Raw genomic sequence first — 57,671 nt, forward strand, 5'->3', positions numbered from 1 at the left:
AGCCTCCAAGGAGGCACCTTTTACTCTTTTCTATTCCTCTACGCTGTAGTTTGGTAGCCTCCAAGGAGGCACCTTTTACTCTTTTCTATTCCTCTACGCTGTAGTTTGGTGCCTCCTTGGTAATATGAATGTCATGAGGATGACTTTCTTTTAAGGAAGCAGCGGTTATTTTAACGAAGCGGCCATTTTGTTTTAAGTCTTCTATTGTCTGAGTTCCGCAGTAGCCCATACCGGATTTTAGACCACCTATCAATTGGAATACGGTATCTTCTACTGTTCCTTTGTAAGCTACACGGCCTTCTACACCTTCTGGAACCAGTTTCTTGGCATTGGTTTGGAAATATCTGTCCCTGCTGCCATTTTCCATGGCTGCAATGGAACCCATACCACGGTATACTTTATATTTTCTACCTTGGTATAATTCAAATTCTCCGGGACTTTCATCACATCCTGCAAAAATACTTCCCATCATACAAAGATTTGCACCGGCTGCAATAGATTTTGTAATATCTCCAGAATACTTGATACCTCCATCTGCAATAATTGGGATACCATATTCTTTCGCTACTGCATAGGAATCCATAATCGCTGTAATCTGTGGTACACCAATACCTGCTACCACTCTTGTAGTACAGATTGAGCCGGGTCCGATACCTACTTTAACCGCACTGACACCTGCATCAATTAAAGCTTTTGTTGCTTCACCGGTTGCTACGTTACCTGCAATAATTTGAAGTTCTGGATAAGTTTCATGAACCATTCTAATTACTTTTAAAACATTTGCAGAATGTCCATGGGCAGTATCTATTACAATCGCATCCACCTTTGCGTTCACTAAGGCTTCCACACGGTCTAAAATATTAGCGGTTACACCAACTGCCGCTGCACATCTTAATCTGCCTTGTGAATCCTTTGCTGATAAAGGATACTTAATTTGTTTTTCAATATCTTTAATGGTAATAAGCCCTTTTAAATTACCTCTTTTATCTACGATAGGTAATTTTTCTTTACGGGCAGAGGCTAATATCTTCTTGGCTTCTTCTAAGGTGATTCCTTCCATTGCAGTAATCAGACCTTCTGAAGTCATAGATTCTTTGATTTTTTTAGAAAAGTCCGTTTCAAACTTTAGGTCACGGTTAGTAATAATTCCCACTAACTTCTTACCCTCTGTAATTGGGACTCCTGAGATTCTAAATTTCGACATTAAATTATTGGCATCTTCTAAAGTATGCTCCGGTGATAAGAAAAAAGGATCTGTAATTACGCCGTTTTCAGATCGTTTTACTTTATCCACTTCTTCTGCTTGTTGCTCAATAGACATATTCTTATGAATAACACCAATGCCACCCTGTCTCGCCATAGCTATGGCCATTCTATGTTCAGTAACTGTGTCCATTCCCGCGCTCATCATTGGAATATTCAGCTTAATGGATTTAGTTAAATATGTGGATACATCTACCTCATTTGGAATTACTTCTGAATAAGCTGGCACTAACAAGACATCGTCAAAAGTAATGCCTTCACCAATTATTATTCCCATGCAAATAGCCTCTCTTTCCTTATATTAAAATGTTATATTATTAAATTGATTTTTACAAGTATAACGAATATTTTAGGACTTGTCAACCACCGAAAGACATTATGATAGCTTTTGTGTTTTAAAAAAAGCACCAATCCCAAAGTTTGGTGCTTTCTGCTATAAATTTCATAGTTATTCTAAATAAGGTGACGGTGCTGCCGGTTTACCCATAGCTCTTTCAATCCAGGTTGTAACAAAGAAAGCCACAATTCCTAAGAAGGAACCGAATACGATAGGCAATATACCAAAAGGCGATCCTTGAAGCTGCCAGAAAATAACTGCTACCGACCCAACAATAATAGAAATGATGCCTGCATTCTTGGTTGCGTTTTTAACAGACAGTCCTAATCCGTATGCTGCAAAAGGACCTGCAGACCTTAGGGCAAATGCAAATAAGTTTAAAGTTACAAGGCTTATATTAAATAATGCAATAACCATACTTATTACACAGATTGTAATATTACTTGCTCTTGTAAGAAATATAATTTTCTTATCTTCCACGTCAGGATTTATATATTTCTGATAAATATCCTTGATAATGATTGTAGAAGCACATAGCAAGTTAGAGTCTGCACTGGACATAGTTGCTGCAACAATTGCTGCTGCAACCGCACCTGTAATAAAAGAAGGTGCATATTTAGTGGTGGCAAACATTAATGCGGTTGTACCTGCTCCATTATCCAATCCGGGATTCTCAGCAAGGGCAACTAAACCGATAACGGTAGGTATGAATGCCAAAAGTGCCATCATGATTGCAGATAATATGGAGGCTTTTTGAGCTGTTTTTGCATCTTCCGATGCTGAAAATCGACTTACCATTTCCGGACCGGAAAGAAATGTACAAAAATAATTAAATATCAGACCAAGAATTGTCATAGCGCCGACTTTCGTAAAGTTTAATTCTGCTGGGGGAAGAGCTGCTGATATTGCCGCTATTCCACCGGCACCGTGAATAACAAAAGGCAGGGAAATTAATAATCCAAGAAAAATTATTAAATATTGTACGACATCCGTAATGGCATCTGCTAACATACCACCCATGGTAGTGTATGCAATTACAACAAAACCTGCTAAAATAATGCATACATTTAGAGGCAATCCCGTTAATGAACTGACTACAGAACCAGAGGCCATAATCTGTGATGCCGTAAGACAGAATAAGGACACAACATTAAGTACTGCTGTGAATGTGCCTGCTGCATTCCCGAATCTACGGTTCACGACTTCGGGAATAGTAACCGCCATAGTTTTTCGAATCTTAGGAGCAAAATAGGCTAATGGAATCATTGCTACTGCAGCAGCTAATACATACCATGCTGCACTTAATCCCCATCCTGAGAATGCCTTAGCAGCAACACCTGTGGTACTTCCTCCGCCAATGTTGTTTGCTGAAAGGGAAGAGGCTACCATAAACAGTCCCATTCTTCGTCCTGCCAGCATGTAATCCGTACTGTCTTTGATTGCAAGCTTATTGGTTAGATAACCAACTAAAAGCATGCATAGCATGTAGATAATAACAATAATTAGTGGAATAATTTGTACATTCATAAAATTCCCTCCTGCTGTTATTTATTATTTTAAGTACGTAATAATTATATCATTTTTCATGCAAAATTACAATAAAACTGTGATTATTGTTTGTTGTTTTAGTGAATATTCCATTTTTATTCATGCTGTAATATTAGTACGAAAAAAAGAACCAAACCTATACGTTTGATTCTTTCTATTATTGCCGTTAAACTTGAATCCATACACTTTCTAATATGAAACAAGCTTTCTCGGACTCTTCATTTTAATACAGCCAAGCATCTTTTCATTTGGTTCAAACAGGATTCTTAATTTTGTCTCACCATTCCTATATATAATTACATATGGTTTTATATCTTTTCCCCGTGAAGTAAAATCTTTTGTAGCCAGATTTCCCTGTGAATAGGAATCTAGTTCATGGGAACCGTGAGGAGCCATAATCTCTACCTGTTCAAAGTCAATTTTTAATGCAGTTTTTCTTTTAGCATTACCCATTATTTTATCAAAATCCAATTGACCATCACAAAAAACATATTCATATTCTACATTTAATCGTGGAAACATGAATACGATTAGAACAATTAGTACTGTTCCTATAATTAGCATTATGGTATTAAGTGATGCTAAAAGGAAAGAAAGTATAGCTACAAAAATTAATATGAACCGTAAAGCATAAGTACCGATAGTATCTTTTCGTTTCACTCCGGCTTCTGCATATAATTCATTCATTAACCCATCCTCCTACTTGTTTTATACATGCTATTTTTTACTTTATAATAATGATTTTACATCTTATAGCAACCTGCCTGGTTCATTATTATGTCCTATCAACCATTATACTAAAAAATAGACAAAAGTAAAAGCATGTATTAGAAATTATTTTATACAAAAACAAGGAGCTTTTGCAAATTTGGCATTCTTATTGCAAAAGCCCCTTGCTATAAAGGGTGTTATGTTTTATAGAAGGTTTTCTATTACATCATTCCCATTCCGCCTGCTCCACCTGCTGGCATAACCGGTTCGTTGGATTTAATATTAGCAACAACAGATTCTGTTGTTAATAATGTAGATGCAACACTGGTTGCATTTTGAAGTGCACTTCTTGTAACCTTAGCAGGATCAAGAATTCCTTCTTCTACCATATCTACATATTTTTCTGTAAGAGCGTTGAAACCTGCTCCCGTCTTAGAATCTCTTACTTTACTTACAACAACGGAGCCTTCTAGTCCCGCATTGTCAACAATGCTGTATAATGGAGATTCTAATGCTTTTAAGATTATGTTAGCACCGGTCTTTTCATCACCTTCTAAGGATGCAGCTAATTTAGCTACTTCTTTAGATGCGTGGATATAAGCAGATCCACCGCCTGCTACGATGCCTTCTTCTACAGCTGCTCTGGTAGCTGCAAGAGCATCTTCCATACGAAGTTTCTTTTCTTTCATTTCTGTTTCTGTAGCAGCACCAACACGGATAACAGCTACACCACCAGCTAATTTAGCAAGTCTTTCCTGTAACTTTTCTTTATCAAATTCGGAAGTAGTTTCTTCGATTTGAGCTCTGATTTGAGAAATTCTTGCTGTAATTTCATCTTTATTTCCTTCACCATCTACGATGATAGTGTTTTCTTTTTGAACTTTAACAGATTTTGCACGTCCAAGTTGATCTATAGTAGTTTCTTTTAAGTCTAATCCTAGCTCATCAGAAATTACAGTACCACCTGTTAAGATAGCGATATCCTGTAACATAGCTTTTCTTCTGTCACCATATCCAGGAGCTTTTACAGCAACTACTTGGAAAGTTCCTCTTAATTTATTAATTACTAAAGTTGTTAAAGCTTCTCCTTCTACATCTTCAGCAATAATTAATAATCTGGCACCAGATTGTACGATTTGTTCTAATAAAGGAAGGATTTCCTGAATATTAGAAATCTTCTTATCTGTAATTAAAATATATGGATTTTCTAAGTTAGCTTCCATTTTGTCCATATCAGTACACATATAAGCAGATACATATCCTCTGTCAAATTGCATACCTTCTACTAAATCAAGCTCAGTCATCATGGTCTTAGATTCTTCAATAGTAATTACACCATCGTTAGAAACTTTCTCCATAGCATCTGCTACCATTTCACCAACTGTATCATCTCCGGCAGAAATTGCTGCAACTCTTGCGATTTGAGACTTACCAGTAATCTTAGAGCTCATGGATTTAATAGCTTCCACTGCACAATCTGTAGCTCTTTGCATACCTCTTCTTAAAATAATTGGGTTTGCTCCTGCTGCAAGGTTCTTAACACCTTCATGTATCATTGCCTGTGCTAAAACTGTAGCTGTAGTTGTACCATCACCTGCTACATCGTTTGTTTTAGTTGCAACTTCTTTAACTAATTGTGCACCCATATTCTCAAATGCATCTTCTAATTCAATTTCTTTTGCAATGGTAACACCATCGTTTGTAATAAGTGGTGATCCAAATGATTTATCTAAAACAACATTTCTACCTTTTGGTCCTAATGTAACCTTTACTGTATCTGCTAATTTATTTACACCTGTTTCTAATGCAGCTCTAGCTTCTGCACCATATTTAATTTCTTTAGCCATGTCAAACCTCCGATTCTAGCGCTTTAGCACCTTTTTAATAAATTTGAAAATACTTATCTTCAAACTGTTCTCATAATTAGTCTTCAACGATAGCAACGATATCGTTTTGTTTTACTACAATAAACTCTTCATCTTCTAATTTAACTTCAGTTCCGGCATATTTGGAGAAAATAACTTTATCTCCTGCTTTCACTTGCATTGTAACTTCTTTGCCGTCTACCACTCCGCCCGGTCCAACTGCAATAACCTCAGCTTGTTGTGGCTTTTCTTTTGCCTGACCCGGTAAAACAATACCTGATTTTGTTGTTTCTTCTGCCAGTAGTTGTTTTAATACTACTTTGTCTCCTAATGGTACTAACTTCATATCATTTTCCTCCTTAAACATTTTGATATACAGTTCTAAGGCTTTCTTTTTGATAGACTCTTTATGCCTTTTCATGTTATTAGCACTCGCTTCGATTGAGTGCTAACTGATAAGTTATATATTAGTAAATTTGTTTTTAATATGCAAATGTACTTCTGTTTTAATTTTCCTTGAATTCATGTCCTTTAGTTGTCTTTCTCTTGTTTACTCTTTATTTCTTATTATTTCTCACTTTTTCATTATTATTCCTCGAAAGTTCTTTAAAATCTATCTTATCAGCGGATAAATAATTCATTTTGGACAAGATATTTGCCTGTAATTATCTACACTTGAATAGGTTTACCCCAAATGGTATAATGAGTCAAAAAGTAAAGGCAGGTTTCAAATGAAAGAAAAACTGTACACCATTCCAGTTAACGACGCGTTCTTAGATGATTGTGAATGCCCCCTATGCCTTATGATAAAAACATTGGAAACGAATGCCATTGAATTCACCATGGGGCCAAGTTATATGGAGGATGATATAAGAGAAGAAACCGATAAAGTTGGCTTTTGTAATCACCATTTAAGGCTGCTGTATGAAAATCAGAATCGCCTTGGTTTAGCTCTCATATTAAAAACCCATATGGATAAAACCATACAACACTTGGAGTCACTCTCCTCTAACAAAGTGAAAACCTCTGCTTCTCTATTCAAAAAAAAGCAAGAACCATCAGCTGTTGCTTCTTATATAAAAAAGTTAGAATCTTCCTGTTTTATCTGCAGCAAAATTAATACTACATTTGAGCGTTATATCGCTACCATATTCTCACTTTATAAAAATGATGACCAATTTCGCAGCAGGTTTTCCAATTCCAAAGGATTTTGTACCTCTCATTATGGACTTCTTTATGAAGAAGCATCCAAATATTTAAATGGAAATCTATTAGAACAATTTATAAATGAACTAAATGATTTGTATTTTTGTAATATAAAACGTGTAAAAGATGATTTGGAATGGTTTATTGATAAATTTGATTACCGTAATAACAATGAACCTTGGAAAAATTCCAAGGATGCGTTGCCCCGCAGTATAACAAAAACCAACAGTATCCTTTAAAGCAAAAAAGCTGTTGGCATAAAGCTGTCATTCTAAGTTCTTAGGTGGGCAAAATGTGAAGAATCTATTCTTATTATAGGATTCTTCAAGCATAATCTTTGCTTTATTATGCTCTTAGAATGACAATTCTTTATACTGCAACAGCATATTATTTATTCTTTAATAATTCTTTTAAATCTCTTGCTTTTGCTTTAATTCTCTCATTGGCGTTTCTGGCTATCAGAACTTTTGATATCCATCTGCTGGCTTCATCATGCTTTCCTACTCTTCTGGCTAAATCCGCTACCAGATAGGTTACTGTATGTTCATCCATTCCGCACATAGGAAACATTTCCTTAGAAAACGCATCCGTAAAACCTTCATAAGCGTTAGTTAAGAATTCTAACTCCTCAATCTGTAACTGCTCAATCTGCTCATCATAGTCAGGAGTATCCTCCGGCAAGGTTTCTGCCTTTCCCCTAAGGAGCCATGCTGTCTTTAGACAAGTATAAGCACGCTCACTGATTTTGCTCTTTTTCACTATGGTGTTAACCAAGGCCAGTTTATGACGTGCAATGGCATCATCATAAGTATATTCATCACAATTCTCATTAATTCCTTTAAATGAAGTTGAAATTTGTTCTCTGATTAATTTAGCCTGTGCTGAAGTCATGTAATTAAAGAAACGGTTTAATGCAGAATATCCACAATGAGGGCAAACAACCGCATCGTATTTTAATGAATCTACATTTTGATATTTTGGTCGTAAATCTGTGTCTGCGGAAACCAGTTTGATTTTACCTGTTTTAATTGTCTTTACTTTAAATTCTTTCTCACAAACAGGGCATGTATACGTTTTGTCAAAAAGAAAATCTGCTTCTACTATCTTTTCTTTTTCATTTGCCTCTGCAGAATTCTCTGACTTTTTGTTATTCTTATCTTCTGAAGCATATACATCCAAATCAGACATTTTCCCCAGGCCAAAGGCCTCTAATCCTGAAAATAAATTAGCCATTCTTTATCCTCCTCTAAACAGGCTTATATGAGCTCTTTAAAGACACAATTCGATTAAATACCAAGTGCCCCGTTTCTGAATCTTTTGCATCAACGCAAAAATAGCCATGTCTTAAAAATTGGAAACTGTCATATGCTTTTGCATTCTCCACACTAGGCTCTACGAAACATTCTTTTAAAACAGTAATGGAATTTGGATTCAGATTTAAACTTCCGTCCTCATTATATACGCCTTTTTCTTCATCTACAATATTCTCGTACAATCTTACTTCTGCTTTCACAGCAGTTGGCTGTGCAACCCAGTGAATGGTACCTTTTACTTTACGTCCTGTAAAGCCGGAACCGCTCTTTGTTTCCGGATCATAAGTACAGTGAACTTCTGTTACTTTACCGGTTTCATCTGTAATGTAATCCGTACATGTTACAAAGTAAGCATGCATTAAACGGACCTCATTTCCCGGATATAAGCGGAAATATTTCTTTGGTGGTTCGATCATAAAATCTTCTCTGTCTATATATAACTCACGACAAAATGGAACTTGTCTTGTTCCCATTTCTTCGTTCTCCTGATTATTAGGCACATCTACATATTCAACCTGTCCTTCAGGATAATTGGTAATTACCAATTTGATTGGATCTAATACCGCCATTACTCTGGATTTTTTCAATTTAAGATCTTCTCTGATACAGTATTCTAACATGGCATAATCCACGGAACTGTTACTTTTAGACACGCCACATAACTCCATGAACATCTTAATGGATTCCGGTGTAAATCCTCTTCTTCTTAAAGCGCTGATAGATACTAATCTAGGATCATCCCAGCCGTCAACGATTCCTTCTTCCACCAGCCTCTTGATATATCTTTTCCCTGTAATTACGTTGGTTAAATATAATTTAGCAAATTCGATCTGCTTTGGTGGATTTTCATATTCTACTTCATCAACCACCCAGTCATATAGTGGTCTGTGATCTTCAAATTCCAAAGTACAAATAGAATGGGTAATGCCTTCAATAGCATCTTCTATAGGATGTGCAAAATCATACATAGGATAGATACACCACTTATCCCCAGTATTATGATGATGCATTCTGGCAATACGATAAATAATCGGATCTCTCATATTAATATTAGGGGACGTCATATCAATCTTCGCCCTCAATACTTTGGAACCATCTTCATATTTTCCATCTTTCATTTCTTCGAATAATTTTAGATTTTCTTCTACCGAACGTTCCCTATAAGGACTATTTTTTCCTGGTTCTGTCAAGGTACCCCGGTATTCACGAATCTGGTCAGCCGTTAATTCACAGACATAGGCTTTGCCTTTCTTGATTAATTTAACAGCTGCTTCATACATCTGTTCAAAATAATCAGACGCAAAGAACAATCTATCTTCAAAATCTCCGCCAAGCCACTTAACATCAGCTATGATGGATTCTACAAATTCTGTTTTTTCCTTGGTTGGATTGGTATCATCAAATCTTAAATTAAATTTACCGCCATATTTTTGTGCCAGTCCATAATTTAACAAGATAGACTTAGCATGTCCAATATGCAGATATCCATTGGGTTCCGGTGGAAACCTTGTGGTTATAGCCCTGCAATGGCCCTCGCTTAAATCTTTTTCAATTATTTGCTCTATAAAGTTCTTGGATACTGTCTCTTTTTCTGCATCCTCTTTGTTTTCGTTCCCAACTAGTATTTCGTCTTTTATGCCATCTTTATCCACGGCAGTTCCTCCTTCAAGCAGTAACTTCATTTAAGGTATATAATACCACAACTAAAATTAATAGTCAAAGTCCATATCGGAAATTTCGGTTTCCAGGAATAGTATATTAGGCTCAATTTTCTTACTTTTTATTCATTTAGGGGGACGCTTTGCCTGATAAGGGATAGTGAGACCTACGGGAGGATGGGATGTTGTATGGTTCGTGTTCCGTAGGGGAATTCGATGGTTCTAATACGAATTTCCCAAAGTCACTCGAACTATACAACATCCCACCCTCTCGTAGGTCAATTTAGGTTATGAGGGCAAAGCTGTGTGTTGAGTCGTTGTTTGTTTATGATATTTATAATGTGTCGGTGATATACAAACTGGCTGAGTATGAGGCTTAAAAGCAGTTTCCGATGCTCTGTCTGCTTATATACAAATGGACTTGTATCAATAGTTTAATACAAGTCCATTTTTTATATTACTTTCTATTATTAATATATTCTTTTAAAAATTTCAATAATATATCCATTTCTTTATCTGTTCCGACAGTAATGCGGAGATAGTTGTCAATACGGGGTTTTTTAAAATATCGCACAAATACCTTCTGTTCCCTTAGTGCAGTATAGAGTTCTTCTGCTGGAATGGATTCATGGGTTGCAAAAATAAAGTTGGTTTTGGAGTCTGGAAAAGTGAAGCCCAATTCTTTTAGTTCGTTCATAACTCGGCTTCTGGTCTTCATAATTTTTGAAGTGCATTCTTCAAAATATGCCTTATTTTTTACGGCCTCCACTCCAAGGTATATAGAGGTTTGATTCATGGTATAAGAATTGTAGGAATACTTTACGTCATTTAAGGCGCGGATTAATTTTTCACTTCCGAAGGCATAGCCAATTCGCATTCCGGCCATGGATCTGGATTTTGAAAAGGTTTGTACCACCAAAAGGTTGTCATATTCGTTTATTAGGTGAGCGGCACTGGTTCCTCCAAAATCTACATAGGCCTCATCAATAATTACCACACAATCCTGATTATGTTCTATAATATCTCTTAGAGTATCCAGTTCTTCATATATGGAGGTAGGGGCATTAGGATTGGCTATAACCACTCCTCCATTTTCTTTATAATAGTCTTCTTTTACGATTCTAAAGTTGTAGTCTAACTTAGGTCTTTCATAAGGTATAGAAAAAAGCTCTGCCCACACATCATAGAAAGAATAAGTAATGTCTGGAAATAGTATTGGTTTATCGGAGTTAAAGAACGTTAAAAAAGCCATTCCAAGCACATCATCGGAGCCAACTCCAACAAATATCTGTTTTTTTCCTACTTTATAATAATCTGCTAAAGCATCTGTTAACAATTTAGCAGTAGGATCCGGATATAGTCTTAATCTATCGATCTGAATATCCTGTAGGGCCCGGACCACTCCCGGAGCAGGAGGATAAGGGTTCTCATTGGTATTTAGTTTAATCATTCCCGGTATATTCGGTTGTTCTCCGGGAACATAGGGCACTACTTTTCTTATGTTTTTCTCCCAGGTACTCATAATTAACTCCTATCTGTACTTTTGTACTCCTTTGCCAATTTCTCAAATCCCGGTAAGGAGCGTTGAATGGTTTCATAAGCTACGCAGTAAGCAATTCTACAATATCCCGGACATCCAAAAGAAGAACCAGGTACAATTAATATATTATGGTTTTTGGCTGCTACCGCAAATGCTTTATCATCTTCTTCCAAAGCTTTTACGAATAAATAAAAAGCACCTTCCGGCTTAATACAAGTATATCCATACTGCCTCAAGCTATTATAGAGTAATTCACGGTTTCTATTATAAGAAGCCACATCTACCTCAGCATCCAGACATCTTGCAACTACCCTTTGCATTAAGGAAGGGGCATTTACAAAGCCTAAGATACGATTGGCTACATTGGCAGCTCCTATTACATTGGTATAATCATCCACCTCATTGGGAATTACCAAATATCCGATTCGCTCACCAGGCAAAGATAAAGATTTACTGAAAGAATAACCCACAATTGTATTGTTATAGTACTTTGTTAAGTATGGTACTTCTACTCCATCATATACCAGTTCTCGATATGGTTCATCGGAGATTAGATATATGGAATTTCCCAATTCCTTTTGCTTTCTGTTTAAGACATCTGCTAATCCTTTCACGGTGGCCTCGGAATATACTACGCCTGTAGGATTATTCGGAGTATTTACGATAATGACTTTGGTTCTCTCTGTAATTTTAGTTTCAAATTCCGCCAGGTTAGGTTGAAAATCAAGGGTATTAGGAGATACCACGACTAATTTTCCATCAAAGTTATCCACGTAACTACGGTATTCACCAAAGAAAGGTGCAAAAACAATCACTTCATCTCCAGGGTTTAGTAAAGTCTTAAGAATAACGTTTAACCCACCTGCTGCACCAACTGTCATAATGATATTCTCTCTGCTAAAAGAAGTTTGAAATCTTTTATTAAGAGAATCTGCAATTGCTGTTCTTACGTCTTCATACCCTGAATTGCTCATATATCCATGGACTAAATTAGCCTCTTCCGTATTAATAATATTCAAAATCTCTTCTTTTATTTTTTTAGGGGGCTCTACACTTGGATTTCCCAAACTAAAGTCGTATACATTCTCTGCCCCATAAATATCAGCAAGTCTCTTTCCTTCTTCAAACATGGCACGAATAACAGAACTGTTTTGTACCAATCCAATCATTTTATCTGAAATCATATTAACCTCGATTCCGGCACCTTAGCACCATTAAATAATAATAGCAATTTCGTCCATAAGCACAAATTGCTGGCTGAAAACTCGCTTTTCAACCTAAGTTCAAAAAAGATTTGTTCTCCTTTGTGAATATCCTACTGTTTACAATACTTAACATAACACAGCATCAGCAGATAAATTACAAAACATAGTAATTATCTGCTGATATTGCAAATGAGTATTAATGAGTGGAATAGGCCGCCTTATCTGTAGGTTTTACTGGAATAACATTCTCTATTACCATTGGTCTATCCTGTTCACTTAAAGTCCATGCCTTCCAAGTCATATCGAAGGAAGAGAGATATTCATTGTCATCCTCACCTTTACCATAATCGTTCACATATTTAATACTTCCATGCCCTGTATCAATTAAATGCCAAGCTTTATTATAATAAACCATGTAAAACAATCTTCCCCGATCTTTTTTACCGAAGCTGGAATGGTAATTCTGAAATTCGTCATACTGGTAAAAGAATCTTCTTCGATGATTTCTAGCTGAGAGGGTAGATTTATTGCCATATTACTGAAACGATTAAATCCACCAATTTCCTTTACAATAAACTGATAATTTTTTATCTCGACCACTTCCGGAATATTAATCTCCATTCCACCATAATCTGTACGAGTATCCTCGTCTATATAGATATAAAAACCTAAACATACTTCCCCTGGTGTGTCAGCAGTGGCTTGCTTTTTTATAAGAGCCTCCGCCTTTAAGTTCGTACCATCGGGTAAAACTAAATCATAGGTTTGATAACCTTTGGGGGAATCAACAGGTATCATCTCATTGGAATCCGTGCTAATTCCCTCATTACCATAAACTTTATTTGTTGTAAAAAAGCAACAGAAAAGATTAATATAACCATTAATAATATTTTTTCATATTCCAGCCTCATCATTCGTAAAATTTATTTATGAATAAATTCATTAATGTACTACGATAGCCTTATATCCAGATAATTTTTAACTATTTCCACACATTTATCAAAACCAAGCTGCATACTGTTAAAGCATAAGTCATAATTTCTGGCATCCTGCCAATCTCTACCGGTGTAGTATCTATAATATTCCGCTCTACGCTTGTCGATGGACTGAATTTTCTTTTCCAATTCTTTTGGAGGCATGCTGTACATGTCCGTTAATCTGGCAACGCAGTCATCTAAAGATGCATAGACAAATATTTTAACCACATTCTTCATGTCCTTTAGGATATAATCTGCACAACGTCCTACAATAATACAGGATTCCTGTTCCGCCAGTTCACGAATAACCTTTGCCTGATAATTATATAAATTATCGTTAGAGACAAAATCTTCCCTGTCAGGTGGAATTAATTCGCCTTTATATTCTTTACGCATTATTTTATATAGTAAGCTTTTCTTTAATTGCTCATCTGCTCTTCCAAACAGTTCTTCATTAATGCCGCTTTCATCTGATGCCAATCTAAGCAGCTCTCTGTCATAATAATGTATGCCTAACTCTTCAGCAAGCATTTTTCCCATAGTTCTACCGCCGCTGCCGTAGCCCCTTGCAATTGTAATTACATAATGTTCCATTCTGCACCTCCTCTTATATTAATGGGGAATCATGGTAAATACTATTCTCCTAAATATGCCTTCTTCACGGAGTCGTTATTCATCATTTCCTCCGCATCGCCTTCTAAGACAATTTTTCCCGTCTCTAAAACATATGCACGATCAGCAATGGATAATGCTTTTTTCGCATTTTGCTCTACCAATAATACCGTAGTTCCATTATCGCTTATTTCTTTAATTATATCAAATATTTCAGAAACAAAAAGAGGCGAAAGTCCCATAGAGGGTTCGTCCATTAATATAATTTTAGGATGTGACATCAGCGCACGTCCCATAGCTAACATCTGTTGTTCACCACCGCTTAATGTACCTGCTATCTGGTTCTTTCTTTCTTTTAAACGCGGAAAGCGCAGATATACTTTCTCTAAAGTTTCTGAGATTTCATTTTTATCTTTTCTCGTATAAGCACCCAGTTTTAGATTCTCAAAAACGGATAATTCCTGAAAGATTCTTCTTCCTTCCGGAACATGGGCCATTCCTAAAGATACTATGTTATGGGCGGGTATTTTGGTTAGATCATGACCTTCAAATTCAATACTGCCAGCTTTTGGTGAAATCAAGCCGGTAATTGTATGAAGGATGGTTGTTTTTCCTGCGCCATTTGCTCCGATTAAAGCAATAACTTCTCCTTCTTTTACTTCAAAAGAGACGCCCTTTATGGCTTGAATCACACCATAATATACTTCCAGATTATTTATAGTTAACATTGCCATTGGATTTCCTCCATTCCCTTCTAAACCATTTGACTAAAGTTTATTCACCAAGATATGCTGTAACAACTTCCGGATTATTCAGTACCACTTCCGGAGTTCCCGATGCAAGTTCTGTACCAAAGTTTAGCACCAAGATCTTCTCACATATCCCAGTCACCAATTTCATGTCATGTTCAATTAGTAGAATGGTAATATGATACCTGTCACGAACCAAACGGATCGTATCCATTAATTCTGCTGTTTCATTAGGGTTCATGCCTGCTGCCGGTTCGTCTAATAATAATAGTTTAGGATTGGTAGCCAGTGCCCTTGCAATCTCTAACTTTCTTTGCTTGCCGTAAGGAAGGTTACTTGCCAAATAATTTGCTTCCCCATCTAAATTAAATACCTTTAAAATCTCCATGGCTTTCTCCGTCATTTCTTTCTCCAACTTAAAATACTTTGGAAGACGAAGAAAACTTGTAACCAGGTTATATTGAGTTTCATTATGAAATGCTGTTTTTACATTATCCAATACGGTCATTTTCTTAAATAACCGTATGTTCTGAAATGTTCTTGCAATCCCTGCCTGACAGATTTCAGAAGGGGATTTTCCAACTACATTTTCACCATTGATTTTAATAGTTCCCGTTGTTGGCTGATAAACTCCCGTAAGCAGATTAAACACGGTTGTTTTACCGGCACCATTTGGTCCGATTAAACCATATAACTGACCTTCCTCGATGCTTAAGTTTACATCATCTACTGCCCGCAAACCTCCGAAGGAGATACCTAAATTTTTAACTTCTAATAATGCCATATTTTCTCCTCCTTTCGTTATTTTGCATGTTTCCTATTAGGTTTCATAAACTTTGGTAACTTACCGCTCTCTTCCAGCTTTGTTTTAAACCCTGAGGAACGGAATAACATCATAGCAATTAAAACGACTGCATATAGCAGTGTTCTGAATTCATCTACGGAACGAAGCATTTCCGGTAAAAAGGTAAGAGCAATTGCTGCTATAATAGATCCTTTAATATTGCCCATACCACCAAGAACTACAATAACAAGTATTTCAATAGATTTGTTATAATCAAAGTCACTGGGTTTTAATATACTTAAGTTATGTCCATAGAATACACCGGCAACACCGGCAAAGAAAGCGGCAATCACAAATGCCATAACTTTATATTTACTTACTTTAATACCAATAGATTCTGCTGCAATATAATTTTCACGAACAGATATAATAGCCCTGCCATGTCTGGATTTAACAAAATTGGAGATCAGCACTACCGTTAAAATCATTACAATATATACCCAGGTATAATTAGAGTATCTTGGTATCTTGGTTAAGCCCTGGGCACCCCCTGTAAATTTAAGAGATGTAAGAACAGAACGTATAATTTCACCAAATGCTAAGGTAACGATGGCAAGATAATCTCCTTTTAGTCTCAATACCGGAAGGCCGATAAGAAAACCAAAGATTGCTGCCATAGTTCCCCCGGCTATTAAAGCCAATGTGAACTCTAAACCTTTTGGTAAATTCATATGAAGAGTAATTAAAGCACCTGTATATCCACCAATAGCCATAAAGCCCGCATGACCCAGGGACAGTTCTCCAAGGAATCCAACTGTAAGGCTTAAGGATACTGCAAGGATAATATTAATACCCATTGGAACGATTAAGGATCTACTTTGACGGCTTAAAAGGTCCCCTTCTGCTAAAAAGGTAAGTACAAAATATCCTATAATCAAACATATTACAAAAATTATGTTCTTTAGAGTAAATATACTATTGCTGTTGGTAATTTTTTTATCCTTTTTCATTGTTCCACCTACACTTTCTCAATTCTGTTTTTGCCCAGAAGTCCTGAAGGCTTCACCAATAGTACCACTACTAAAACTCCGAATACAATAGCATCGGAAAGCTGTGAGGAGATATATGCTTTTGAAATACTCTCTATAAGCCCTAGTGCCAAGCCGCCAATCATAGCTCCGGGGATACTGCCAATACCACCAAGTACAGCAGCAACAAAAGCTTTGATACCGGGAAGTGCACCCAAGGTAGGTTGGATTGACTGATACTGACATACAAACAGAATTCCTGCAACAGCTGCTAGAGCTGAGCCTATTGCAAATGTAATAGAGATGGTACGATTTACATTGATACCCATTAGTTCTGCTGCCGCTTTATCTTCTGATACGGCTTTCATTGCTGAACCTGTTTTGGTCTTATTAATAAAATAGGTTAAGCCAATCATACAAATGAAGGTTATGATAAATGTAACAAGAGATATACCCGATATAGTAATACCGCCAATACGAACGGAATTTATCTTAATAATGGATTTAAAAGCAATTGGATTTGGTTTAAAAATCAGTAAGGCAACACTTTGTAAAAAGAAACTCATACCAATTGCAGTAATCAGCACTGATAAAGCAGGTGCCTTTCTTAGGGGTTTATAAGCAACTTTTTCAATTATAATGCCAAGTACACCGCAAATAATAATTGTTAAAATAACTGCCGCTATAACAGGCACATTTAGTAAGGCTACCAGCACATACAAGGCATAAGCACCTACCATTATAATATCTCCATGGGCGAAATTAATCATCTTTGCAATACCATATACCATGGTATAACCTAAGGCAATTAACGCATAAATACTTCCTGAACGCAATCCGTTAATTAATTGTTCCAGTATACTTCCCATTTAATTTCACCTCTTCTTCCTTTTTCTTTTTCCATGTAATTTACTTTGTAATAAAATCAACCTTTACTTCTTCCCTAAGATTCTTCGCTACGCTCAGAACCGAGTATTATAATTCATTGCGAATTGTTCTGCGCCAAGCGAAAAATCTCAGATTGTTTTCATAGTATTGCATGAACATAAAGTCTGAACAATCATTGATATAATTTAAAAAGGAGACTATTAGGATATCACAATAGAATTTTTCGTAATTGTAGAAATCCCAAGAATCTCCTTTTGTTTATTCATTCCTATTTGCAAATTTAGATCATTTTATTTATTCAACAGTTATTGCTACATACTTACCATTTTCAATTTTAACGAATTTTGCACCTTTATTTGGCTCACCATCTTCATCAAAGGATACAGAACCGGTAAGACCATCTACTTTAATCTGTGTCATAGCTGCAATTAAATCTTCGCTTTCTATAGTACCTGCTTCTTCCAAAGCTGCTTTAATTAAGTATACTACATCATAACCATCTGCAGCGAATTGGTCGGGAACTGCTTTGTAATTTTTCTGATAAGCTTCTACAAATGATTGAACATCTGGGTTCTCATCTGTTGCTACAAAGGGACTTAAAAATACAGATCCTTCTAATACTTTTGCATCAACTACCTGAGCAAGAATGCCGTCCCATCCATCAGAACCGATAAATGGAAGGCCCACATTCAATTCATCTGCCTGAGTAGCAATATAAGAAGCTTCCGTATAATAAGTAGGAACAAAGATAATTTCTGCACCGGAACCTTTAATTTTAGTTAATTGTGTACTAAAGTCAACTGCATCTTTTTCAAAGGCTTCACTGGAAACAATTTCTCCCCCAAGTTTTGCTACTTCGTCATTAAATGCGTCCTTAACACCTGTACTGTATGGATCGGAGTTATTATAGATAACAGCTATTTTCTTATGTCCTAAAGTTTCCACGGCATATTTAGCCATTGTTATACCTTGCACCGGATCGGTAAAACATAATCTGAAAATGTTAGGATAAGCGGTGGCACCAGCTATAGAAGCGGATGGTGTGATTGTAAGAATACCATCTTCATTTGTCAAATCTGTAATCGCCATATGAGCATCGCTGGTAACTGCACCAAGTATGGCCTGAGCTCCTTTATCCATTACGGTGTTATAGGCTGAAACAGCTACTTCAGGAGAAGCTTCATCATCAACAAAATTTAAATTTAATTGAATCGTTTTATCTCCAACTTTTACCCCACCTTCTGCGTTAATCTTTTCTACTGCAATTTGTGCACCTTGTTTTACAGATAAACCATAAGAAGCTGCTTTTCCGCTGAGTGGTCCAAGTCCCCCGATAATAAATTCATCAGAACCACTGCCTTTTTTCCCACAGCCTACGAATAAACTGGCCGTCATTACGGATACTAATCCTAAGCTTAAAACTTTCTTTAAACTTTTTTTCATAAATAATCCTCCTTAAGACTAAATTTTATCCTCTTTATCACTTTCAACTTATTACATATTAATGTATTAAAGTAATAAGTTTTAAAAAAAAGCCGTTATCTAAACATACAATTAGATATAAAACAAGGCGTTCATCTGCTTATCTTCATTGAACGCCTTTATTCTTGTCATATATAATACTATTGTAAATTCTATTTGTCAACCGTAATTTTTATGATAATTTATAGAATTTTTATAAAATTACTGAATTATTTTATTAAATCCTTTAATAAAAACAATTATCGATTATAAATATGCAGTTCACCACCACATTTATCACAGAAATCCAAACCTTCTAAAGTAATTCCACCGCAATCCGGGCAGATAATTTTCTCCGGAAGAATTTCTCTTTCTATAATCTCATATTCCATCTCTGGTTCTTGAGGTAGATCCGAATATGTCCCTTCCCCATTCATTTTTTCTATATTCCTGTCCTCCGGTTTCTTATCTTCTTCAATTGAGCTTATTGGATTATCCTTACAGGATTCTTCATTTTCTATTTTGTTTGCGCCCTCATTTTGATTATTCTCATCTTTATGAATATTAAAATGTACTATTTCCTTCAATCTCTTTAATGGTTTCATGACTATCTCCCAGCCTAAAGGTACTCCGCATTTCTATAATCGGACCCCCTTTATGTTCCACATATTCTCTTGTAATAACAACTTTTCCGATATTATCATCTTTCGGGATTTCAAACATAATATCCAGCATGAATTCTTCAATAATAGCTCTTAAAGCTCTTGCCCCTGTTTTTTTCTCCAAAGCTTTTTCTGCTATTGCCTCTAAGGCACCCCCTTCAAATTCCAGCAAGACTTCATCTAATTGCAATAACTTTTTATACTGCTTTAATATAGCATTCCTAGGCTCTTTTAAAACTTTCACAAGCATTTCTTTGGTAAGGCCTTCTAAGGTATATATAATAGGAAGTCTTCCGATAAATTCCGGTATCATACCAAATTCTCGTAAGTCTTCCACCGTTACTTTCTGCAATATATTAAAATCATTATCATACTTATCTTTTAAATCTGCACTGAATCCAATAGAGGACTTTTTATTCAGCCTTTCTTTAATAACTTTTTCTAAATCTGGAAATGCTCCTCCACAGATAAATAATATATTCTTGGTATTCACAGTGGTCATGGGAACCATGGCATTCTTGCTGGTAGCACCTACCGGAACTTCTACTTCACTACCTTCTAACAATTTTAATAGCCCCTGCTGCACGGATTCTCCGCTAACATCCCTGTTGTTGGTATTTCTCTTTTTGGCTATTTTATCAATTTCGTCAATAAAGATAATTCCCCGTTCTGCTTTCTCCACATCATTATCAGCTGCTGCTAAAAGTTTAGATACGACACTTTCTACGTCATCGCCAATATAGCCTGCCTCCGTAAGGGAAGTTGCGTCTGTAATTGCCAAAGGCACATTTAATAATCTAGCAAGGGTTTTTACTAAATAGGTTTTACCACTACCTGTAGGCCCGATCATTAACATATTGGATTTCTCAATTTCAATATCATCCATAGTATTGGTAGCTACTCTTTTATAATGGTTATATACTGCCACAGATATTACCTTTTTAGCATGTTCCTGACCAACAACAAATTCATCCAACTGCCCTTTTATAATATGAGGAGCAGGGATTTTCTTAATGTCAAATACAAGCTGCTCTTCCTTGGCTTCCTCTTTTGGTTTCTTCTTTTTAATCCTTTGGCTTTCAGGTATCTCCTGAAATTGGTTCAAGTTCATTAAGTTCGGTGTTAAATTCATCATGTCCATATATGGCATACCATTATTATTAATAGTATCAAAGGTCTTTTGCATGCAATCAGAGCAAATGCATATATTACTTGGAATGTGAATCATTTTGCCTGCTTTGCTTTCCGGTCTTCTGCAAATATAGCAGATTTCTTCATATTCGTTCTTATCCTCGGATTCTTTCTTGTCATTTTTATCAGCTTCCTTTTTATCTGAAGAAGCTTTACTATCGCTGTGATCTATATTTTCAATCTCCCTAAAGTCATTGTCTTTGTTGTCAACTTCCCTATAATCTTTTAGGTCGATTTCTCTATAATCATTGTTACCTTTGTTGTCTTTATCCATACCTATCTCCTTATCCCGTTGCTGTTTTTTATATTTATATTTTATACAGGTTTATTTCCCAGTTTGAACTATCTTCATTCTGTTATTATGTCATGAACGGAAAGACGTTCATGATCTCGGCACTCCACTCGGAAAATTCAAGCAAGCTTGATTTTCCTCATTACGTTTTTATTATATCGTAGACTTTATATGGAAACAATAGACGAATACTTAAATTTTTATTAAACTTACGTTTCCAAAAAGCTTACGAAAAGGACTGTTGCAATTTTGCAACAGTCCCTATAATTACTTTTCATCAAATACTTTTTTACTTACCAGATTAACTGTAATTTCTTTTTCTACGTATTTTCCATCTTTCATACGCATTATGGTTAGTTTTAAGTCACTACCTGCCCGATAGGAAGATACCTTTTCCTGTAACTGAGTAGTTCCATTAACCTCCACGCCATCTACTTTTGTTATGATATCACCGCTGACGATACCTGCCTGATCAGCACTTCCACCTTCAATGACACCTCTTACATATACACCGCTGGGCCAATTATAAGCCTGCATAACTTCTTCCGTAATCGGCTCAATGTATACACCAAGATATCCTTTTTCATCATCTGTTAAAACTTCACGATTCATCAATTCATTTATAATAGGTACTGCTCTGGATATAGGTATTGCATAACCCATACCTTCTACTTCACTGGAGGCATATTTTACGGAATTAATTCCAATAACCTCACCTTTTGTATTCAGCAAAGCACCTCCACTATTACCGGGATTAATTGCTGCATCTGTTTGTAACAAGACCATGGTATTATTATCAACCATAACTTCACGGTCTTTTGCACTAATATAACCTACTGTTACAGATTGTCCGTAACCCAATGCATTTCCTATTGCTATAGCCATCTGTCCAACTTTAATGGAATCAGAATCACCTAATCTTGCAATCTTAATAGCTGACAAAGTATCCTTACTGATTGTACTAATGTCAATAGATATTACCGCCAAATCGGCTAAGGAATCCCTTCCTTTAATTACTGCCTCTGCCTGAGTATTATCAATAAAAGTTACCTTAATTGGATTTGCACCTTCTACTACATGGTTATTGGTTGCAATTAATAGTTCTTTATCATTTTGTCCCACGATAATACCAGAGCCACTGCCTTCATTGGGTTCACTATATTGCTGGCCAAACCAATCAAAGGTTTTAGTAAAAGTACCTGTAATAGTAACTATGGAAGGCATGGTATCCTCTACAACATCTGTTATATCAGTTCTCTGCTGAATCAGACCATCTGAAACAGTGGTAGTTGGTATTTTTAAATCAGAATCTTTTGGAATATCCAAATTTAATTTATTTTCTAGTCCTTTAAGACCGCCATTTATGCTTAAAGAAAAGGTTTTGGCATTGGGATTTATCTTATAATAAAGTTCATTGACTCCAATGAAAGCACCTCCTGCAACGACACCAAATACAACTGCCACACATATAACGGCTGCCGCCTTCCTAAAAAATCCCGGTTTCTTTTTCACATTTCTGTCATTTGGAACGGCTTGGTTGCTGTTTATTTGCTGTTCTGTATTTCCCGCCTGTCCATTTGAAGTTTGACCGGTAAAAGTGCTATTTTCTCCGTTCTTATTAGATGAGATTTGTTCTGCCCAGAAACTATATGGTACCGATTGATTCTTATTAACAGCAGCAGTATTTTCATTTGCACCATTCATATTGTCATTGATTTTCCCATCAGTCATTTGGTTGCTGTTACCTGGGATGTTTGTAACTTGCTCATTATTTACCGGAGTACTATCTATTATATCCTTATTCATATCTTCCGTTTTTACGGATTCGCCTATCCCTTCTGCCCTTACGGATTCTCCTGTCCCCTCAGCTTTTACTGATTCGCCTTTTTCAACTTCCTTATTCAAATTCTCATCCGGTTGGTTTGTATTGTCATTAAAATTTTGATTTTTATTAAATTCATCCATGATAATGCATCTCCTTTGCTAAAATAATATTAAGATCCATTTATATAAATTCTTAAAAAACATTTTATCCTCAAAAATAAAATCCAAAATTTTTGATAAAATATCTTTTATCTTTTTTGTTAAATTTATTGTACCAACCTTTTGTGTATTAAATGTGAATTTTTTGTCTATTTTCTATGTACTACTTTGAGCCATATAGAAATAGACACAAAATATTAAGAATTTTGTTATTGTAGATTAAAGCTGAATCATGTATTATAATAGTATTACCATGCAATGTAAATATACTGTAAATAAGGTGTAAATATATGGAATATCACATAAGTGAATATGGTGAACATTATGGCAAAAAATAATCAAAAAAAATTAAATAAGTTACGAGTTATTATTGATGGTGTTTTATTGTCCCTATCCTTTATCATCGCGTACTTCCTCCGGTTTGACAGTCCTTTATCCAGGTGGGGTATTTTTAGACTGGATCATACCAATTATCTTCCATTAACAGATTATTTACAAATACTTATCTTTCTGTTACCCGGATACTTAATCATTTATTATTATTGCGGTCTGTATAACCCCAATCTAACTCAAAGCAAGCGGTTGGATTTATACGATATTATAAAGGCAAATCTTTTGTCTTTAGCATATTTTGCTTTAATCTTGTTCTTATTTAAGAAACAAGATCTTTCCCGTGCAGTGATTATTCTTTTCTTCCTTACTAATGCATTGCTAAGTATTACTTACCGCTTGATTCTGAATTCCTCCATTCGTATGGCAAGACGGAAGGGGCTTAACCTAAAGCATATCGTGTTGGTCGGTTATAGCGGCGCGGCAGAGGCCTACATTGATAGGATCTTAGCTAATCCTCAATGGGGATATTATATTCACGGAATACTGGATGATAACAAAGAACGGGGAACTTTGTATCGTACTATAAAAGTAATCGGAAGTATTGATGACCTATTAGAGATTTTACCACAAAATCATTTGGATGAAATAGCAATTACGCTTAGTCTGGATGAGTATTCAAAACTGGGACGAATTGTTGCTTTATGTGAGAAATCCGGTGTTCATTCGAAATTTATTCCGGATTATCAAAACTTCTTCCCAACCATACCATATACGGAAGATTTAAACGGACTGCCCGTTATCAATATACGTAATGTACCTTTAAGTAATGGATTTAATAAATTTATCAAACGTGCCACTGATTTATTTGGATGCATGGTAGCTCTTTTACTTTTTGGCATACCAATGATCATCGTTTCAATTATTATTAAGTCTACATCACCGGGACCGATTATTTTCTCACAAATTCGGATTGGAAAACATAATAAGGAATTTAAAATGTATAAATTCCGTTCCATGGAGGTACAATCGGAGGCCAAAGAGAAAAAAGCCTGGACAACCTCTAATGATCCTCGCGTTACGAAGATTGGTAAATTTATACGTAAGACAAGCATTGATGAATTGCCCCAATTATTTAATGTACTAAAAGGAGAAATGAGCCTGGTTGGTCCAAGACCGGAACGTCCTTATTTCGTTGAAAAATTCAAAGAAGAAATACCACGTTACATGATAAAGCACCAGGTTCGTCCGGGATTAACTGGATGGGCCCAGATTAATGGCTATCGGGGAGATACCTCCATCCGAAAGCGTATTGACTACGACTTATACTATATTGAGAACTGGACACTACGATTAGACTTTAAAATATTGTTTTTAACTATATTTAAAGGATTCATAAATAAAAATGCATATTAAACTAAAGATGTTGTAATTCATAAACTGTCATTCTGAGAGCGTAAGTTCAGAGAAGCTGAACTTACGAAGAATCTGGATAGCTAAGCTTTCTTAGGTTCTTCACCAATTCATCTTGTTGAACTTTTCAACTATGTTGAATTTTTGCTCAGAGTGACAGTTTTATGGCAGAAATAAATATCTGTTAAAACAAAATGCAGGAAAGAGGTTATATATATGAGCAGTAAGAAAAAAAGAAGGAATAAGAAATTAAAAATTGTATTTTTCTTTATTGATATTATATTACTGGTATTGATAGGAGGATTTATATATTTCTTCTACCTTACAGGTAAAACCAATGTTGATAAATCTGGTGATTCTTCCATTGCCTCCAATGATATCGACAGTGATAGTATCGGTGGTTACCGAAATATTGCTATATTTGGTGTTGACTCCAGAAACAATGCTCTTGAGAAGAGCACCCACAGCGATACTATTGTGATTGCCAGTATTAACAAGAAAACAAAGGACGTTAAACTGCTTTCCATTTACCGTGATACATATGTAGATATTCCGGAGCGGGGCTATGATAAAATCAATGCTGCTTATTTTAGGGGAGGATATCCTTTAGCACTTAGCACTATCAATAAAAACTTTGACCTTGATGTAAAAGAATATGTTACAGTAAACTTTGATGCAGTCTGTAAAGTGGTTGATTTATTAGGTGGAATAGAACTGGATATTACAAAAGAAGAACTAAAGTATGTGAATGGATACACGAAAGAGTTAAATGAAATCAACGGAACCAGTGTAGGTAAATTAAAATCAGCAGGAACCCAGGTGGTGAACGGTACTCACGCTACTGCTTATGCCAGAATCCGTTATACCAAAGGCGGCGACTTTAAACGTGCTGAAAGACAACGTATTGTAATTAATAAGATATTCGAAAAGGCAAAAACCTGTGATGTATTAACCATTAACTCTATCGTGAACGAGATGTTCCCACAGATTTATACGAATCTCGATTCTCTTGATATGTTAGATTTGGCTAAAGATATCTTCTCTTATAATATCGTGGATCAGGCAGGTTTCCCTTTTGAAAAGATAGCTGATTACTACAAAAAGATTTCCTATGTTTTCCCTGTGGATTTATCTGCAAATGTAACAGAACTTCATAAGTTTTTATTTGATGATCAGGATTACGTGCCATCTGCTACCGTTAAGGAATATAGTGATTTTATCAGTACTATTGTACCAAAGAAATAAATCACTATAATTTAAGGGGTGACAGTAACAGCTGAAAAATGGGCCATCACACTAATTTACTTAGTGTGATGGCCCATTTTATAATTTTATAGTGATTCAATCCACTTTTTCTCCATGAATATGTACCTTTCCTCCATCAGGGCACTTCATATCAAACATCGGTGCTTTTCCATTACCATAATCTAGAATTGCTCCATTTTGAAGAGCATAAACAAATGGATAAATACAATTCCATAATTCATGACAAATTGGCGGACATAAATCTTCAACAATAAACTGATCCCCTGATTTAAAATATCCACATCTGCATTTACTTTCTATAATTGTAAGTTTTACCATCTAACTCCTCCAAAATAGTAAACAATTTCTTATGAAAATTTATATTGCTTTAAACACAACGATATATTAGTAATCTAACTCCTTATAAATTGAACTTTTTAAACTAATCATACTAACTATAAACCCTATGGTTCCTGTTATTAGAAAGATTACTGCCATTCCGGAGCCTTTTCCTGTTCCTACCAGAAGGGAAAATATATGCTGAATTGGTGAAGCCGCCAGCATAAAAGGCTCAAATATATAATCTGCTAACATTCCACCCAGAGCCAGTCCAATGGGTATTGTAATGAACTGAAAAGTATCTCTTGCCGCAAATACCCTTCCCTGCATTTCAATAGGAACTTTCGTCCGCATAATGGTAGTAAGATTTGCACTAAGGAAAGGCAATGGTAAATTACCTGAAAATGCAGCAAATATCCATATTGGTGCAATTCTGCCCGTGGCCCAAAGAATATCACATAGCAAAAAGGAAATGGCACAAGATAGAAAGATTACATTCGTTTTATGCGCAGCAGGTTTCATAATGGTAACTAAAATACTGCCAACCAGTGTCCCAACACCGATTGCAGAAGAAACCATTCCCAGAATCATTTTATTATTGTCCGTTCTGGCAAGTATTAATGCCGGCATGATACTGTTGCCGGATATAGATGCCAGAAGATTAATAAAGGAAAAAAATAAAATAATTCTCCATAAAGCTTTATTTTCTTTCAGAAATTTAATTCCCTGTCCACAACTTTCTATAAATTTTTCTTTTTTATCCACATAATTAATGTTTGGTATCTTAATAAACAGCAATAATGTACTAAATGCGATTACAAAACTGACTAAATCAATTATAAAGACAGCTTTTAAATCAAGAAAAGAAAGTATTGTTGTTGCAAGGGCCGGAGTTACTATGGTTACAAGTGAATTTGAGAAAGCCTGTAAGCCGCTTACTCTGGTATATTGGTCTTTGGGTGCAAGGAGGGATACTGCAACATAGGAGGCGGGATTTTGAAATGCATGCATAAAACTAATTATGATATTTATGATATATAAATGCCATAATTGCAGACTTTCGCTAGCATATAAAAAGAGAACCGTCATAGTTCCAAGCGCCGCTATCAGATCACTGATAAGCATCACTTTCTTCTTATCCCATTTATCGGCCAATGCGCCTGCTGCAAAGCAAAATACAATGGAGGGCAGATAACTGCACACTGCCAGCCAGGTAATACTTGATACCGTACCTTGTTGCGTATAAGCCCATACTATTAGAGCATATTTCGTCATTTCACTTCCTAAAGAGGAAATAGACTGACCTGCCCATAGTATTAAAAAATCTTTTAATTCGTACCATTTATTTAGTTTATTCATGACTTTGCTCCTTAACTATTTTAATATTTTAAGTTCTGCAAAGTCCGAATAGGGCGGTTTTCTTACCGCTCCACGCAATTCCGCCCTAAGTCAGACAATGCGGGGAGCTAAAACAATACAAAGAGGAAGTATTATCATATCTTAATCCTTTCTTAGATGTCTATAACATCTAATATTTTGTTTACTACCTGTTTTGATGCTTCACCTGTTTCATATATAGTTAATGTATCTAAAAATTTCTGTACTTTTTCCTGGTCTTCTTCCGGATTATAATCTGCTATATGGTTAAATAACTCTTCTTCCCTGTTGGCTTTTAAGAATGGAAGTACTGCATATTCAAAATAAAAGCCTCTGTCTTTCGTGTATTCTGCCTCATCTAAAGCATATAACAATACAGGCCTTTTCATGAAAGAAAATTCAAACATAATATTGGAATAATCCGTTATCAATAAATCTGCTGCTGCCATTAGTTCATAGATATCCCGGTAATGAGAGGCATTAATGATTTGGCTGTGATAGGTAATAAAACTGCTTTGTTCGGAAACTAGTGGATGAAGCCTTACAGCTATAATCCAGTTTCCGCTGAATTTATTTTCTAATACATGTAACAGCTTATGGAAGTCAATTTCATATGGCTTTGTATTATTACCTTCCCGGTAAGTTGGGGCATAGAGTGCAATGTGCACATTTTGATCAATTTCCAGCCTGTTTCTTACCTCTCGCATTAAAGCAGAATTAGGCTGTATCAAGATATCATTTCTTGGACTGCCACACTCTAATATTTCCCCATCATACCAAAAGCTGTTTCGATACATGTTAGTACAAAAACTGCTATTGGATACATACAAATCGGCCATTTTGGAATCACGTTTGGCATTGGCTACATATTTTGCTCCTAATTGTTCTTCATAGTCTTTTTCTATTTTTTTAAGTGCTATACCACCATGCCAGGTTTGAATGTAATATTGGCCTTTTCTTTTTCTTATGTAGCTTTCTTTACGGTTATTATCGACCCAGACTTTACCCGTTGCCAATGCAAAGATTGCCCTTATAGAATTGGTTTTTAAAACTTTTATTCCCTCCGGTGCATAGGCGGACTTGGGATTGTTCGTAATAAAATAGATGGTAAAAGGATTCTTTCGATTCTTTTTTTCTTCCAGCTCTATTTTACGGCATAATAGTTCCTCTGTTACATACTTTGCATTATCTCCAAATCCCCATACATTGCATACAACAATTTTACTCTTATTAATGGGCAATAAATGAAAGATATGAAATAAGCATATAATCCATATATATCGAACTTCTTTTAGTATTGTAAGCAACCAACTTGGCAGCAATTTTTTAATTAAGGTTCTCATTACAACTCCTTGTTAATTACAAAAGTGTCTCTAATATCTCAGAAAACTGCTTACCTGTTTTTGCCCAGCTTAAGGTTTCCAGATAAGCTTGTGAAGTATCATGCATATCTTGTAAAAGCTGAGGTTGTTCCATGACATTCTTAAGCCTGCGATACAAATCCTCATAAGATAAAGATGTTAGTATGGCACTATTCTCAGGGAAGAAGTACGGAAATGTTCCATCTTCGAATTCTATGAGAGGAAGCCCTGTTGCAAGCATTTCATAAGGCACTAAAGATACATTGCTCATAGAAGCTACCATACCAAAATCCGCCTTGCGATAAAGCGATAATAACTGTTTCTTACTCAGCATTCCCAAATTAGTACCGGCTTCGCAGTGAAAGCTCTTGTCTTCACCATAGTATTTAATATGAAGGTTAATTCCCTCTTTAGCAAATTCTTCTTTCACATGTTTTAATAAATACTGGATAATAGTTGGCAGTCTTTTACCATAATATTTTAGATATACCGCTATAATAAAATCTTTTTTCTTTCCATAAGCACTATAATCACGTTTACAGTGAGGGTACTCTTTACTCTCATAGGGGAATTCTATAACATCAATAGGTGAAACCACCTTACAATTTTTCTCTACCATTTCTTTGTTCCATCTTCCAAGGCTCACCATATGAAGTCCTTGCTCATAAGTTTTATTAGCCATAAGGAACAATTCTCCAAAGGAATAGAAATATGGTTCATAATCCTGTAGAAAATACATTTTATACCCTTTCATTTTCTTCACAACGGATATGGTGTCCCATGAACTGGCAATTACAATATCGGAATTTAATTTTCCCAAATATTTATTGGTATACATAGTTCCCTTATAGTTACTTAAGTTTGAAGAGGCACATTCTTCCATGTCGGACTTAGTCTGTGGCTTATAAACCGCATAGCCTACATCATAACCTAGTTTTGACAACTCAGTACCCAAACGCAATATGGAGGTTTGTCCTCCACTGTATTTTGCCATTCGCTCAATAACAAAAGTAATCTTTTGTATCTTAGCAGGTTTTCTATTAACGATTACCGATGCATCATAGGGATCTAATCTTTCCTTTACCTGACGTTTTTCAACCACGGATTGAAGATTGTGATATACGCCCTTTACTTTTATTTTCGCTGTACTTTTCCAGTTATTAATCATTCTTTTCCTCCCCTTACTATAAGTTTGTCAATTAATTGCACCATTTTTATTGAAGCATTTCCGTCATCTGCATGATTATACTTTTGATGAAATGCCTTATATTTTTCTTCATAATCTTCCGGATTATATTCCTGTATTGCTTCAACTAACTCTTCCGTTGTACGGGTAATAGGACCCGGTGCTTCTTTCATAAAATCAAAGTAAAAGCCCCGCAGGTTATCTTTATAATCCTCTAAATCATAGGCAAAAAACAGCATAGGTCTTTTTAATACACTATAATCGAACATGACAGAGGAATAATCGGTAATTAACATATCTGCTATCAAATACAACTGGGCAATATCCTCGCACATATCAAATTGATATACAAAACCTTTATATTTAGACCAGTCCAATTGGTCTTTTACCAAATAGTGATATTTTACAATACATACATAATCTTTACCTAGTTTTTTCTGCAATAAATCAAAGTCAAGGGTACTGGCGAATTTATAAGCACCTTTATCATAAAACTGATTATCCCTCCAGGTTGGTGCGTATAAAAGCACCTTTTTATCCAGGGGCAGTCCCATTTCTTGCTTTAAGTTTTCTATATACTCCGAATTATTACCTGAAAACAAGATATCATTTCTTGGATATCCAATTTCCAGAACCTTTTTATCAAAGGCAAAGGCTCTTCTGAAGATATCTGTAGAATAACGATTCTGAGAAATAAGATAATCCCAGGATCTAGAATCCTGATAGAAGGTCTGTTTATACTTTTCAAGGTCTGTTTCCCCGTCCATTGATACGGACTCCATGTCCAAAGCCAGCTTTTTCAAAGGTGTACCATGCCAGGTCTGTATAAAATAAGCACCTTTTCTTTTCCTAATATATTCAGGCTGTCTGGAATCACAGACTATAACTCCTGCTATAGCCATAATAAAGTAATAGCGAAGTCTGGAACGTCTTATTTTCTTTGCATTACCTTGAATCGGTATGGTTACGTCATCCAGTAAATAAGAACAGCGGTATTTATTATCCAAACCCTGTCGAACCATTTCTTCATAAATACACTTGGGATTACCGGTGTAATTTCGTCCCATATTACTCTCAAATACTATCATGTCCTTTTGCAAAGGAAGGATTTTTATTTCCAAATGATACAATTGAACAATTACATTCTTTATTATCTTTTTTACACTATTTTTTAGTGTGACAATTAACTTATTCATATTCATATTTCACCCATATCCAATCTCCTTGCAGATGGCATACGCTGCTTGCAGATGTGATATACCAATTAAATAGGTTGAAAGAATCCTGATGTGGTATTTTGTATACTTTTATTTTCTTTCAAACTTTTAGTTCTGCATTTAATGCATTTCCATTTATATAAAATAAATAATATTCCTTATTCTTATCCTCTTTCAGCTTATAACAAATGCCACCGGACTATTTGTTGGGGCTGCTTAATTTTAAATCACTTTTAATTTTTGTAGTAGAAATACCTTCTGTTCTAGGTAAATATACAACTTCACAGTAATCTTTTAAGAAGTCAAACTCACCTTTCCAGTCATCTCCCATAACGAAAATATCTACTTGATTGTCTACAACATCTTTTACTTTTTGTTCCCAGTTGTATTCCGGAAGTACTTCATCTACATATTTAACGGCTTCTAAAATAACCTTTCTGTCTTCATAGCAGTGGTAGGCTGTCTTATGCTTAATAGCATTAAATTCGTCAGTAGATAATACAACAATTAAATAATCTCCTAATTCTCTTGCTCTTCTTAATAAATTTATATGTCCTACATGTAATAAATCATAGGTTCCGTAAGTAATAACCTTTTTCATAATATCCACCATTCTTTCCAAATTATTTTAAAATTCAGGGAAATTTATGGCATTCCTAAAATTCATGTCAATTCCCTATGTACAAGCCTAAGCCTAAATACGATTATAATATATTTTTTATATAAATACCAGTAGAACACTTTATAAAGAAGAAGTTATTCCATATCCTAAATGTTCTTTCATACAATAATTATCAATATTCATTTAAATTATTGACATTAATTTTATATTTATCATACAAAAAACTACCAACCAGGTCTTAAAGTGAACTTGAAGTCAGTAGTTTTATGAAGTATTTATTTATCTATTTATGATTTATGCTTATTATCTTTACTAGGATAATTTCAATCATTACCCAAAAATTGATTTAATAATGTTCAAATATTTCGTATTCTTTTTAATTTCTTCATTATTAAGGTTTTCATATAATTTTTTTGACTCTTCAAAAGATATTGTCTTTCTGATAAAACCATTTCCATTGAACGTTAAAATACATCTATTGTTGGCATAATGGCCATCAAGGACAATATTGCGTCCTAATACGGAAAAATCGTATACTTTAAAGTCTGAAATCCATTTATTGCAAAGTTCTTCAATCAAAGATTTGTCCAAAATAACATCGATTTCTTCAGACAATGCTGCTTGGACATCTGGCACTTCCATTATTTCTTCGGCAATAAGTTGTTCATTATCTGTAATTAACAAATGAGGGCACTCCTCTTGTGCTTGTTCCAAAGTTAATGATGTTTTTTTAAACGAATAGACAGTGTGGGAATTCACTCTATTTATAATACCCACTATTATAAGTAACATGGCAATTAAAACAATTGTATAGATTTTTATTCGCTTTGATAAGCTAGTTCGGTTAATAGTAACACCTCCACAATCTTCTCTTTTGAATTGCATCGCCCGCAATAAATAGCTTTCCCCATGTGGTTTCTTTATAATTTTGAATTTATGTTCACATCCTACCATATATATACTAATATGTAAATATATAGATGTCCGTTGTAAAAAAGGAGAAATTCAAATGAAAAAGAAAAGTATATTATGTTTATTAATAGCATTCTCATTATTGATTATGCCTGATAATAATATTACAGGAAATGTAAGCAATGAAAAATCTACAGAAATTGTACTAGGAGACACCGTTTTAGAAACTTCAGATTATAATAAAAGTGATATCTGTATTTCAAGAGATTTATCTCAAAAAAATGAAGGTATAGTGACTGTCACAATTAACGATAAAGAAACAGGTAAGATTTTAGAAGTAATCACTGAGGAAAAACAGCTCAAAAGCAATTTAAACAATTCCGTAAAACGTTCATCCCTTTTAGGTGGTTACTATTATATTTATAACATTCGAAGAACATGTCAAGAAGGTCCAGCAACTATCTTCTTAGATTGTACCGTGTACATGCATGATTCTGGATTTTATGCACAAATAGATAAAGTTTTAGGAACTAACATGTATATTGCATCTTCTACTGACACTACATTAGAAAACGTTGATTCTTACTGGTCCGTACCAAATGATGTATTTCCAACAGCAGAAGTAAATTTTTATGGTTCTGGTGTTATTACTGGGGAATCTATTAATAAGCCTGTTATTATGAGCGGCTCATTTTATAGTTATAGTTCTGGTCATTAATTAATATTTATGTAATTGCTATGGAAAGACGCTGATGCTCGCCACCAGACAATCCCTTTCTGCCTTCACCACACATATAATCCATACCTTTAGTTCAGCCAAGTCTTCTAATCCAGATATTCTAACGGCATCCTTCACCTTTTTGTCCTCAGAGTTTCTAAGCATTGTTATGCTATTTCGAATCGTGCTGTTAAAAACAAAGACATTTTGCTATACCAATAAAATAAGATTATACAATGAATCTGAATCTATAGTATGAAGTTCTGTCCCATCATAGCAGATAGAACCCTCAAAGTTGTACAATAAAAAGTCAGAGCATACTAACTTGAAATTTTTGTATGCTCTGACTTTTTATTATTCTTTATTATTCTTCATTCAACCTGTTCAAAGCGCTAAAGATAGCTCGAATGGAAGCTCTCGTAATGTTGGAACTTTGGCCTACACCAAAGACCGTCTTACCAGTTTTATTATCCATCAAGTGAACATAAGCTGCTGCCTGTGCATGAGCACCTTCTCCCAATGCATGTTCGGAGTAGTCTAATACTTTTATGTTAATACCCAATTCTTTTTGTAAACCTTTTAAAACCCCATCTATAGGACCATTTCCTGTAGATTCAAAGGTTTTCTCAGCACCATGATTGGTATATAAAACAGTTGCCATAGTGTCAAAGGAATTATCAGTATCAGATAAATCTTCAAATTTGCATTTTCTAAAGTGCAGCGGCTCTTTTTTATCCAGGTAATTGATTTTAAATGCCTCCATAATCTGCTCAGGTGCGATTTCACCTTGTTTCTCAGACATAATTTGAATAATATCAGCAAATTCTTTGTGCATTCCCTTGGGCAGTTTATAGCCAAAGTATGTTTCCATAATAAAGGCAACTCCACCTTTGCCGGACTGGCTGTTAATACGTACAATAGGCTCGTATTTTCTACCGATATCGGAAGGATCAATAGGAAGATAAGGAATCTCCCAAACAGGACTCTTCCTTTCATGCATTGCTTTAAGTCCTTTATTAATGGCATCCTGATGTGAACCGGAGAATGCTGTAAATACCAGCTTACCTGCATATGGGTGCCTTACATGTATTTGAATTTTACAACAGCGTTCGTATACTTCTATAACTTCATTTATATTTTCCAGATTTAACTTTGGATCAATACCCTGAGAGAACATATTGTAAGCAATATTGATAATATCCACGTTACCAGTTCTCTCTCCATTGCCAAATAAAGTTCCTTCCACTCTGTCTGCTCCTGCAAGAATGGCTAATTCTGCACTGGCTACACCGGAACCTCTATCATTATGAGGATGAACGCTTAATATGATACTCTCTCTGTCTTTAAAATTCCTGTTCATCCACTCAATTTGGTCTGCATAAACATTTGGAGTAGTCATCTCAACCGTTGAAGGTAAATTAAATATAATCTTATTATCCGGTGTGGGCTGCCATATTTCCTGTACTGCTGTACATATCTCTAAAGCAAAATCTAATTCCGTTCCGGTAAAACTCTCTGGGGAATATTCCAAGGTAATCTTTCCAGGAAAATCTTTTGCATATTCTTTCACCAATTGGGCCCCACTAACAGCTATTTCCTTAATTTCTTTCCTATCCATATGGAATACAACATCACGCTGAAGGGTGGATGTGGAATTATAAATATGTACAATGGCATTCTTTACTCCCTCTAATGCTTCAAAGGTTCTCTTTAACAAGTGTTCCCTGCATTGAACCAATACTTGAACGGTAACATCATCGGGTATTAATTTTCTATCTACTAATTGTCTTAAAAAATCATATTCTATTTGGGATGCAGATGGGAATCCCACTTCAATTTCCTTAAAGCCTAACTTAACCAACAGGTTAAAAAATTCAACCTTTTCTTCCACCACCATGGGCTCAATTAAGGCCTGATTGCCGTCTCTTAAATCAACACTGCACCATATGGGTGCTTTCTCAATTTGTTTATTTGGCCACTGTCTTTCCGGAAATCGAACTGCTGGTGTTCTTTTATATCTCTTATAATTCATCATGATAAATCCTCCCATAAATTTAAATAGTAAATGCATAATTAAACAAGTTCCTTTAATAGATACACTATCTAGCTATGGAGTCGATATATCACACTGTATTTTTTTACGATGAACAATTTGGTATTGTCTACTCTAGCCCCATCCTGATCAATCCCTTTCTATTGGTTACACCTATATTGCTAAAGGACTTTAAGTCATTTATAATTAGGTGTTTTATAATTTGTTCTCCATTATAGCACCGGTATATTTATTAATCAACTACTAATTTTAAATATTTATTTCTCACCATAGTTACCACATCTTCTCGTATTAATTGGTTTCTAAAGAAAATACCTAACTTATATATATACGATATGTTTTATATTTTCAAATAATTACTCAGAAAACAAAAATGTCATTCCTCGTCTTTTAAACTTGGAATGACACTCTGTAAGCTGCATTTATTCTAGATATTTGATAGGACACTTTCTTCTCCAAGCCCATCCTCAATGGCTTTGATTATGGTCCTTAATGCTTCCTCTTCATCTTCACCTTCACAAACTATTTCGATTTCATCACCTGTTTTTACACAAGCACCTAATACACTCAATACGCTTTTAGCATTAGCCGTTGTTTCGTTAAATTTTATATCAATTTTAGAGTTAAACTCTAATGCAAGTTGGCATAGCAGACCAGCTGGTCTTAAATGTATTCCGGTTGGGTTATTTACTACAACCTTACTACTTACCATTGTTCTACCTCCCATAAACGCCTTTGGCTATTAATATGTTTTATTTAACCTTCCCCATAAGTTGTTACCAGTTTCTGTAACATATCAGTTGATATAATCCAGCGTTACACTGACGTTGGGATTTGTTAAGTCAACTTTATCTTTGATAGAGTTGTCAAATTGAATATTATACACTTCTGTTCCTATACTGGCACCAGCTAGATCTATGTAAGGCTTTATATCGCCTTTACTGACTTTGTTTAATTCCTCCCTCGTCCCGCTTATTTTTACATGAACTAAAGAAGAATTATCTACAATGGCCGCAGTCCCATAAGGTACATTGCGAAGCTCTATTTCATTTGAATTAAAACCTATTTCTTTGCTTTCTATTCTTTCTAAATCTATATTGATAACTGCATTCTGATTTTCGTCAATTAATATTACATTTTCTGTAATATAATCTTTTATATCAATTTCGTCTTCTATATCAGTACGCAAATTATTAATATTATAAACAGCCGAGATATAGGGCACTTTATCAAGATCTTCCTGTTTTCCTGCAATAACAACTTGTTTTGGCTCAAAGTCAAAGTTCACCAATTCATATCCATAATAAGGAGTCCCTTTAATTTCTACAAACAATTGAACCGTTTTTGTATTTAAAAGATTAACATTTACATCCACTTTTTCAAAATTAAAAGTCATCTTACTGGAATCCATTAAAGAACCATTCTTATCATATACTTTCGGTATAATGTCCTTTTCTTTAAAAGATTCATCTCTGTTTGTAACATTGACTTCCACAACTACTTCATTGATTTTCTTTATAACGGATTCTGATCCGGATACTTGTATCATATTGGGCCGCGCTGTTTTAGCCGATATATAGTATCCTTGTGCTACAGCTCCCTTTTCTACCACGTCAACCCGGAATTGTTCCGTAATCCGATTCTCAAGAATACCTTCCATAGTCATTACTTTTTGATTAATTTCGACTTCAGGATACCTTGGCAGGCTTACGTCAATAGGAACAGCATAGGTTATAGACAGTTTGGATAAATCTGCAATTGCCCTGAAATCTTCTTTTCCTAATTTTTCAATAATGGAACGCTTCCCTTTTACTTTAACATCTACTGTATCGCCTGAAACAACATCATATATTTTGTCTTTGGATATAATGGAATTTTCATTTATCCTTGTTACAGGGACGTCTTCAATCGTTTTAGTAATAGCCGGGTCATCCACGTTTAGAATGACTACCCAAATAAGGAATGCTAAAGCTAATGATAGAATTTTAAGACCGATGTTTCTAGTCAATTTTTCTTTCATGTTTACACCCATTGCATATCACCTCTACTTACAGTTGTGATACTGCCACAAAAATTCAAGTTGAAAGAATCATGATGTGGCATACTTTCTATATTATTATTTTCCTTCAACCTTATCACCTTTTCAATGAATCACTTGCTTTGATTATCAGCCTGTTTATCATTTTTCCCAGGCTTAAACCTTCTTTTCCACAACTTAATTTTCTTAACATCCGTTGTCTTATTCTGCACCACTACAAGCTGGCTTTTTAAATAATCACCATCTACATTACGTATTAAAGTACCGCCCATAGCGATGGACACTTTTCCAGTTTCTTCAGATACAATAATAGTTAAACTGTCGCTGGCTTCGCTGATACCGACGCCGGCTCTGTGTCTGGTTCCCAAATCTTTACTTAACTGCATATTATCGGATAAGGGCAGATAACAGGTGGCTGCTGCAATACGGTTTCCCCGAGTAATAACTGCACCATCATGTAAGGGTGTATTGTGTTCAAATATATTAATTAATAGCTGACTGCTTACTAATGAATCTATGGGTATTCCGGTTTTTTCAAATTCGTATAAAGGAACATCTTTTTCCATAACAATCAATGCTCCTGTTTTAGTTTTCGCCAGTTGAAATGTTGCTCTTACAATAGCATTTAAAGTTTCATCTGAAAAGCGTTCATTCTTATCTCTGGAATCACTAAGATTGAAAATAGGTGTCATAATATTATTTTGACCAAGCTTTTCAAGAGCTTTTCTAAATTCAGGCTGGAAAATAATAACTAACGCAATAATACCTACATTAATGGATTTATAAAAGATATAGATGATTACATCCAGATTCAACAGGGTAGCTACAAACCATAATCCAAACAGCACAATAAGACCCTTTAATAATATCCATGCACGGGTCTGTTTAACCCAATGAACCATATGGTATATTACAAAAGCTATGATTAAAATCTCAATAATGTCTGTAATCCATATTTTAGGTAAGGATAACCATGCCACGTAATCTTTAAAAAAACTTATTATTGCATCCATCTTGTAACACCCACTTCACTCAATATTATTTCCCATCATCGTTTCGATCTATTCCGTAATCAATATATTCCTGGTCTTCTTCGTAATCTTCATCCTCATCTTCTTCATGAATTCTGTTTTCTAAATTGTTCTTCCCTTTAATAGCATCTTTCATGCTGTACTTCTTTTGAGGATTAATTCGTTTCACATTAATTTGGGGTGTTGTTACATTTATTTTAGGAACTGCTTTCACATAGTAATAGTAGTCTTCATCTTCAAACTGAACATATTCCACGCCCGTATAATCTAATGCCAAATGGAAAAATTGGATAATAATTCCCAGAATACCTGAGGCCAATGTTCCCAGTATCATAATTCCAATTTGATTATCAATGTCAAAAAATAAATTGCTGATTAAAAATCCTAAAATACATGTTAAAGCACCTGCAACAACAGCAATTTCATGGGCATAATCAAATTTCATACGCCTGACTATATAAGTAACAATAATAATAACTGCGAATATAATGATTGTTACAAATAGCTGTTTGTTCGTCACTAATTGATTAACCACATTGGTATAAAGCTGCAACGTATCTTCCACTGAAACATCCATTTGCAGATTCTGTGCATCCTTAATAATTTTAAATAAATAATATACGATTACTCCGCAGCTTGTAGGAATAATAGAAATCGGTGCTGCAAATAATCCTAATACAATTGGCACAACATAAGGTATCTTTAATAAGTAAAGGATTGGAATTGCAATAACCACATATCCTAACTTTGGAGTATATCTTAAAAATAAGCAGTAAATAATTAACATAATCAAAATAATAATTATGGATAATATCTTAGACATGGCATATACATGACCAATGGATATTAAAACAGCAAGTAAAATCAAAACTGCAGATGGAGTAAAAGCGCTAAGTAAAGACAGCAATAATACAATAGGTATTTTTTTCAGTCTTATATCATAACCAATTGAAGAATTAATTAGCTGAAACACAATAAAAGCAACCACAAATTTAATTATAGGATCAATATAAAGTTCATATTTTTGATACAAACCTCTTAATCTTTCCCTAAAAACAAAAATATTCATCATTATAATTTTTCCTCTTTTCTGAAGATGTCATAATAGACAGTCTAATGACTATTCGTCTATTTGTCCTTCCTGATAGATTCGGTCCAGTCTTTTCAGAAATTTATAATACCCGGATAAATTTCTTCTAGATTTATCGTATTTATATGAGCATACAAGAATCGTTATAATTGTATACGCAAATAAAAGTAGTATATAAATCATTAAAATTATTTTACCTATTCCAACGTAATCTAAAGTTACTGCCTGACTAATAATATATTCTGATTTATAAATACCAATCATGAGAAGAATAAAAATATATCCAAGGGTAACACTTACCACTGTTTTCAAAACCTGCAAACGAATATAATCGGTTTTATAGTACTTGCTCATACTAATATCTTCCTTATTCTTTTGTTCAAATAAAGCAAGTTTTGACATAACATTTATTTTTTCATTATTTAGCATGATAACCTCTCTTTTCCATTATCATAATCTCTTTATGTCCTTATATCAGCTTATACGTAATATTCTTATTTAATTATTGCCTAATTAATGGTATACTTATGCCTTTACAATATCATGATACATTATAACATATGTAACTGCCATTTTCGAGCACTATTTTTAAGAATCAATTACTATTTGTTTAATTTTTCTTTAAATAAAAACAAAAGTGCAGGATGAATTATTACCAAAGCTATGTAAACAATTGTAAATATCAACTTTTTTTATATGTATTTACTTAGTTATTCATAGATTTTGTTCAATTATCATACATGCACTTTTTTGTTTACTATGATATGATTTTAATTACAGTATTCCCACTTCTTAATACTGTTTTCCACCATATTATAAAATATTTTTATAATGCTTCATTTAAAATTGAGACCTGACACACTTTCATTGCCTCTAATGCAGTTTTATGGCTGTCCGGTGTAACTCCCGCACAGCAGGAAGCATCAACCATAATCCTTGCTTCTGGAAAGAAAGCTTTTAAAATCATTGCATTGGAGATAACACAGATATCCGTACATAATCCGATCAGTTCAATCTCTAAATCCAAATCCGGATATTCGGACTGTATATATTGTGCCAGTTGTGCTGATCCAAAGGTAGGTTTATCTATTATTGCAGAATCAGCAACTTCCAATACTTCAGATATCTGCCATCCTTTTGTATTATAAATGCAATGAGGTACCGGTAGATTCCTGCCTTCTTGTGTGTCCAAATAATTCTCCTGATGAGTATCCCTTGTAAATATAACCGGAATCCCGGATTTGCGATATTCTTTAATCTTTTGCCCCACATTTGAGAGTATTCTAACCGCTTCCTTTGTTCCTAAAGCACCATCGATAAAGTCATTCTGCATATCAATTACCACTAAAATTTTCATGCCAAAACCTCCTTCACTATTTTTAAGCAAAGTTATTCCTTTTTCCTCATAAGTTTCTTATGCTATTCTTTATACTCCAAATACTCCGTTCCATCTTCAAGGTTCTTCCATACAAACCGACTCTCATCTATCATCATATAACTATTGCAGCTATTTTCTTTCGGTATGGATATAGAGCCCGGGTTCATATACACATAATTTTCATGGTCAGTATATTTGGGTACATGAGTGTGGCCATTTAAAAGAATATCCCCTTTTTGCAGGGGTGGCAGATTGGTTTCATTGTAATTATGGCCGTGAGTGGCATAAATTATATGTTTTCCAATGGCAACAATCGCGTAATCCGCCATAATAGGAAATTCCAAAACCATCTGATCCACTTCTGTGTCACAGTTACCCCGCACACATAGTATTTTATCTTTCATCCCGTTTAACATAGCCAGTACTTCTTTAGGAGCATATTCTTTTGGTAAATCATTACGGGGCCCATGATATAATATGTCACCCAATAATAGCAGCCGGTCTGCCTTTTCTCTTTCAAAAGCCTCTAGCATAAGTTTACAATAATAAGATGAACCGTGTATATCGGAAGCTATCATTAATTTCATTCTTCGTTTTCCTCATTTCTCACTGTATTTTGCTTTGATTTTTATTGGATTTATTATTTCAATACCTTTCGTATTGTACTTAGTCTTTGACTGAATTGTATATAGAAATCCATATCTGTAGTATATTTCTTGACATAAAAGCTGTTTAGTATGTACATATTCACATTTCTTATCAAGTTTTCATCCTGTGTGTTTTTTATTATGTTTTCCACATCATTTAAAAAATAATGCCAATCTATCAAAAACTTCTTATTTTTCTCAGGTTCCGGTGTATCAATCCACTTACTGATTCTTATCTGGGTTTTTGAAAGGCTATTGCATTCATTAGTCTGTAGAAAGTATTTAAAATCATGATTATCATAAACCCTTCCAAGGGGAAATATTCTGCAAATACCCGGTCGGTAAGGATGAATACTGCATTTTCCTTCCTGTCCCAGAAAAGCACATCCCTCATGTGTGCCTGCCATCTTAAGGTTTGGCAAAATAACACTATCTACCACGTTTAGTTCTATTTTATCAATCAGTAATTCTTCAAAGGCAAGATTCAGTTTCGTGGTTAACCGATATATATCATAGGGATCCAGAATAATAGAATTTCCCATTCCATGGCAGCACACAGCAGCCCCTTTACAGCCATTACAACTTGCCTCTACCAAGTCATTTAAATCATATAGTCTGCCGTCAGATATTTCATTAAGACTAACATTCCTTTTCACTTAGTTTTCCTCTCTTGTTTCAATTGTATAATCTGGATATGAGATTATTATTGCATTTTATTATAGCATAACTGCTGTAATCTGCAATGAAAGAAAAATAGATTTTATTTCAGTACAAATTAAATTACATACTAAAAGGCGCCCTCATTTGCTAAAATAAGGACGCTGGCAAACAATATAATCTGCAATAGCTGTAGCAGGATAAATATTGCTCTTTTATATGGTTTTGCAAATTGATATTTCATATGTAATTTCTCTAGTTATTCAATTGGAGACCCGCAGTATTCGCACTCGTTTGGAGTATCCGGCTTTAAGGTGTTAGTTGCACCACAACTGGTGCATTTGACCACTCTTAGCTGCTTCCGTCTACCCCCTGAAAATTATCAGAAGCACCTATAAAAATGTAAATACATCCAATACTAAAAAGCACCCATCCTAATCTTCGAAGTGCTTTACCATTCTTAGCATAATTAAATTTCTCAGTAGTCATCTTCTTTATAAGCATATAAATTCCAACCGGAAAAAATAAGATAAACATAAATATAATACTGCCCCAAGAAGTGGCACTTTTATTATATGTACTTATATTACTAATAATTTAATCACCTTACCTATCAGATATTTGGGCCCCGCAATACTCACATTCACTTACAGTACCTTTAGAAATTTTGTTTGTGGCACCGCATCCGGAACATTTAACTGTTATAAATTCTACGCTGGGGGTATTGACCGGCTGGCGAATGGAATTTGTACCGCCTGTGGCAACAAAGTCCATCTGTGGGAATACAATGCAGTTTCGCTCCTGATTGATATATGTATTAGGGAATAATCCCATGTTAATCATTTTAATGATATCTTTTTTAACTATATCTACAGATTTTCCCACCGAACTTGCTAACAAATCGATGGATTTTGTTGTATCAGTGGCTAACCGTGCATTATAGTCTTGAAACGTCACTAAAAACTTCATTTTTTTCTTACCTTTGCGAATGAGCAAAACGCCTCCTCCGGTAAAAGCAAGAAGGATAAGCAATGTTGCCATATCACTAGAGTCTTCTATCTGAGTACCAACAGCTATGGCACAAAAGCCCCAGAATATCGCAAAAACCCATCCGAGGATAATCTGGATAATTCCTTTACTTTTGTACTTCATTATTGCTTTCTGTGAATCCTTCATAGCCATTTATATGCCTCCCATTATCGTTATTATCTATATCTTTTACTTCAGGTTTTTTCTCATTATCAGCAACATATGAAATTACAGCAACAAGTATTTCTTACTGTAAATCCCCTCTTATTCCAGTTTCGTTCCACATTCAGGGCAGAATTTCGGATTTCCGCTGATAGGTGCTTTGCAGCCGGGACAAGTTTTTATTAAAGAAACACCACATTCAGGGCAGAACCGGGCGTTCTTGTTAGGAATATTCGCACCACATTTTGGGCATGGAGTTGGAAGTTCATAATTGCACTTAGGGCAGATGGTTACCCCATCGTCAAGATCCGCACCACATTTCGGGCATGGGTTATATCTATCACCGCACTCCGGACAAAACTTCATGGTGCTCTTAAATTCTGCGCCACAATTATTGCAAATTGCAGTATCTTTTGTCTTCTTACCCTTAGACTTTTCCTGTGTATCAAAACCACAATCGGAACAGAATCGCTTTGTCTTCTCCATTACGGAATTGCAGTTAGGACATAATTTAGTTTCAGGCGCAGCTGTATTAAGATGTTGGGATATGCCGCCAAACTGCCCACCAACTGCACCACCCATGGTGACACCCATACCAAGCCCCATACCAGCTCCCATAAGCTGAGAAGATGTTCCGGGATTCTTAGCTGCACCTTCCAGAGTATTAAAGGAACGCTCTTGCTGATAGTTGTAGCCGATAATATTCATTTCCGCTTTCTTAGCTAGGGCACTCTTTAACTGTTTTACTGCAGGGTCATCTTCCGGAACGCTAATATCATTTACATAGAAATTCACAAGGCTGATTCCGTATTCCTCGAGAACTGGTGCCATACGCTCCTGAAGAAATGCTGAAAGCTCATCAATATATGCGTTAATCTCCATTATGCTGATCTGCTTATGTATCAGATAAGTGGAGATTGCATCCTTAACTTTGGTTAAGTACAGCCCTCTAAAATATTTAACCATGTTTGCTTTATCAAATATCGGAAGTGTACCAACCAGCTTTACAAGGAATTGCTTGGAATTCTCAATCTTTACACCAAACTGCCCAAAAGCTCTAAGAGGGACGAAAACTTGATATTTAGGATCTTGCAGCTGAATAGGTGATGCGGTTCCCCATTTAATATCCAAAGAATATACTTTGTTAACAAACCATACCTCTGCAGTAAATGGTGATCTGCCGCCAAAAGGTAAATTGATTATCTTATTTAAAATTGGAATATTGGCTGTGTCAAGGGTATATCTTCCGCTTTGGAATACATCTAAAGCCTTACCGCCCTTAAACAAAACCGCTTCCTGGGATTCATTTACAATTAATTGTGTCCAAGTACCAAGTTCTTCACTGGGATATTTCCAAGCAAAAACATCAGGTCCTCCATTATATTTTACTACTTCTACAATAGCCATTTTCTACCCTCCGTTATATACCACTTTTTGTGGAAATGATCTGCGAATTCCTGTCATCCACCAGTTGAAGAACGCTGTTTACATATGATTCTACAGCTTTCGTATTTTCAGATTGATTTTTCGCCATATTAGATACTTCATTTTGAAGTTCGCCTAATTTAGTACGTATCCTGTTATCTATTTCCTCAATAGCTTCTTCTGTTGAATACTCGGAAAAACGTATTCGATCAGCAACTTTGTCAATCATCTTGATAACCGGAGTACGTATATTTGCAGATAAGTCAGGCAATTTTGATTTGATTTTCTCAACATCCTGAATAAGAGGCTGCAATTCCCCTAATTGTGTTTTCACCTCACGATTCTGCTTCACCACCTGACCTTTAGCCAGCATCAGCAGAATCGTGATGATAACAAACAAGCCTAAACAGGCAATATGAATGCTTATAAATTGTCTAAAAGGTAGTACAAACACCTTTCCAAAAATGATATTTACCAAAAAAGTAATTACTACATAAACATAGGAAAAAGTAATTAACGATAATTCAATAGGAAAAGCCGAACTGCGCTTCTCAACACTAATAACAGTCAAAGCCGCAGAAATAAGGATGGCTAGAACAAAAAACACATAACCGCACCAAAATACATTGGTTTTTTCTTTAACAAGAATAAATGAAAGAGCAGAGTAAACTACGATAAAGATAAGATATATTAAATATGTAAATGTTTTCTTCTGCATTTATTCATCTCCTTTCATTAAATCAGTGTCAATGTTAATGATTGCATATTCAAGGCACATAGTTACGACCTCATTACGGTTTCTCCCAGTATTTTCTGCTATATCATCAATTGTTTTTATCATATCATTGGGGAGACGTGAAGATATTACTGATGTTTCACCCTTAAATTTTTTGGGTGGAATAAATAACTTATTATTATCGGACAACAGGGTAAACCTCCAATCTACACAAAATTATCGAATATATTGTATTACAATTGTATACATTTGTCAATAACCCTGGCAAATATTACTACGCAAAAGTCATCCTTCAACTATTCACAAATCTTCTGTACCCGACCAACGATACCACCTTCTAACATCACCTTTATTCCTCTTGGGTGATTTGCTGAATTGGTAAGTAGTCTCTGTACAATACCTTCTGTCAATTTTCCTGTTCTCTGGTCTTGTTTCTGCACCACAAGTACCTTTGCACCTATTTTAATATTACTTCTAACGGTTCCATCCATCGTTCTATCTCCAATCACTTTTCAATCTTATGTTTAGCATTTACAAATTCAATTGCTCCAAGAATAATGGATCCCACTCCATAGCATCCTATATCTTTCATATCGAATACTGAGCCCATCAACACACGCAAAAATGTGTTATTTTCCAATCCCAGTATTTGTACTAATTTGAAATATTGCAGAACTTCCACTCCTGCTGCAAATATAAAAATATATAACGGTAACAAGCTGAATTTATCCGGCATAAATATTCTTATGAAACAATATAGTACAATCACAACCAGCACATCTCCTACATAGGGTCGTACAAAAGAATCATGCACATATAGTGCAATCAGCACTTCAATAAACAGCAGCAGGACAAATATGATTGTATATTTAATTCTTTGCTTTTTTCTTCTTGTCATCTGTAAGGTCATAGCTCTCCTTAATCATTCTCATAACATCATTATCTGGAATTGTTCCATCCAGTATGATAGAATTCCAGTGTTCTTTATTCTGATGATATCCGGGTATCACCGATTCATATGCACTACGCCAGAAATCTCTCCACTCTGGATCGCATTTTACATTTATCCAGATATTACCTTCACGCTCATAAATCCATGCAAATGCTTTTCTATTCTTTTTGTGCCGCATTAAACTCCAGTTCGCATCATGAAATGGATAATCTTCATAAACATCCTTTAGCTTCATACAAAATGCAATTACTTCTGCTCGTTCCTTCAAAATAAATCACCTGCTTTTTATCAAACTATTATCTTTAAAATTATATCATATTGCCTAAAATATTTCTTTCAATTTTTATTAATGCTTTATTGCATTTTATTTACATTCTTCTATTTCATAGATGTCTCCAACATTCTTGCTTCTTCTATATACACATTTTTCTGTTCTTCAATTAATTGTAACATAGCTGTTCAATAGCTGCACATCATTATCTAATTTCATTCTTTCACGAATCAAAGGATTACCTATTGTAACTGCTTTAATTTCAACATAAGACAAAATTGCTTCATCAATCTCCTCACAAGTTCTGTATACAGATTCACTTGTCATAAACTGACTTTCTTATCTTCTGTTTCTATAGACACTCTTCTTCCTTTTCTCTATTACGCCAAAAAGGACACCTTTCTAAATTCCTTTAGAAAAATGTCCCAAATAGTGCTTTCTTATTAAATTTGACCGTATTCCAATGCACAAAAGAAATCTTCATCTAATTCATTTGCTTTATCATTACCAGCTGTACGATGCGCTTCCTGTGCTTCCAAACGGCCTCTTTGATCAATTGGATCATTCGTTTTGAGGGCATTCGCCATTTTCTTTTCACAATGAAAAATTCAAAACACTCTATAAATTCTGGATTATGTCTTACCGATAACCCCATTTTTTACTTGCTCTTATTCTTTGCCGCCTCTATCTGAGCCGCGTATTTATCCAGCGTTATCTTTACATCTTTTCCCTCTACCAGAGTCTCCTTAAGTGCATCATTGATTGCCTGCTGAACTTCTGACCAATAAGGGACATTAGGAAGCGGTTCCGCTGCTGCAAGGGCAGCCTGTGTTGCCTCAAAGTATGGCTTCTGCCACTCCTCCGCCTCTGCGTAAGCGTCATCTCTAAAGGATGCCCAACCATTGTCCCGCATCAGGATTTCCTGTACTTCTTTGCTTTCTAAATACTGAATAAACTTTACTGCCAGCTCTTTGTTAGGGGAGCCTACAGGAATGCCCAGCATCTCGCCACCCAGAGTCTTTACAAACCCGTTCGGACCGGAGAACCCTGCATAAGCTTTGATCTCTGTCTTGCCACCATCTTTCACGATGATGTTGGCGCCATAAGGCCAGTTAGGTGCGTAGTAGACCTCGTCCTTAGCTAGAAATCCATTTGTGCTGCTAAAGCTGGCCTTGATTGTGTTTTCCGACAGCTCCGGCCACAGTTTCTGTAAGTAAGTAAATGCCTGGATAGAACCTTCGTCGTTCAATACCAGCGGATCTCCACCAGCGGATCGGATAAACTCCGCTGCCTCGATGATATCCCCGCTCATCTTAATTTTCAGGGCAACTCTGCCGATGCCCTCCTTCTCTTTCAGTATCTTTGCAGTTTCATACAACTCTTCCCAGGTTGTTGGGGCAGTGAGACCATACTCCCTGAATTTATTCTCATTATAATAGTTAATCTCAGCGTTGGGACGGTAAGGCATAAAATAAGTCTTTCCGTCAAACTCCCCAGCCTGCGCAAGCTTTCCAATACTCTCAGCCGGAATCAGTGACGTATATTCGGACAAATCCTCTACCAGACCGTTATACACCAACGTAGATAAGTTATTCACGTCCTGAGCAATTAAATCAATCTCCATCTTTCCGGCTCCATTCATGGCCTCCAGCTTCTTCACCACATCGGAAGCTTCCACCTGGATGGCTTCCACCTTCACGCCGTTGTCTTTCTCAAAGTTCGGTATTACGGACTTCTTCATAACCGCCCACTCCTCCTCACTGAGCGCCATAGTCACACGAAGTGTCTTGGAGGTATCCGCTTTTCCGCCACCTCCGCAGCCGGTCAAAAGTCCCATCGCTATCATCATTCCAACCGCTCCTGCCGCAATCTGTCTCAATCCTTTTTTCATAATTGTTTCCTCCTTTTTTCTCTTTTTTATAACAAGCACGGCTAACCTTTCACCGCCCCTGATAAATAGCCTGATTTTAAATATCTCTGTAAAATAAATGTAATGATAATCACCGGTATCGCAAGGATGGTGGCATATGCCGCCTGCTGGAAAAATCCTCCACGCTGCACATAATAGTAAACTCCCAGTGGAAGAGTTTTGGTGGACAATGATAAATACAACGCGTAGGTAAACTCATTCCAAGAATTTAGCCACACGTAGAGGCCAGATACGGCGATCCCCTGCATGGCCACCGGGAAAATCACATCAAGCAGTGTTCTCATCCTATTAGCCCCATCGATTTCCGCTGCCTCCTCCAGTTCCTTGGGGATAGCAGAGAATGTAGAAACCAGAATCCATGCCATAAACGGCATCTGGCCGATCAGGTGTGCCATAATCAGCCCCTTGTTCAGCCGCGAGATAGCGTAGGATGCCGGTGCTACCACAATAATGGCAATTATCATAGTGGTTGTGGCCACCATCAGACTCTTTGAAAACGGTCCCCAAAGATTTCCGGATTCCAGAACGCCCTTCCAATGCTCCAGTGTAAAACTGTGAGGCAAAAGCGTTGGGTGCTGGGTCAAAATTTCCGCCGAGGTTCCGAAGGAAATCTTAATAATAATATATAAGGGAATTACCATAAACAAACAAATCAGAAACGCAAGTACCGCAAATGCGGATTTTTTGATTGTCTTATTCCGAAACACTGAATCCTTCCCCCTTATCGATAAATTTTATATACAAGAACGCAAACAGCAGAATAATCATAAGCAGAATCGTAGACGCCGCTCCTGAGGCGTTTGGATTGTTCATGGAGTACTCCTCGTAAGCGTAGGTCGCCACAAACGGTATAGACTGGCCCACCAGAACCTGGGGCAGCTCAAATATACGGAATGCGTCCACCGCCCGGAATAAAAGTGCCATGGTGACTGTGGGCTTTAACAGTGGAAGCGTAATCTTCTGAAATGCCTGCCACGCCGTGGCTCCGTCAATGCCAGATGCCTCATATAAATCCCCTGAAATAGATTCCAATCCGGAAAGAAGCAGAAGAATCATGGTAGGCAGCACTTTCCAGGTGTCCGCGGCTATCACCACAAAAAGACCTCTTAAGCCTCCGCTTGTCCAGTCTATAGGAGTAGTGATTAACCCAATCCGGAACAGCACCTCGTTTAAATATCCTGATGTGCCAAAGATATATAAGGCGATAACACCGGAGACCAGCGTGGGAATACCCATAGGCATCAACACCAGCGCACGCACGATTCCTTTTCCTTTAAATCTTGCTTTCAGCACCAGCGCGATACCAAGCCCCATCACCAGCTGAACCATAAGACTTACCAGCGCTGTAAATACCGTATTCCCGATGGACTGAAGGAAGTTTGGACGGCTGAACAGATACCGGTAGTTGGCCAGAGAAAATGCCCCGGAATAATCATCCTGAAATCCCATAATAATTGACTGAATGATGGGAACGATTGTAAAACCCAGAATATACAGACTCATAGGAAGCACCAGCATTATCTCAAAGCAATACTTCTTCAATAATTGTTTCATTTTAATCCTCCTTTTCCTGCATGAATCATTTTCTATGCCTGTAGAATACCAGTGCTTCATAGGGTCGCAGTCTCATTCCCCCCCTCAGCTCCTTGGTGCCTTCATAGTTGCTCAACAGACACCGATACCCTTCTGTCTCCAGCTCCAACTCCACTTCAGTCTCTCTTCCATAGAAATTACATAGTACCACCAGACTCTCCGATTGGTATTCTCTCCTATAAGCCAGCACCGCCAGATGCTCCTTTACAAGGGGCTCGATATCTCCTACGGCTACCACATCGTATTCCTTACGTATTCTGATTAACCTCTTATAATGTTCTAAAATCGAATCCTCATCCTTCATCTGGGATGATACATGAATTCGCTCATAATTTTCGTTCACCGGAATCCAGGGAGTTCCCTCTGTAAAACCTGCGTTCTCCTCTTTACTCCATTGCATGGGGGTACGGCTGTTGTCCCTTGAGTGAACGCCCATGATACCATAGGCATTGGCTTCGCTGATTCCTTTGTCTTTAAGTATCTTAAAATGATTCAGGCTCTCCACATCACGGTACTGAGCGATATCTGTAAATCCGGCATTAGTCATACCAATCTCCTCCCCCTGGTAGATATAGGGTGTCCCCCGTAGACAGTGGATCGCTGTTGCCAACATCTTAGCCGACTCCTTCCAGTACTCTCCATCATCGCCAAACCTTGACACTACCCGGGGCTGGTCGTGATTACACCAGAATACCGCATTCCATGCATCATGCTCTGCCATCTGGACTTGCCAGTCAAACAGAATCTCCTTTAGCTTTTTAAAGTCAAAGGGTACCAGCACCCATTTCTCATTCCCCACGTAGTCTACTTTCATATGATGGAAGTTGAACACCATGGACAGTTCATGGGTCTCGCTTCCCGCGTAGGAGAAGCAGTGTTCCATTTTCGTGCTGTTCATCTCCCCCACTGTCACAATCTGAGTGTCGGTACCGAAGGTGGCCTCGTTTAATTCCCTTATATACTCATGGACTTTGGGTCCGTCCGTGTAGAACCTTCTGCCATCTCCTTCGTTATCATCCAGGAACTCGCCCTTACTGATTAAGTTGATTACATCAAAGCGGAATCCCTTCACACCCTTTTCCATCCAGAAACGGACTACTTTTTTTAATTCTTCCCGAACTGCCGGGTTTTCCCAGTTTAAATCCGGTTGGGTTACGTCAAACACATGCAGGTAATACTCGTCAAACTCCGGCACGTACTCCCAGGCACTTCCACCGAACTTGCTGGCCCAGTTGGTGGGTGGCCGCCCCTTGTCTCTTCCTTTTTTGAAGATAAAATACTGCTTATATATCTCGTCGCCTGCCAATGCCTTCTGAAACCACTCATGGCGGCTGGATACGTGATTGAACACCATGTCCAACATCACCTTCAAGCCACGTTTTTCTGCCTCTTGGATCAGCTCCTCAAAATCCTCCATGGTACCATACCGCGGGTCTACACGGTAGTAATCCTCCACGTCGTACCCGTTATCCTTTTGGGGTGATACAAAGAAGGGGGTAAGCCAGATGTAATCCACTCCCAGTTCCCGTATGTAATCCAACTTCCCGGTTACACCTTTTAAATCTCCCAGACCGTCACCATTGCTGTCCATAAATGATTTTGGATAAATCTGATAAACACAACTCTTTTTGAAATTCTGCATTACATTGTACTTCTCCTCAACTCTTTTATTTCTTGCTTAACTTGTTTAAACAACATTTTTTATGTTCTTACTATATCTTGTTTAAACATCATTGTCAAGAACTTTTTTAATTAACTTTCTCCTTTTTTAATTATTTTTTCCCTTTTTTAATTATTTTTTCCTTTTTTAATTAATTTCCTCCTTGAAATTTTCTTCTTGATAATCAAAAAACAGGTCTCCGGTTTTTAGCCGTCTGACCTGTTCTCCTGTGATCTTATTATTCTCTTTCATGTAACCGCTGTGCCTGATCATAAAATGCGAAACAGTCTGGACGGTGGCGGGATTGGGTATACTCAAACATGATCCCTTCTGCGTTGAAAGTGTGGCTGCTGACCACCGCCACACAGTTGTATCCCTTCATGTTCAAATATGTCTCATCTAACTGGGTGATTCGCTCCACTGTCATCTTTCTCTTGGTGGTTGCGATGGTCACACCCAGGTCCTTCTCCAAATACTCATAAATCGACTGTTCCGCAATTTTGGGGGTTAATCCGCCCGCCACATCCCGGCGCATATAGTTGTGATCAATAATCAGGGCTTCCCCCTCCACATACCGGACACGCTGTATATAATAGATTTCCGTCCCTAATGGAAACAGAATCTTTTTCCTCATCTTTTCATCCACCGTAAGTTCCGCAAAACAGATGACTTTTGTACGATACTCCATATGATTTCTGGCCGCTGCCTCTTTGAGACTCTCGATTCCGCCCAATACAAACTCTGCCTGGTTCTCCTTCTGATATATGACAACCACACCCTTACCATGGATACTTTGGACATATCCTTCCGTCCCCAACTGGCTGATAGCCCGTCGTATCGTATTTCGAGAGCAATCATAGTCCTCAATCAACGTGTATTCTGACGGAATCAACTCCTGAAATCCGTAAACTTCTTCCTCTATTTTCTGTTTCAAATCCTGATATATCTTATCATATTTTTTTACTGCCATAATCTCCACCTCATTTTTTCTGCTTGTTTATACAACCATTATAACTAATATAACCCTTTTTTCAAGATGATTTTTCTTAGGACGCTTATCCGTACTCAGGTTCTACAAAAATAGAGATTCCAAAAAGCAGTCCATTTGCCAGCATTGACACGGGCAAGCCACCTAAATTATGCTCTGGTTTTTCAATATGCTCCTGTTCCCCAAAAATTAAGGTATTAATCTTATCATCCTTTTACATCTTAAACTCACTAAAAAATGGCAACTAATAGTAAAACCATACTATCAATTGCCACAATTCACAATCAAAATTAATAATTTATATTTAAGATAAAAATTTTAATTTATTGCTGTATTTTAAATTTCCTTACTTCTAATCCTAACCGATCCGCAAGTTTCTTTAGATTCTCTGAATATCTCGCAAACTCTTCCATTGTTGCATTTATTTCTTCTGTTGAAGCGGTTACTTCTTCTGACGCTGAAGCCGTTTCTTCCGATACCGATGAAATATTTTCTATGGCTGCCAAAAGGGATGACTTATTTTCATTGGTAATTAAAATTGAACTTCTGATTTCTTTCACTTTGATTGTCATATTCTCAATTGCTTTTAATATATCATCAAATATTTCTTGGGTTTGAACTACTGCTATATCTTGCTCATCTACCACTTGCTTAGTAATTTTTATTGATTCAGCTGCTATCGCTGCCTTTGTTTGAATATTCTCTACTATTCCCTTAATCTCTTCAGTAGAATTTTTTGATTCCTCTGCAAGTTTCCTAATTTCACTTGCTACAACTGCAAATCCTTTTCCTGCATCTCCTGCTCTCGCAGCTTCGATACTAGCATTCAAAGATAACAAATTTGTTTGTGCCGTAATCGTTGCAAGGGCATCTGAAATATTACCTATATGTAATGAACTTTCATACATCTCCTCAATAATAGTATTAACTTCATCGGTAGATGTTTTTGTCTTATTTGACTTTTCTCTTAGCGCCTCTACCATTTCTAGCCCGGTAGAGCTCAATCCTTTTGTACCGTTTGATATTGTATCCATTTCTATTGAATTACTGTTGATTTCATCTAACTGTTTGGACAGGCTTTCCATTCCATTTACACCTTCTTGTGCGTCACTGGCCTGTGTAACAGCACCTTTTGATACTTCATCAATTGCTTTAGCCACTTCTCCAACTGCCAGTGTTACCTCTGAAGACATAGTAGCTAAACTTGAGGAGGTTTCCATAACTGTATCGGATGAATTTATTACATTCCCCAAGAGCATAGAAACATCTTTAAGCATAGAATTAAAGGAATTCGCCAAATCACTAAATTCATCTTTTGTCTTTGCCTTAATATAAACTGTAAAATCTCCTTCTGATGCTTTCGAAAATACATGCATAAGCATTTTTATGTTTTTCGAAATACCGGAACTTAAAAACAATGAAACAACAACAGATATTAATCCCATAATACCGATAATAGTAAAAGTAGTGTTTAATATAGACCTTGTATCATCTGTCAGTTCACTTTCATTAAGTGTAGCCACTAGCTTCCAGCCTGTTATATTATTAGTCTGAAATACACCAAATACATTCTCTTCATTGTATTTATACTCAACAAATCCATTATCATTCTCCTTTGCCTGGGACCAGAACGATAACTTTGCAGCTGTATCCGTGTTTCTTAATTTTGTATCAGGATGGGCAATGATTTTTCCATCTTTATCCGCCAGAAAAATATACCCTGTATTTCCAACCTGTTTTTCAGCAATCTTATTGGTTAAGGTTGCTAAAGAACAGTCAATGGCAACCACGCCTACAATCTGTCCATTTATTACAACAGCTTTTGCTATAGTTATAATATTATCTCCAGTAAATGCATCTACATATGGTGAGGTTAATACAACATTATCCTTATCATTAATAGCCTGTTGATACCATGACCTTGAAGTAGGATCGTATCCCTCTGGTAGTTCTGTATCAGGATAAATAATTGTTTCTTTTGTTTCCAATCCATAATATAGACTCAGAATATCTTTATTATGTTCTTTTACATTCCCAAGTAATTCTTTTATAAAAGTTGAGTTTTCACCCTCATTAATATGTATAAAATGATAATTATCTGCCGTTATTGAAATCACTTGTATCATACCGCTAAAATATTCTTGTAAGCTATCATTTATCTGCGATAGTGTTTGTGTACTTGCTAATGTCAGTTTCTCATTTAATTTTGACTTTGACTGATAATAAGACCCCATTCCTAAAATTAGCAATGGAACAATGCATAAAGAAATCATTCCTGAAACTAGTTTGATACGAATCGTGTTAATTTTGAATTTTCTTTTTTTCATAGTCTTACCATATTGATGCATAGAAAAGCAACAATATTTTCTCCTTTCCATGAATATAATATGACACTAGCTTAACAACTTATATAGAGTTTCTTTAACTATCTTCAAACAAATTATACGACATTTTTACCAATTTTTCAACATAATTCTTTATAAACTTTAACATACAAAAAAAGGCTATGTACTAATTCTTAGTGCAATAGCCCTATAAAATTTAAATTTTTAATTAAAACTATGTGCAAAATTTCTGTTTGCCCACATAACACTCCACAAATCAAATCAATTCTTTTATCTTATCAACCAAAGTAATATCCGCCGGCAACCATTCCACAGTATCCAACGACACCTTATCCAGCCGCTTATCTGAAACCAAATAAGAAAAGTTCCTCATTCCCGTCTTATCATCCATTATCTCACCATCGATTTCGATATCAGTTATTCCAAAATAATGGAATGGACATAGTAAATCCTCTTTTAGTGCATGCTGCAACCTTAAAGTACATTTGCTTCTTGTTTTACCTCGTATATAACAAGGAAACCCCATCAGACAGATTTCTCTATCTAATGAGGTTCTAGTTGTCATATCGTCTGATTCCACATCATCTTTATTAATTTCTGACATCGAAACCGACATCGTTTGGCGTAAAATTGGCGTATGGCGTGGTGTTCAAACCTCGCAAATCCAGTATTTAAGCCACTTTATTTATCCAAACTCTTCATCGTAGGGAATAACAACACATCCCTAATAGCCGCCGAATCCGTCAACAACATTACAAATCTGTCGATTCCAATTCCAATACCACCTGTAGGAGGCATACCGTATTCCAACGCATTTAAGAAATCTTCATCCATGGAATTAGCTTCCTCGTCACCTGCTGCGCGAAGTGCTTCCTGTGCTTCAAAACGTCCCTTTTGATCAATTGGATCATTTAATTCAGAGAAAGCATTTGCCATTTCTCTCTTGGTAATAAATAATTCAAAACGTTCTGTAAAGTTAGGATCCGATGGTTTTCTCTTGGCAAGTGGTGAAATTTCAACAGGATGATCCATAATAAAGGTAGGCTGAACTAAGTTCTCCTCTACAAATTCTTCGAAGAATAAGTTGATAATATCACCTTTTTTATGACGATCTTCATATTTAATATGATGTTGATCAGCCAGTGCCTTTGCTTCTTCTTCCGTGTTAATAGTTGTAAAATCAACACCAGAATATTTCTTAACCGCATCCAGCATAGTTAATCTTTCGAATGGTTTTGCCAAATCGATTTCAACACCATCATAAGTGATTGTAGTAGTACCCAGAACATTATTAGCAACTGTTCTGAATAATTCTTCTACCAAATCCATCATTCCATAGTAATCTGTATATGCCTGATATAATTCTAATAAAGTAAACTCAGGATTATGTCTTACAGACAAACCTTCGTTTCTAAATACTCTGCCGATTTCGTAAACTCTTTCCAAACCGCCAACAATTAGTCTCTTTAAGTATAACTCAAGAGATATTCTTAAATGTAGATCTTCATCCAAGGCATTGTGATGTGTATTAAATGGCCTTGCAGCCGCTCCACCTGCATTTGGTACTAAAACAGGGGTTTCCACTTCAATAAATTCCCTATTATCTAAATAGTTACGAATTTCTCTAATGATGAAAGAACGTTTGATAAAGGTATCCTTTACTTCAGGATTCACAATTAAATCCACATAACGC

General features: G+C 36.0%; 58 protein-coding genes (1 of these 58 cut by a window edge). 4 read left to right on the forward strand and 54 right to left on the reverse strand.

Annotated features, from left to right (window positions below):
- Positions 1-85: 85 nt before the first annotated feature.
- From guaB to RT261_RS12425, 5 genes are all read right to left on the reverse strand, one after another.
- Positions 86-1,540: an IMP dehydrogenase gene (gene guaB, locus RT261_RS12405; protein ID WP_313132909.1), complete on the reverse strand. Its 1,455-nt coding sequence runs from the start codon at positions 1,538-1,540 to the stop codon at positions 86-88.
- Between the two features lie 171 nt (positions 1,541-1,711).
- Positions 1,712-3,127 carry a sodium:solute symporter family protein gene (locus RT261_RS12410; protein WP_313132911.1) on the reverse strand — a complete coding sequence of 472 codons (1,416 nt, stop codon included), beginning with the start codon at positions 3,125-3,127 and terminating at the stop codon, positions 1,712-1,714.
- 210 nt (positions 3,128-3,337) lie between these two features.
- Positions 3,338-3,835, reverse strand: coding sequence for a DUF6106 family protein (locus RT261_RS12415; protein WP_313132913.1), 498 nt, complete (start codon positions 3,833-3,835; stop codon positions 3,338-3,340).
- Between the two features lie 245 nt (positions 3,836-4,080).
- Entirely contained in the window at positions 4,081-5,706 is a 1,626-nt protein-coding gene (gene groL / locus RT261_RS12420) for a chaperonin GroEL (protein WP_313132915.1), read from the reverse strand.
- A 76-nt stretch (positions 5,707-5,782) separates the two neighbouring features.
- Positions 5,783-6,070 carry a co-chaperone GroES gene (locus tag RT261_RS12425; RefSeq protein ID WP_313132916.1) on the reverse strand — a complete coding sequence of 96 codons (288 nt, stop codon included), beginning with the start codon at positions 6,068-6,070 and terminating at the stop codon, positions 5,783-5,785.
- A gap of 385 nt (positions 6,071-6,455) precedes the next feature.
- On the opposite strand from RT261_RS12425, the gene RT261_RS12430 reads away from it, so the two are divergent.
- On the forward strand, positions 6,456-7,169 hold the full coding sequence (locus tag RT261_RS12430) for a DUF6062 family protein (RefSeq protein WP_313132917.1): 714 nt from the start codon (positions 6,456-6,458) through the stop codon (positions 7,167-7,169).
- Between the two features lie 148 nt (positions 7,170-7,317).
- On the opposite strand, the gene RT261_RS12435 is transcribed toward RT261_RS12430, so the two are convergent.
- From RT261_RS12435 to RT261_RS12505, 15 genes are all read right to left on the reverse strand, one after another.
- The gene (locus RT261_RS12435; protein WP_313132919.1) at positions 7,318-8,163 is read right to left on the reverse strand and encodes a DUF2225 domain-containing protein; all 846 of its coding nucleotides are present in this window, start codon (positions 8,161-8,163) and stop codon (positions 7,318-7,320) included.
- 13 nt (positions 8,164-8,176) lie between these two features.
- Positions 8,177-9,895 (reverse strand): glutamine--tRNA ligase/YqeY domain fusion protein, encoded by a 1,719-nt coding sequence (locus tag RT261_RS12440; protein ID WP_313132921.1) that lies wholly within the window; start codon positions 9,893-9,895, stop codon positions 8,177-8,179.
- A 463-nt stretch (positions 9,896-10,358) separates the two neighbouring features.
- Positions 10,359-11,423, reverse strand: a complete 1,065-nt coding sequence (gene hisC / locus RT261_RS12445) for a histidinol-phosphate transaminase (protein WP_313132922.1) — start codon at positions 11,421-11,423, stop codon at positions 10,359-10,361.
- A gap of 2 nt (positions 11,424-11,425) precedes the next feature.
- Positions 11,426-12,625, reverse strand: a complete 1,200-nt coding sequence (locus tag RT261_RS12450; RefSeq protein ID WP_313132923.1) for a pyridoxal phosphate-dependent aminotransferase — start codon at positions 12,623-12,625, stop codon at positions 11,426-11,428.
- A gap of 217 nt (positions 12,626-12,842) precedes the next feature.
- The gene (locus RT261_RS12455; RefSeq protein ID WP_313132924.1) at positions 12,843-13,061 is read right to left on the reverse strand and encodes a hypothetical protein; all 219 of its coding nucleotides are present in this window, start codon (positions 13,059-13,061) and stop codon (positions 12,843-12,845) included.
- A complete protein-coding gene (locus RT261_RS12460; RefSeq protein ID WP_313132925.1) occupies positions 13,031-13,444 on the reverse strand; it encodes a hypothetical protein in 414 nt (137 codons plus the stop codon). The genes RT261_RS12455 and RT261_RS12460 overlap by 31 nt, the downstream gene beginning before the upstream one ends.
- Before the next feature lie 152 nt (positions 13,445-13,596).
- Positions 13,597-14,217 (reverse strand): cytidylate kinase-like family protein, encoded by a 621-nt coding sequence (locus tag RT261_RS12465; RefSeq protein ID WP_313132926.1) that lies wholly within the window; start codon positions 14,215-14,217, stop codon positions 13,597-13,599.
- Between the two features lie 41 nt (positions 14,218-14,258).
- Positions 14,259-14,969, reverse strand: a complete 711-nt coding sequence (locus tag RT261_RS12470) for an ABC transporter ATP-binding protein (RefSeq protein WP_313132927.1) — start codon at positions 14,967-14,969, stop codon at positions 14,259-14,261.
- Positions 14,970-15,009: 40 nt separating this feature from the next.
- Positions 15,010-15,768 carry an ABC transporter ATP-binding protein gene (locus RT261_RS12475; protein ID WP_313132930.1) on the reverse strand — a complete coding sequence of 253 codons (759 nt, stop codon included), beginning with the start codon at positions 15,766-15,768 and terminating at the stop codon, positions 15,010-15,012.
- Between the two features lie 17 nt (positions 15,769-15,785).
- Complete coding sequence (locus RT261_RS12480) at positions 15,786-16,778, reverse strand: branched-chain amino acid ABC transporter permease (protein ID WP_313132931.1); 993 nt, start codon at positions 16,776-16,778, stop codon at positions 15,786-15,788.
- An 8-nt stretch (positions 16,779-16,786) separates the two neighbouring features.
- Positions 16,787-17,665, reverse strand: a complete 879-nt coding sequence (locus RT261_RS12485) for a branched-chain amino acid ABC transporter permease (RefSeq protein ID WP_313132933.1) — start codon at positions 17,663-17,665, stop codon at positions 16,787-16,789.
- Positions 17,666-17,978: 313 nt separating this feature from the next.
- The gene (locus tag RT261_RS12490) at positions 17,979-19,127 is read right to left on the reverse strand and encodes an ABC transporter substrate-binding protein (protein ID WP_313132935.1); all 1,149 of its coding nucleotides are present in this window, start codon (positions 19,125-19,127) and stop codon (positions 17,979-17,981) included.
- Between the two features lie 278 nt (positions 19,128-19,405).
- A complete protein-coding gene (locus RT261_RS12495) occupies positions 19,406-19,750 on the reverse strand; it encodes a hypothetical protein (RefSeq protein WP_313132937.1) in 345 nt (114 codons plus the stop codon).
- Positions 19,710-21,272 (reverse strand): ATP-dependent Clp protease ATP-binding subunit ClpX, encoded by a 1,563-nt coding sequence (clpX, locus tag RT261_RS12500; protein WP_313132938.1) that lies wholly within the window; start codon positions 21,270-21,272, stop codon positions 19,710-19,712. The genes RT261_RS12495 and clpX overlap by 41 nt, the downstream gene beginning before the upstream one ends.
- Positions 21,273-21,557: 285 nt before the next feature.
- The gene (locus RT261_RS12505; protein WP_313132939.1) at positions 21,558-23,255 is read right to left on the reverse strand and encodes a S1C family serine protease; all 1,698 of its coding nucleotides are present in this window, start codon (positions 23,253-23,255) and stop codon (positions 21,558-21,560) included.
- A 342-nt stretch (positions 23,256-23,597) separates the two neighbouring features.
- On the opposite strand from RT261_RS12505, the gene RT261_RS12510 reads away from it, so the two are divergent.
- Positions 23,598-25,019 carry an undecaprenyl-phosphate glucose phosphotransferase gene (locus RT261_RS12510; protein ID WP_313132941.1) on the forward strand — a complete coding sequence of 474 codons (1,422 nt, stop codon included), beginning with the start codon at positions 23,598-23,600 and terminating at the stop codon, positions 25,017-25,019.
- A 213-nt stretch (positions 25,020-25,232) separates the two neighbouring features.
- Positions 25,233-26,261: an LCP family protein gene (locus RT261_RS12515; RefSeq protein WP_313132943.1), complete on the forward strand. Its 1,029-nt coding sequence runs from the start codon at positions 25,233-25,235 to the stop codon at positions 26,259-26,261.
- 96 nt (positions 26,262-26,357) lie between these two features.
- Here RT261_RS12515 and RT261_RS12520 read toward each other — a convergent pair whose 3' ends face one another.
- The 7 genes from RT261_RS12520 to RT261_RS12550 all read right to left on the reverse strand — a co-directional run bounded on the left by RT261_RS12520 (position 26,358) and on the right by RT261_RS12550 (position 33,317).
- Entirely contained in the window at positions 26,358-26,600 is a 243-nt protein-coding gene (locus RT261_RS12520) for a TIGR04076 family protein (protein ID WP_313132944.1), read from the reverse strand.
- 66 nt (positions 26,601-26,666) lie between these two features.
- Positions 26,667-27,959: an MFS transporter gene (locus RT261_RS12525; protein ID WP_313132945.1), complete on the reverse strand. Its 1,293-nt coding sequence runs from the start codon at positions 27,957-27,959 to the stop codon at positions 26,667-26,669.
- 152 nt (positions 27,960-28,111) lie between these two features.
- Positions 28,112-29,320: a CDP-glycerol glycerophosphotransferase family protein gene (locus RT261_RS12530; protein WP_313132946.1), complete on the reverse strand. Its 1,209-nt coding sequence runs from the start codon at positions 29,318-29,320 to the stop codon at positions 28,112-28,114.
- Between the two features lie 16 nt (positions 29,321-29,336).
- Positions 29,337-30,506 (reverse strand): glycosyltransferase family 1 protein, encoded by a 1,170-nt coding sequence (locus RT261_RS12535; RefSeq protein WP_313132947.1) that lies wholly within the window; start codon positions 30,504-30,506, stop codon positions 29,337-29,339.
- Positions 30,503-31,726: a CDP-glycerol glycerophosphotransferase family protein gene (locus RT261_RS12540; RefSeq protein WP_313132949.1), complete on the reverse strand. Its 1,224-nt coding sequence runs from the start codon at positions 31,724-31,726 to the stop codon at positions 30,503-30,505. Before RT261_RS12540 ends, RT261_RS12535 begins: the two co-directional genes overlap by 4 nt.
- Positions 31,727-31,940: 214 nt before the next feature.
- Positions 31,941-32,342, reverse strand: coding sequence for a glycerol-3-phosphate cytidylyltransferase (gene tagD, locus RT261_RS12545; protein WP_313132950.1), 402 nt, complete (start codon positions 32,340-32,342; stop codon positions 31,941-31,943).
- 351 nt (positions 32,343-32,693) lie between these two features.
- Positions 32,694-33,317 (reverse strand): hypothetical protein, encoded by a 624-nt coding sequence (locus RT261_RS12550; RefSeq protein WP_313132951.1) that lies wholly within the window; start codon positions 33,315-33,317, stop codon positions 32,694-32,696.
- A 55-nt stretch (positions 33,318-33,372) separates the two neighbouring features.
- Here RT261_RS12550 and RT261_RS12555 point away from each other — a divergent pair, with 55 nt between their 5' ends.
- Positions 33,373-33,993, forward strand: a complete 621-nt coding sequence (locus tag RT261_RS12555) for a hypothetical protein (RefSeq protein ID WP_313132953.1) — start codon at positions 33,373-33,375, stop codon at positions 33,991-33,993.
- Between the two features lie 364 nt (positions 33,994-34,357).
- On the opposite strand, the gene leuA is transcribed toward RT261_RS12555, so the two are convergent.
- The 27 genes from leuA to lysS all read right to left on the reverse strand — a co-directional run.
- Positions 34,358-36,028: a 2-isopropylmalate synthase gene (gene leuA / locus RT261_RS12560; RefSeq protein ID WP_313132954.1), complete on the reverse strand. Its 1,671-nt coding sequence runs from the start codon at positions 36,026-36,028 to the stop codon at positions 34,358-34,360.
- Positions 36,029-36,473: 445 nt separating this feature from the next.
- Positions 36,474-36,758 carry an HPr family phosphocarrier protein gene (locus tag RT261_RS12565; RefSeq protein WP_313132955.1) on the reverse strand — a complete coding sequence of 95 codons (285 nt, stop codon included), beginning with the start codon at positions 36,756-36,758 and terminating at the stop codon, positions 36,474-36,476.
- A gap of 84 nt (positions 36,759-36,842) precedes the next feature.
- On the reverse strand, positions 36,843-38,078 hold the full coding sequence (locus RT261_RS12570) for a CdaR family protein (RefSeq protein WP_313132957.1): 1,236 nt from the start codon (positions 38,076-38,078) through the stop codon (positions 36,843-36,845).
- Positions 38,079-38,197: 119 nt separating this feature from the next.
- Positions 38,198-39,097, reverse strand: coding sequence for a diadenylate cyclase CdaA (cdaA, locus tag RT261_RS12575; protein WP_313132958.1), 900 nt, complete (start codon positions 39,095-39,097; stop codon positions 38,198-38,200).
- A 25-nt stretch (positions 39,098-39,122) separates the two neighbouring features.
- Positions 39,123-40,187, reverse strand: coding sequence for a hypothetical protein (locus RT261_RS12580; protein WP_313132959.1), 1,065 nt, complete (start codon positions 40,185-40,187; stop codon positions 39,123-39,125).
- Between the two features lie 48 nt (positions 40,188-40,235).
- Positions 40,236-40,634, reverse strand: a complete 399-nt coding sequence (locus RT261_RS12585; protein ID WP_313132961.1) for a hypothetical protein — start codon at positions 40,632-40,634, stop codon at positions 40,236-40,238.
- Between the two features lie 397 nt (positions 40,635-41,031).
- Entirely contained in the window at positions 41,032-41,562 is a 531-nt protein-coding gene (locus RT261_RS12590; protein ID WP_313132962.1) for a cysteine hydrolase family protein, read from the reverse strand.
- 62 nt (positions 41,563-41,624) lie between these two features.
- Complete coding sequence (yfcE, locus tag RT261_RS12595) at positions 41,625-42,170, reverse strand: phosphodiesterase (RefSeq protein WP_313132964.1); 546 nt, start codon at positions 42,168-42,170, stop codon at positions 41,625-41,627.
- Between the two features lie 53 nt (positions 42,171-42,223).
- Positions 42,224-42,886: a YkgJ family cysteine cluster protein gene (locus RT261_RS12600; protein WP_313132965.1), complete on the reverse strand. Its 663-nt coding sequence runs from the start codon at positions 42,884-42,886 to the stop codon at positions 42,224-42,226.
- 352 nt (positions 42,887-43,238) lie between these two features.
- Positions 43,239-43,424, reverse strand: coding sequence for a hypothetical protein (locus tag RT261_RS12605; RefSeq protein WP_313132967.1), 186 nt, complete (start codon positions 43,422-43,424; stop codon positions 43,239-43,241).
- 69 nt (positions 43,425-43,493) lie between these two features.
- Complete coding sequence (locus RT261_RS12610) at positions 43,494-44,069, reverse strand: hypothetical protein (protein ID WP_313132969.1); 576 nt, start codon at positions 44,067-44,069, stop codon at positions 43,494-43,496.
- Between the two features lie 111 nt (positions 44,070-44,180).
- Positions 44,181-45,485 carry an SPFH domain-containing protein gene (locus RT261_RS12615; protein WP_313132970.1) on the reverse strand — a complete coding sequence of 435 codons (1,305 nt, stop codon included), beginning with the start codon at positions 45,483-45,485 and terminating at the stop codon, positions 44,181-44,183.
- Between the two features lie 13 nt (positions 45,486-45,498).
- Positions 45,499-46,221 carry a hypothetical protein gene (locus RT261_RS12620; RefSeq protein WP_313132971.1) on the reverse strand — a complete coding sequence of 241 codons (723 nt, stop codon included), beginning with the start codon at positions 46,219-46,221 and terminating at the stop codon, positions 45,499-45,501.
- The gene (locus tag RT261_RS12625; protein WP_313132972.1) at positions 46,222-46,428 is read right to left on the reverse strand and encodes a hypothetical protein; all 207 of its coding nucleotides are present in this window, start codon (positions 46,426-46,428) and stop codon (positions 46,222-46,224) included. It abuts the gene before it with no gap.
- Positions 46,429-46,535: 107 nt separating this feature from the next.
- The gene (locus RT261_RS12630; RefSeq protein WP_313132973.1) at positions 46,536-46,730 is read right to left on the reverse strand and encodes a YwbE family protein; all 195 of its coding nucleotides are present in this window, start codon (positions 46,728-46,730) and stop codon (positions 46,536-46,538) included.
- Between the two features lie 14 nt (positions 46,731-46,744).
- Entirely contained in the window at positions 46,745-47,137 is a 393-nt protein-coding gene (locus tag RT261_RS12635) for a ribosomal maturation YjgA family protein (RefSeq protein ID WP_313132975.1), read from the reverse strand.
- Positions 47,109-47,459, reverse strand: a complete 351-nt coding sequence (locus RT261_RS12640; RefSeq protein ID WP_313132977.1) for an MmcQ/YjbR family DNA-binding protein — start codon at positions 47,457-47,459, stop codon at positions 47,109-47,111. The genes RT261_RS12635 and RT261_RS12640 overlap by 29 nt, the downstream gene beginning before the upstream one ends.
- Before the next feature lie 168 nt (positions 47,460-47,627).
- Positions 47,628-47,789: a hypothetical protein gene (locus RT261_RS12645; RefSeq protein WP_313132978.1), complete on the reverse strand. Its 162-nt coding sequence runs from the start codon at positions 47,787-47,789 to the stop codon at positions 47,628-47,630.
- Between the two features lie 116 nt (positions 47,790-47,905).
- Entirely contained in the window at positions 47,906-48,049 is a 144-nt protein-coding gene (locus RT261_RS12650; protein ID WP_313132980.1) for a hypothetical protein, read from the reverse strand.
- A gap of 71 nt (positions 48,050-48,120) precedes the next feature.
- Positions 48,121-49,353, reverse strand: coding sequence for a sugar ABC transporter substrate-binding protein (locus tag RT261_RS12655; protein WP_313132981.1), 1,233 nt, complete (start codon positions 49,351-49,353; stop codon positions 48,121-48,123).
- A 41-nt stretch (positions 49,354-49,394) separates the two neighbouring features.
- Positions 49,395-50,099 carry a carbohydrate ABC transporter permease gene (locus RT261_RS12660; RefSeq protein ID WP_313132983.1) on the reverse strand — a complete coding sequence of 235 codons (705 nt, stop codon included), beginning with the start codon at positions 50,097-50,099 and terminating at the stop codon, positions 49,395-49,397.
- On the reverse strand, positions 50,086-50,946 hold the full coding sequence (locus RT261_RS12665; protein ID WP_313132985.1) for a carbohydrate ABC transporter permease: 861 nt from the start codon (positions 50,944-50,946) through the stop codon (positions 50,086-50,088). The genes RT261_RS12660 and RT261_RS12665 overlap by 14 nt, the downstream gene beginning before the upstream one ends.
- 25 nt (positions 50,947-50,971) lie before the next feature.
- On the reverse strand, positions 50,972-52,627 hold the full coding sequence (gene treC / locus RT261_RS12670) for an alpha,alpha-phosphotrehalase (RefSeq protein ID WP_313132986.1): 1,656 nt from the start codon (positions 52,625-52,627) through the stop codon (positions 50,972-50,974).
- Positions 52,628-52,883: 256 nt separating this feature from the next.
- Complete coding sequence (treR, locus tag RT261_RS12675) at positions 52,884-53,615, reverse strand: trehalose operon repressor (RefSeq protein WP_313133044.1); 732 nt, start codon at positions 53,613-53,615, stop codon at positions 52,884-52,886.
- Between the two features lie 341 nt (positions 53,616-53,956).
- Entirely contained in the window at positions 53,957-55,960 is a 2,004-nt protein-coding gene (locus RT261_RS12680) for a methyl-accepting chemotaxis protein (RefSeq protein ID WP_313132987.1), read from the reverse strand.
- A gap of 274 nt (positions 55,961-56,234) precedes the next feature.
- A complete protein-coding gene (locus RT261_RS12685) occupies positions 56,235-56,594 on the reverse strand; it encodes a hypothetical protein (protein WP_313132989.1) in 360 nt (119 codons plus the stop codon).
- 65 nt (positions 56,595-56,659) lie between these two features.
- Positions 56,660-57,671: the 3' portion of a lysine--tRNA ligase gene (lysS, locus tag RT261_RS12690; protein WP_313133045.1), read on the reverse strand. Its footprint extends 467 nt past the window's final position; only the last 1,012 of its 1,479 coding nucleotides appear in the window; its start codon lies off the right edge, out of view; the stop codon is at positions 56,660-56,662.

This window comes from Anaerocolumna sp., assembly GCF_032079385.1.
In the GTDB taxonomy this organism is placed as follows: domain Bacteria; phylum Bacillota; class Clostridia; order Lachnospirales; family Lachnospiraceae; genus Anaerocolumna.

What these genes read in the sequence shown, in the direction of transcription:
- RT261_RS12570 (WP_313132957.1), bottom strand. Translation starts at nt 38,078, where the DNA reads ATGGGTGTAAACATGAAAGAAAAATTGACTAGAAACATCGGTCTTAAA.
- cdaA (WP_313132958.1), bottom strand. Translation starts at nt 39,097, where the DNA reads ATGGATGCAATAATAAGTTTTTTTAAAGATTACGTGGCATGGTTATCC.
- groL (WP_313132915.1), bottom strand. Translation starts at nt 5,706, where the DNA reads ATGGCTAAAGAAATTAAATATGGTGCAGAAGCTAGAGCTGCATTAGAA.
- leuA (WP_313132954.1), bottom strand. Translation starts at nt 36,028, where the DNA reads ATGATGAATTATAAGAGATATAAAAGAACACCAGCAGTTCGATTTCCG.
- RT261_RS12480 (WP_313132931.1), bottom strand. Translation starts at nt 16,778, where the DNA reads ATGAAAAAGGATAAAAAAATTACCAACAGCAATAGTATATTTACTCTA.
- RT261_RS12465 (WP_313132926.1), bottom strand. Translation starts at nt 14,217, where the DNA reads ATGGAACATTATGTAATTACAATTGCAAGGGGCTACGGCAGCGGCGGT.
- RT261_RS12580 (WP_313132959.1), bottom strand. Translation starts at nt 40,187, where the DNA reads ATGATGAATATTTTTGTTTTTAGGGAAAGATTAAGAGGTTTGTATCAA.
- treR (WP_313133044.1), bottom strand. Translation starts at nt 53,615, where the DNA reads ATGGCAGTAAAAAAATATGATAAGATATATCAGGATTTGAAACAGAAA.
- RT261_RS12685 (WP_313132989.1), bottom strand. Translation starts at nt 56,594, where the DNA reads ATGTCGGTTTCGATGTCAGAAATTAATAAAGATGATGTGGAATCAGAC.
- RT261_RS12520 (WP_313132944.1), bottom strand. Translation starts at nt 26,600, where the DNA reads ATGGTAAAACTTACAATTATAGAAAGTAAATGCAGATGTGGATATTTT.
- yfcE (WP_313132964.1), bottom strand. Translation starts at nt 42,170, where the DNA reads ATGAAATTAATGATAGCTTCCGATATACACGGTTCATCTTATTATTGT.
- RT261_RS12490 (WP_313132935.1), bottom strand. Translation starts at nt 19,127, where the DNA reads ATGAAAAAAAGTTTAAAGAAAGTTTTAAGCTTAGGATTAGTATCCGTA.
- RT261_RS12505 (WP_313132939.1), bottom strand. Translation starts at nt 23,255, where the DNA reads ATGGATGAATTTAATAAAAATCAAAATTTTAATGACAATACAAACCAA.
- RT261_RS12495 (WP_313132937.1), bottom strand. Translation starts at nt 19,750, where the DNA reads ATGAAACCATTAAAGAGATTGAAGGAAATAGTACATTTTAATATTCAT.
- clpX (WP_313132938.1), bottom strand. Translation starts at nt 21,272, where the DNA reads ATGGATAAAGACAACAAAGGTAACAATGATTATAGAGAAATCGACCTA.
- RT261_RS12535 (WP_313132947.1), bottom strand. Translation starts at nt 30,506, where the DNA reads ATGATTAATAACTGGAAAAGTACAGCGAAAATAAAAGTAAAGGGCGTA.
- RT261_RS12565 (WP_313132955.1), bottom strand. Translation starts at nt 36,758, where the DNA reads ATGGTAAGTAGTAAGGTTGTAGTAAATAACCCAACCGGAATACATTTA.
- RT261_RS12605 (WP_313132967.1), bottom strand. Translation starts at nt 43,424, where the DNA reads ATGTTTATCTTATTTTTTCCGGTTGGAATTTATATGCTTATAAAGAAG.
- RT261_RS12525 (WP_313132945.1), bottom strand. Translation starts at nt 27,959, where the DNA reads ATGAATAAACTAAATAAATGGTACGAATTAAAAGATTTTTTAATACTA.
- RT261_RS12555 (WP_313132953.1), top strand. Translation starts at nt 33,373, where the DNA reads ATGAAAAAGAAAAGTATATTATGTTTATTAATAGCATTCTCATTATTG.
- RT261_RS12620 (WP_313132971.1), bottom strand. Translation starts at nt 46,221, where the DNA reads ATGCAGAAGAAAACATTTACATATTTAATATATCTTATCTTTATCGTA.
- RT261_RS12410 (WP_313132911.1), bottom strand. Translation starts at nt 3,127, where the DNA reads ATGAATGTACAAATTATTCCACTAATTATTGTTATTATCTACATGCTA.
- RT261_RS12515 (WP_313132943.1), top strand. Translation starts at nt 25,233, where the DNA reads ATGAGCAGTAAGAAAAAAAGAAGGAATAAGAAATTAAAAATTGTATTT.
- RT261_RS12585 (WP_313132961.1), bottom strand. Translation starts at nt 40,634, where the DNA reads ATGCTAAATAATGAAAAAATAAATGTTATGTCAAAACTTGCTTTATTT.
- tagD (WP_313132950.1), bottom strand. Translation starts at nt 32,342, where the DNA reads ATGAAAAAGGTTATTACTTACGGAACCTATGATTTATTACATGTAGGA.
- RT261_RS12510 (WP_313132941.1), top strand. Translation starts at nt 23,598, where the DNA reads ATGGCAAAAAATAATCAAAAAAAATTAAATAAGTTACGAGTTATTATT.
- RT261_RS12425 (WP_313132916.1), bottom strand. Translation starts at nt 6,070, where the DNA reads ATGAAGTTAGTACCATTAGGAGACAAAGTAGTATTAAAACAACTACTG.
- RT261_RS12550 (WP_313132951.1), bottom strand. Translation starts at nt 33,317, where the DNA reads ATGGTAGGATGTGAACATAAATTCAAAATTATAAAGAAACCACATGGG.
- RT261_RS12435 (WP_313132919.1), bottom strand. Translation starts at nt 8,163, where the DNA reads ATGGCTAATTTATTTTCAGGATTAGAGGCCTTTGGCCTGGGGAAAATG.
- RT261_RS12615 (WP_313132970.1), bottom strand. Translation starts at nt 45,485, where the DNA reads ATGGCTATTGTAGAAGTAGTAAAATATAATGGAGGACCTGATGTTTTT.
- RT261_RS12645 (WP_313132978.1), bottom strand. Translation starts at nt 47,789, where the DNA reads ATGACAAGTGAATCTGTATACAGAACTTGTGAGGAGATTGATGAAGCA.
- RT261_RS12680 (WP_313132987.1), bottom strand. Translation starts at nt 55,960, where the DNA reads ATGAAAAAAAGAAAATTCAAAATTAACACGATTCGTATCAAACTAGTT.
- RT261_RS12430 (WP_313132917.1), top strand. Translation starts at nt 6,456, where the DNA reads ATGAAAGAAAAACTGTACACCATTCCAGTTAACGACGCGTTCTTAGAT.
- RT261_RS12610 (WP_313132969.1), bottom strand. Translation starts at nt 44,069, where the DNA reads ATGGCTATGAAGGATTCACAGAAAGCAATAATGAAGTACAAAAGTAAA.
- RT261_RS12650 (WP_313132980.1), bottom strand. Translation starts at nt 48,049, where the DNA reads ATGGCGAATGCCCTCAAAACGAATGATCCAATTGATCAAAGAGGCCGT.
- RT261_RS12655 (WP_313132981.1), bottom strand. Translation starts at nt 49,353, where the DNA reads ATGAAAAAAGGATTGAGACAGATTGCGGCAGGAGCGGTTGGAATGATG.
- RT261_RS12630 (WP_313132973.1), bottom strand. Translation starts at nt 46,730, where the DNA reads ATGGATGGAACCGTTAGAAGTAATATTAAAATAGGTGCAAAGGTACTT.
- RT261_RS12415 (WP_313132913.1), bottom strand. Translation starts at nt 3,835, where the DNA reads ATGAATGAATTATATGCAGAAGCCGGAGTGAAACGAAAAGATACTATC.
- guaB (WP_313132909.1), bottom strand. Translation starts at nt 1,540, where the DNA reads ATGGGAATAATAATTGGTGAAGGCATTACTTTTGACGATGTCTTGTTA.
- RT261_RS12475 (WP_313132930.1), bottom strand. Translation starts at nt 15,768, where the DNA reads ATGGCATTATTAGAAGTTAAAAATTTAGGTATCTCCTTCGGAGGTTTG.
- hisC (WP_313132922.1), bottom strand. Translation starts at nt 11,423, where the DNA reads ATGAGTACCTGGGAGAAAAACATAAGAAAAGTAGTGCCCTATGTTCCC.
- RT261_RS12635 (WP_313132975.1), bottom strand. Translation starts at nt 47,137, where the DNA reads ATGACAAGAAGAAAAAAGCAAAGAATTAAATATACAATCATATTTGTC.
- treC (WP_313132986.1), bottom strand. Translation starts at nt 52,627, where the DNA reads ATGCAGAATTTCAAAAAGAGTTGTGTTTATCAGATTTATCCAAAATCA.
- RT261_RS12455 (WP_313132924.1), bottom strand. Translation starts at nt 13,061, where the DNA reads ATGGTTTATTATAATAAAGCTTGGCATTTAATTGATACAGGGCATGGA.
- RT261_RS12485 (WP_313132933.1), bottom strand. Translation starts at nt 17,665, where the DNA reads ATGGGAAGTATACTGGAACAATTAATTAACGGATTGCGTTCAGGAAGT.
- RT261_RS12460 (WP_313132925.1), bottom strand. Translation starts at nt 13,444, where the DNA reads ATGATACCTGTTGATTCCCCCAAAGGTTATCAAACCTATGATTTAGTT.
- RT261_RS12665 (WP_313132985.1), bottom strand. Translation starts at nt 50,946, where the DNA reads ATGAAACAATTATTGAAGAAGTATTGCTTTGAGATAATGCTGGTGCTT.
- RT261_RS12540 (WP_313132949.1), bottom strand. Translation starts at nt 31,726, where the DNA reads ATGAATATGAATAAGTTAATTGTCACACTAAAAAATAGTGTAAAAAAG.
- RT261_RS12450 (WP_313132923.1), bottom strand. Translation starts at nt 12,625, where the DNA reads ATGATTTCAGATAAAATGATTGGATTGGTACAAAACAGTTCTGTTATT.
- RT261_RS12530 (WP_313132946.1), bottom strand. Translation starts at nt 29,320, where the DNA reads ATGAGAACCTTAATTAAAAAATTGCTGCCAAGTTGGTTGCTTACAATA.
- RT261_RS12590 (WP_313132962.1), bottom strand. Translation starts at nt 41,562, where the DNA reads ATGAAAATTTTAGTGGTAATTGATATGCAGAATGACTTTATCGATGGT.
- RT261_RS12470 (WP_313132927.1), bottom strand. Translation starts at nt 14,969, where the DNA reads ATGGCAATGTTAACTATAAATAATCTGGAAGTATATTATGGTGTGATT.